The organism is Azospirillum sp. B2RO_4, from assembly GCF_051124815.1.
In the GTDB taxonomy this organism is placed as follows: Bacteria; Pseudomonadota; Alphaproteobacteria; order Azospirillales; family Azospirillaceae; genus Azospirillum.
Map to the genome: position 1 here is coordinate 2,589,102 of NZ_CP118485.1, position 40,899 is coordinate 2,630,000.

36 protein-coding genes, 1 tRNA gene and 2 rRNA genes (2 of these 39 running past the window's edge) are annotated in these 40,899 nt (G+C 68.0%); 12 read left to right on the plus strand and 27 right to left on the minus strand.

Annotated elements, in window-relative coordinates; translation table 11 throughout:
• Positions 1-170: the 3' end of a carbon-nitrogen hydrolase family protein gene (locus PWS46_RS12430; RefSeq protein ID WP_434615597.1), read on the plus strand. 694 nt of this gene lie to the left of the window's left edge; 170 of the gene's 864 nt are visible here — the last part of the coding sequence; its start codon lies beyond the left edge, outside the window; the stop codon is at positions 168-170.
• A gap of 4 nt (positions 171-174) precedes the next feature.
• Here the strand turns inward: PWS46_RS12430 and PWS46_RS12435 are convergent, their stop codons facing one another.
• The 5 genes from PWS46_RS12435 to PWS46_RS12455 all read right to left on the minus strand — a co-directional run bounded on the left by PWS46_RS12435 (position 175) and on the right by PWS46_RS12455 (position 5,777).
• On the minus strand, positions 175-654 hold the full coding sequence (locus PWS46_RS12435; protein WP_434615600.1) for a DNA polymerase III: 480 nt from the start codon (positions 652-654) through the stop codon (positions 175-177).
• A gap of 10 nt (positions 655-664) precedes the next feature.
• Positions 665-2,536, minus strand: a complete 1,872-nt coding sequence (locus PWS46_RS12440; protein WP_434615603.1) for a DUF294 nucleotidyltransferase-like domain-containing protein — start codon at positions 2,534-2,536, stop codon at positions 665-667.
• A gap of 237 nt (positions 2,537-2,773) precedes the next feature.
• Positions 2,774-4,501 (minus strand): cation acetate symporter, encoded by a 1,728-nt coding sequence (locus PWS46_RS12445; protein WP_434615606.1) that lies wholly within the window; start codon positions 4,499-4,501, stop codon positions 2,774-2,776.
• The gene (locus PWS46_RS12450) at positions 4,501-4,803 is read right to left on the minus strand and encodes a DUF485 domain-containing protein (protein WP_434615609.1); all 303 of its coding nucleotides are present in this window, start codon (positions 4,801-4,803) and stop codon (positions 4,501-4,503) included. Before PWS46_RS12450 ends, PWS46_RS12445 begins: the two co-directional genes overlap by 1 nt.
• A gap of 386 nt (positions 4,804-5,189) precedes the next feature.
• Positions 5,190-5,777, minus strand: coding sequence for a DUF1178 family protein (locus tag PWS46_RS12455; protein WP_434615612.1), 588 nt, complete (start codon positions 5,775-5,777; stop codon positions 5,190-5,192).
• Positions 5,778-5,979: 202 nt separating this feature from the next.
• Here PWS46_RS12455 and PWS46_RS12460 point away from each other — a divergent pair, with 202 nt between their 5' ends.
• The gene (locus tag PWS46_RS12460; RefSeq protein ID WP_434615615.1) at positions 5,980-6,543 is read left to right on the plus strand and encodes a class I SAM-dependent methyltransferase; all 564 of its coding nucleotides are present in this window, start codon (positions 5,980-5,982) and stop codon (positions 6,541-6,543) included.
• A gap of 7 nt (positions 6,544-6,550) precedes the next feature.
• On the opposite strand, the gene PWS46_RS12465 is transcribed toward PWS46_RS12460, so the two are convergent.
• Positions 6,551-7,135: an RNA methyltransferase gene (locus PWS46_RS12465; RefSeq protein ID WP_109152419.1), complete on the minus strand. Its 585-nt coding sequence runs from the start codon at positions 7,133-7,135 to the stop codon at positions 6,551-6,553.
• Positions 7,136-7,214: 79 nt separating this feature from the next.
• Here PWS46_RS12465 and PWS46_RS12470 point away from each other — a divergent pair, with 79 nt between their 5' ends.
• Both PWS46_RS12470 and PWS46_RS12475 read left to right on the plus strand, forming a co-directional pair.
• Positions 7,215-8,333, plus strand: coding sequence for an asparaginase (locus PWS46_RS12470; RefSeq protein WP_434615618.1), 1,119 nt, complete (start codon positions 7,215-7,217; stop codon positions 8,331-8,333).
• Between the two features lie 88 nt (positions 8,334-8,421).
• Positions 8,422-9,660: a class I SAM-dependent methyltransferase gene (locus tag PWS46_RS12475; RefSeq protein ID WP_434615621.1), complete on the plus strand. Its 1,239-nt coding sequence runs from the start codon at positions 8,422-8,424 to the stop codon at positions 9,658-9,660.
• Between the two features lie 42 nt (positions 9,661-9,702).
• Here the strand turns inward: PWS46_RS12475 and PWS46_RS12480 are convergent, their stop codons facing one another.
• From PWS46_RS12480 to PWS46_RS12490, 3 genes are all read right to left on the minus strand, one after another.
• The gene (locus tag PWS46_RS12480; RefSeq protein ID WP_434615624.1) at positions 9,703-11,085 is read right to left on the minus strand and encodes an aspartate aminotransferase family protein; all 1,383 of its coding nucleotides are present in this window, start codon (positions 11,083-11,085) and stop codon (positions 9,703-9,705) included.
• A gap of 164 nt (positions 11,086-11,249) precedes the next feature.
• Positions 11,250-13,853, minus strand: coding sequence for an ATP-dependent chaperone ClpB (clpB, locus tag PWS46_RS12485; protein ID WP_434615627.1), 2,604 nt, complete (start codon positions 13,851-13,853; stop codon positions 11,250-11,252).
• A 262-nt stretch (positions 13,854-14,115) separates the two neighbouring features.
• Entirely contained in the window at positions 14,116-14,277 is a 162-nt protein-coding gene (locus PWS46_RS12490) for a hypothetical protein (protein WP_434615630.1), read from the minus strand.
• Between PWS46_RS12490 and PWS46_RS12495 the strand changes: the two genes are divergently transcribed.
• Entirely contained in the window at positions 14,276-14,752 is a 477-nt protein-coding gene (locus PWS46_RS12495) for an NUDIX domain-containing protein (protein WP_434615633.1), read from the plus strand. The two genes, PWS46_RS12490 and PWS46_RS12495, sit on opposite strands and share 2 nt — an antisense overlap.
• A 128-nt stretch (positions 14,753-14,880) precedes the next feature.
• A complete protein-coding gene (locus PWS46_RS12500) occupies positions 14,881-15,645 on the plus strand; it encodes an MOSC domain-containing protein (protein ID WP_434615636.1) in 765 nt (254 codons plus the stop codon).
• 10 nt (positions 15,646-15,655) lie between these two features.
• Here PWS46_RS12500 and PWS46_RS12505 read toward each other — a convergent pair whose 3' ends face one another.
• Complete coding sequence (locus tag PWS46_RS12505) at positions 15,656-16,093, minus strand: DUF4167 domain-containing protein (protein WP_434615639.1); 438 nt, start codon at positions 16,091-16,093, stop codon at positions 15,656-15,658.
• Between the two features lie 283 nt (positions 16,094-16,376).
• Entirely contained in the window at positions 16,377-17,225 is an 849-nt protein-coding gene (gene prmC / locus PWS46_RS12510; protein WP_434615642.1) for a peptide chain release factor N(5)-glutamine methyltransferase, read from the minus strand.
• A gap of 98 nt (positions 17,226-17,323) precedes the next feature.
• Here prmC and PWS46_RS12515 point away from each other — a divergent pair, with 98 nt between their 5' ends.
• Complete coding sequence (locus PWS46_RS12515) at positions 17,324-17,722, plus strand: endonuclease domain-containing protein (protein WP_434615645.1); 399 nt, start codon at positions 17,324-17,326, stop codon at positions 17,720-17,722.
• 18 nt (positions 17,723-17,740) lie between these two features.
• Here the strand turns inward: PWS46_RS12515 and prfA are convergent, their stop codons facing one another.
• The 4 genes from prfA to PWS46_RS12535 form a co-directional block, all read right to left on the minus strand.
• Positions 17,741-18,814 (minus strand): peptide chain release factor 1, encoded by a 1,074-nt coding sequence (prfA, locus tag PWS46_RS12520; RefSeq protein WP_434615648.1) that lies wholly within the window; start codon positions 18,812-18,814, stop codon positions 17,741-17,743.
• Complete coding sequence (gene hemA, locus PWS46_RS12525) at positions 18,789-20,120, minus strand: glutamyl-tRNA reductase (RefSeq protein WP_434615651.1); 1,332 nt, start codon at positions 20,118-20,120, stop codon at positions 18,789-18,791. Before hemA ends, prfA begins: the two co-directional genes overlap by 26 nt.
• A 37-nt stretch (positions 20,121-20,157) precedes the next feature.
• The gene (gene ispG / locus PWS46_RS12530) at positions 20,158-21,327 is read right to left on the minus strand and encodes a flavodoxin-dependent (E)-4-hydroxy-3-methylbut-2-enyl-diphosphate synthase (RefSeq protein WP_434615654.1); all 1,170 of its coding nucleotides are present in this window, start codon (positions 21,325-21,327) and stop codon (positions 20,158-20,160) included.
• Positions 21,328-21,474: 147 nt separating this feature from the next.
• Positions 21,475-22,686, minus strand: a complete 1,212-nt coding sequence (locus tag PWS46_RS12535) for a RodZ domain-containing protein (protein ID WP_434615657.1) — start codon at positions 22,684-22,686, stop codon at positions 21,475-21,477.
• Between the two features lie 286 nt (positions 22,687-22,972).
• On the opposite strand from PWS46_RS12535, the gene PWS46_RS12540 reads away from it, so the two are divergent.
• Positions 22,973-23,461 (plus strand): hypothetical protein, encoded by a 489-nt coding sequence (locus PWS46_RS12540; protein WP_434615660.1) that lies wholly within the window; start codon positions 22,973-22,975, stop codon positions 23,459-23,461.
• Positions 23,462-23,469: 8 nt separating this feature from the next.
• Here the strand turns inward: PWS46_RS12540 and PWS46_RS12545 are convergent, their stop codons facing one another.
• The 8 genes from PWS46_RS12545 to PWS46_RS12580 form a co-directional block, all read right to left on the minus strand.
• Complete coding sequence (locus PWS46_RS12545) at positions 23,470-24,381, minus strand: NAD(P)/FAD-dependent oxidoreductase (RefSeq protein WP_434615663.1); 912 nt, start codon at positions 24,379-24,381, stop codon at positions 23,470-23,472.
• 308 nt (positions 24,382-24,689) lie between these two features.
• Positions 24,690-26,027, minus strand: a complete 1,338-nt coding sequence (locus tag PWS46_RS12550; protein WP_434615666.1) for an MmgE/PrpD family protein — start codon at positions 26,025-26,027, stop codon at positions 24,690-24,692.
• Positions 26,028-26,056: 29 nt separating this feature from the next.
• Positions 26,057-27,265, minus strand: coding sequence for a CaiB/BaiF CoA transferase family protein (locus tag PWS46_RS12555; protein WP_434615669.1), 1,209 nt, complete (start codon positions 27,263-27,265; stop codon positions 26,057-26,059).
• Between the two features lie 22 nt (positions 27,266-27,287).
• Positions 27,288-28,493 (minus strand): 3-oxoadipyl-CoA thiolase, encoded by a 1,206-nt coding sequence (gene pcaF, locus PWS46_RS12560; RefSeq protein ID WP_434615672.1) that lies wholly within the window; start codon positions 28,491-28,493, stop codon positions 27,288-27,290.
• 27 nt (positions 28,494-28,520) lie between these two features.
• Positions 28,521-30,590, minus strand: a complete 2,070-nt coding sequence (locus PWS46_RS12565) for a 3-hydroxyacyl-CoA dehydrogenase NAD-binding domain-containing protein (protein ID WP_434615675.1) — start codon at positions 30,588-30,590, stop codon at positions 28,521-28,523.
• Between the two features lie 10 nt (positions 30,591-30,600).
• Positions 30,601-31,455, minus strand: coding sequence for an alpha/beta fold hydrolase (locus PWS46_RS12570; protein ID WP_434615678.1), 855 nt, complete (start codon positions 31,453-31,455; stop codon positions 30,601-30,603).
• Positions 31,456-31,471: 16 nt separating this feature from the next.
• The gene (locus PWS46_RS12575; RefSeq protein ID WP_434615681.1) at positions 31,472-33,559 is read right to left on the minus strand and encodes an acetate--CoA ligase family protein; all 2,088 of its coding nucleotides are present in this window, start codon (positions 33,557-33,559) and stop codon (positions 31,472-31,474) included.
• Between the two features lie 26 nt (positions 33,560-33,585).
• Positions 33,586-34,410, minus strand: coding sequence for an enoyl-CoA hydratase/isomerase family protein (locus tag PWS46_RS12580; protein ID WP_434615684.1), 825 nt, complete (start codon positions 34,408-34,410; stop codon positions 33,586-33,588).
• Positions 34,411-34,664: 254 nt separating this feature from the next.
• Here PWS46_RS12580 and PWS46_RS12585 point away from each other — a divergent pair, with 254 nt between their 5' ends.
• The 4 genes from PWS46_RS12585 (at position 34,665) to PWS46_RS12600 (ending at position 38,989) form a co-directional block, all read left to right on the plus strand.
• Positions 34,665-35,483 carry an IclR family transcriptional regulator gene (locus PWS46_RS12585; protein WP_434619993.1) on the plus strand — a complete coding sequence of 273 codons (819 nt, stop codon included), beginning with the start codon at positions 34,665-34,667 and terminating at the stop codon, positions 35,481-35,483.
• Between the two features lie 174 nt (positions 35,484-35,657).
• Positions 35,658-36,650, plus strand: a complete 993-nt coding sequence (locus PWS46_RS12590; protein ID WP_434615687.1) for a Bug family tripartite tricarboxylate transporter substrate binding protein — start codon at positions 35,658-35,660, stop codon at positions 36,648-36,650.
• Positions 36,651-36,882: 232 nt separating this feature from the next.
• On the plus strand, positions 36,883-37,374 hold the full coding sequence (locus PWS46_RS12595; RefSeq protein ID WP_434615690.1) for a tripartite tricarboxylate transporter TctB family protein: 492 nt from the start codon (positions 36,883-36,885) through the stop codon (positions 37,372-37,374).
• 73 nt (positions 37,375-37,447) lie between these two features.
• Complete coding sequence (locus tag PWS46_RS12600; RefSeq protein ID WP_434615693.1) at positions 37,448-38,989, plus strand: tripartite tricarboxylate transporter permease; 1,542 nt, start codon at positions 37,448-37,450, stop codon at positions 38,987-38,989.
• A 217-nt stretch (positions 38,990-39,206) separates the two neighbouring features.
• Here PWS46_RS12600 and PWS46_RS12605 read toward each other — a convergent pair whose 3' ends face one another.
• The 4 genes from PWS46_RS12605 to PWS46_RS12620 all read right to left on the minus strand — a co-directional run.
• Positions 39,207-39,650 carry a hypothetical protein gene (locus PWS46_RS12605; RefSeq protein WP_434615696.1) on the minus strand — a complete coding sequence of 148 codons (444 nt, stop codon included), beginning with the start codon at positions 39,648-39,650 and terminating at the stop codon, positions 39,207-39,209.
• A 167-nt stretch (positions 39,651-39,817) separates the two neighbouring features.
• A tRNA-Met gene (locus PWS46_RS12610) sits at positions 39,818-39,894 on the minus strand.
• 77 nt (positions 39,895-39,971) lie between these two features.
• A 5S ribosomal RNA gene (gene rrf / locus PWS46_RS12615) occupies positions 39,972-40,087 on the minus strand.
• 146 nt (positions 40,088-40,233) lie between these two features.
• Positions 40,234-40,899, minus strand: a 23S ribosomal RNA gene (locus tag PWS46_RS12620); it runs 2,079 nt beyond the window's last position.

Sequence of the window (40,899 nt, forward strand, 5' to 3'; positions counted from 1 at the left end):
ACGGCCATTCCCTGCTGATCGCGCCGTGGGGCGAGGTTCTGGCCGATGCCGGCACCGATGTCGGCTTCATCACCGCCGACCTCGACCTCGACCGCGTGACGGAGGCCCGCGCCATGGTCCCGTCGCTGACCCACGACCGTGCCGTCGCGGTGGAGCGACTCGGGTTCTGATCTCTCAGCGCCCGTCCTGCATCAGCCGAAGCCATGCCATGGCGGCGGTCAGCGCGATGCCGAAGGCGCCGTCGGGCCGGACCGGCAGGTCGAGGTCGCGGACCATGCTGTCCAGCCGCAGATCGACCGCCTGTTTGGACATGCCGCGGATCTTGCGGGCGTAATAGAGACTGGACACCTCCGTCCGCTCATCCGACAGCGGCCGCCCGGTCAGGCGCTCCGCCATGGTGACGGAGAAGTCGAGGTAGTAGCCCACCAGCGGACGGTCACCGATGAAGGTGTGCAGCAGGTCGCCGGCCTCGGCCAGACCGGTGTCGCAACCGGGATGGAGCAGCAGCGCGCTGCCGGTCAGGATGCGGGGGCCGCGGATGCGGATGGCGGCGAAGGCCAGTGGTCTTGCCGCCTCCGGATCGAAGCTGGTCGCCTCGCAATGGATCGCCACGCGCTCGCGCCGGTCGGTGTCGCCGTGATCGGGATGTCCCATCGTCGCCGCCTCAATGATTCAGGCGGAAATGGTGGGCGATCAGCTCCTTGAAGCTTTTCACCAGCGCCAGACAGTCCTTGAACTGGTCGCGGTCCAGCTTGCCCAGCCGGTCGGGGTGGACGAGATTGTCGATCGCCAGGTCCGCCCCCTCCTCCCCCCCTTCGTTTTCTTGCGGCAGGTCGACGCGCGCCTTCAGGCGGATGGTCGACAGGATGGTGAAGGCCTCGACCAGATCGGCGGCCATCTTGCGGTCCAGTGCCCCCAGCTCGGCCAGCACCTGGATCCGCTCCACCGTGTTGGTCTCCGCCCGGTGCTTCTCCAGCGCCAGCGCGCGGACGCCGTGGACGATGGGGAAGATGCCGGCCTTCTTGATGTCGACCGGCTCCGCCCGGCGCCGCTCGAACAGCGCGGCGAACAGGCCGCTCGGCGTGTCGAAGGACAGGGTCGGCCGGGCGAATTGGGTGAAGAACATCTGGTTGTCCTGCAGGCGGCTCAACAGATAATCCTTCGCCTCGGCCAGCAGCGCGGCGTCGCCGGCCACCGGAGCGGCGTCGTAGAAGATGGCGAGGTTCATCTGCGCCGCCTCGTCCGGGCGGTGGACCCAGTTGAACAGCGCGTCCTTGTAGCCGGCGAGCGGCCGGGTCCACTCCGGGTTGGAGACCATGATGTTGCCGGGACAGGGCGGATAGCCGAACTCGACCAGATGGCGGGTGAAGTCGGCGGCGATCCTCGGCAGATCGGGGCAGTCGAAGCCGTCGCGCAGGATCAGGCCATTGTCCTGGTCGGTCTTCAGCAGCTGTTCGCCGCGCCCCTCGCTGCCCATCACGATCAGGCAGCTGTTGGCCAGCAGTTCCGGCGGGGCCAGCAGTTCGAACAGCTTGCGGAAGATGCGGCGGTTCAACTCCGTCACCAGATCGGCGATGAAGGAGACCTTCACGCCGGTGGCGTGCAGGGTGCGGATCAGCTCGACGATGGAGCGGCTGGCCCGGCGCAGGTCGGCGGGATCGGTGGCATGCTCCACCTGCACCCCGATGACCTGGGAATGGTTGGACAGCACAGCCAGCAGGTCGCTTTGCCCCAACAGCCCGACGATGGCGCCGTTTTCCGTCACCACGATTCGGCGCACCGCATGCTTGGTCATCAGCACCAGCGCGTTGAACAGCAGGTCGTCGCGATCCAGCGTCAGCAGGCCGTAGCGGGCGAGCGGCCCGACCGGATCGGTCACCGGCCGGCCGTCCAGCACCACCAGATCGCGCAGGTCGGTGCCGGTCAGGATGCCGGTCGTGCCATCCGCGCCCTGCACCAGCACGCTGCTGGCGCGGTTCTGCCGCATCGCCTCGGCCGCGTCGCGCAGGCTGGCGGCGGCATCGACGAACAGCGGCGGGTGAAGATAGGCCTGCCGGATGCGGGCCATGGTCAGCGCCGCCATCTCGCGGTTGGAGCGCAAGGCGGCCAGAGCGCGCATGCGCTGGGCGAAATCGCCGAGAATGGCGGCACCGAACGCCGGGTTCTCGGCGGCCAGCGCCTCCAGCGCCGCGCGCGGAATCAGGTGGCAGGCGCACTCCTCCGCCGTGACGAAGCGGCGGGCGCCGGTCACGCCGGCTCCGTCCCCCGCGGTGGCGTACAGCGCCTGCAGGCCGAACCGGTCGCCCGGACCGTGGACCGCCGCCACCTCGCCGCCGCGGCGTTCCTGGACGGCGCCGCGCAGCACGACATACAGCGCGTCGGCCGGTTCCTCCCGGCTGAGGATGACGGTGTCGCGCGGATAAAGCGCGATGTCGAGCGCGCCGGCCAGCACCGCGCGCTGCCCCTCCGTCAGCAGGTCGAAGGGAGGACGCCCGAAATCGAAGTCCGGACAAGCGGTCGGCATCGCATGCTGCACGGGGCGGACTCCGTCGGGAGATGGCTGTTCATGAAAAAAGCGCCCCCGGATCGAGTCCGGAGGCGCTTTTCAGGATACACCCGCCGGGCGGGACGCCGGAAGCGGGTGCGACATTTGGCGGCGTGGTTCGGTCACCGCCCGGACTTGCTCCCCCAGGGCTTGGACGCCCCCGAGGGGGAAGGGATGCGGTGCGAGACGCGATCCCTTCCCTGGTGCTTCTTAGTGGGGTTCTTCTTGTTAGTGGGCCGACGCACCCTCGGCACCCAGGCCGGTCTGCGACCGGACATACTGGTCCTCGAAGTCCTTGCGCTCCTTCTGTGCCTGAGCGCTGTTGTCGGTGATCGAGAAGAACCAGATGCCGATGAAGGCGAGGGTGATCGAGAAGAGGCCCGGGTTGGCGTAGCCCATGATCGGAGCCGGGTGACCCAGCACGGCCTTCCACACCGTCGGCCCGAGCGTGATCATGACGCAGGCGGAGATCAGGCCGATCGCACCGCCCATGACGGCGCCGCGGGTGGTCATCTTGCCCCAGAACATCGACATCAGCAGGACCGGGAAGTTGGTCGAGGCGGCGATGGCGAAGGCCAGACCCACCATGAAGGCGACGTTCTGATTCTCGAAGGCGATGCCGAGGATGATGGAGATGATGCCGATGATGACCGTGGTGATCTTCGACACGCGGATCTCGTCGGCCTCGTTGACACGGCCACGGGCGAAGACCGAGGCGTAGAGGTCATGCGAGACGGCCGAGGCGCCGGCCAGCGTCAGACCCGCGACCACCGCCAGGATGGTGGCGAAGGCGACGGCGGAGATGAAGCCGAAGAACAGGTCGCCACCGATCGCATGGGCGGTGTGGATGGCCGCCATGTTGGTGCCGCCGATGACCGAGGCGATGGCCGCCTTGACACCTTCCGCCGGGGCGGCGGTCAGGAACGGATAGGCACCGTTGGCATCCTTGCCCAGGATCAGGACGATGGCGCCGAAGCCGATGATGAAGGTCAGGATGTAGAAGTAGCCGATGAAGCCGGTGGCGTAGAAGACCGACTTGCGGGCTTCCTTGGCGTCGGAGACGGTGAAGAAGCGCATCAGGATGTGCGGCAGGCCGGCGGTGCCGAACATCAGCGTCAGGCCGAGAGAGATGGCGTCGACCGGATCGGACACCAGCGCGCCCGGCGACATGATGGCCAGCCCCTTCGGGTGGACGTCGACGGCGGCCTTGAACATCGCCTCGGGGCTGAAGCCGAACTTGGCCATGATCATGAAGGCCATGAAGGACGCACCGGAGAGCAGCAGCACCGCCTTGATGATCTGCACCCAGGTGGTCGCCAGCATGCCGCCGAAGGTCACGTAACCGATCATCAGTACGCCGACGATGATGACGGCGACCATGTAGTCGAGACCGAACAGCAGCTGGATCAGCTTGCCGGCGCCGACCATCTGGGCGATCAGGTAGAAGGTGACCGTCGCCAGCGAGCCGCAGGCCGACAGCGTGCGGATCGGCGTCTGCTGGAAGCGGTAGGAGGCGACGTCGGCGAAGGTGTACTTGCCGAGGTTGCGCAGCCGCTCCGCGATCAGGAACAGCACGATCGGCCAGCCGACCAGGAAGCCGACCGAGTAGATCAGGCCGTCGAAGCCGTTAGCGTACACCAGGCCGGCGATGCCGAGGAAGGAGGCCGCCGACATGTAGTCGCCGGCGATGGCAAGGCCGTTCTGGAAGCCGGTGATGCCGCCGCCGGCGGCGTAGAAGTCCTTGGCCGACTTGGTGCGGCGCGCCGCCCAGTAGGTGATGCCCAGCGTGAACAGCACGAAGGCCATGAACATCACGATGGCTTCGACGTTCGTCGCCTGCTTCTGCACCGCACCGTCGACGGCGCCGGCGGCATAGACGGAGGCGGGAACCAGGGCGCCGGCCGCGGCGGCCGTCGCGGCGACCGTGCTGGCGATGCGGGTGGTGACGGCGCGCATCACTTGGTTTCCTCCAGGATCTGGCGGTTCAGCTCGTCGAACTCGCCGTTCGCCCGCTGAACGTAGATGCCGGTCAGGATGAAGGCGGACAGAATGGTGAAGACGCCGATGGGCATGCCCCAGGTGGTGACGCCCGATCCGATGGGCGTGCCCAGGAATTCCTTCCCGAAGGCCACCAGCAGAATGAAGCCGAAATAGATGACCAGCATGGCAATCGACAAAGTCCAGGCGAAGGCGGACCGCTTGGCCACCAGTTCCTGGAACTTCGGATTGTTTATGATCCGTTGTGCATTTTGATTCATGTGCGTCCCCTCATCGAGTGCCGGCAAGTGTTCGGCCGTCCGCAAGGCTGGGTCAGAATGACACGTCCAGGAGACAGGCTGGCAGTTGCCGTCCGGGCGGTCGCGTCCGGGTTTCTCCCCGTAATTCGTACGCCCTTGACCTGCCCAATTGTTTGATACAGATCATTGTTGGGCGCACCCCCTACCTTGGTCGATGGGGCGGGTTGCCGGCAGGTCGGCGTATGCCGAAAAACAAAGCCGACTCAATGGGGTAGGCAAAAATGCAAAGGCGCCCCCGGTCGGGAGCGCCCTGCAAATAGTCAGTTTTTCAAATGGTTTCTTGCGGAATCAGTAGCGATCCGCCGGCCGGGCGGAGCTATGACCGCCGATCTTCCTGCCGATCGCGCTCAGGAGTCGGTGCGCGGGATCCAGGGGATGCGATGGAAGGTCACACCTTCCTCGTTGAGTTCGGCGACCTCCTCGTCCGACGCTTCGCCATAAATGCCGCGCGGGTCGGACTCGCCGTAATGGATGCGCCGCGCCTCCTCGGCGAAGCGGTCGCCGACATAGTCGCAGTTCTTTTCCACGCTGCGCCGCACCTCGGTCAGCTGCCGCATCACCTCGGCCACCGCCTCGCGCTGGGCATCGTTCAGGCTGGGCGGCAGGGCGGCGACGACGTCGGCGGCGTTCGGCAGAGGGACGGGTGCGGGGATCGGCGCGGGAAGGGCCGCGGGCACGGCGTTGGCCGGGGCAGCCGGGGCAACGGACGGCGGGGCGTTCGCCGCCACAGCTTCGGCCTGTTCGCGGGCGCGGTCGGCCGCCCGGGCGACTCCCTTGGCGATGCGCGGGGCCATCGGCGCCTTGCCGACGACGGTATCACCGCAGATCGGGCAGGCGATCTGGTGCGCCGCCGCCTGTTCGTCATAAGCGGCGCCGTTGCGGAACCACGCTTCGAACTGGTGGTCGGCCGAGCATCTCAACGCGAAGAGGATCATATCCCCACAAGCCCCAAACTAACCCGCAGCAGGAAGGACAGGCCCCGGTACGCCGCTCCGGGTAGCGGCACGACTCGGGGAATCGCCCTAATTCAGCACGGCCGGGCTCCGCCGTCAAACGCCGGACGGGCCTGTCCGACGTAGCTCCTGTGATATCGTTCCCGCAAACGCCGAAGAAAAGTCCGTGAAGGGAAATCCGACCATGCCGACGCCGCATCCGCTTTCGCCGCCTTCCCCCTGGGTGGAGCGCTTCGCCCCGCTGGTGCGCGCGGGCGGCCCTGTGCTCGACCTCGCCTGCGGCGGCGGCCGGCATCTGCGGCTGTTCCACCGGCGCGGCCATCCGGTGGTCGGGCTGGACCGCGACCTCGGCGGCGTCGCCGACCTGGAGGGCACCGCGGGCATCACTCTGGTTCACGCCGATCTGGAAACCGGCGATTCGGCGGGCCCCATCGGCTCCCTGCCCGCCGACGTCCGCTTCGCCGGGATCGTCGTCACGAACTACCTGTACCGGCCGCTGTTCCCCGCCCTGCTGACGGCGCTGAAGCCGGGCGGCGTGCTGATCTACGAGACCTTCGCCGACGGCAACGCCCGCTTCGGCCGCCCGTCCTCCCCCGATTTCCTGCTGCGCCGGGGCGAGTTGCTGGAGGCCGTGCGTGGCACGCTTCAGGTGGTGGCCTTCGAGCAGGGCGAGGTGTCGATGCCGAAGCCCGCGGTGGTGCAGCGGATCTGCGCCGTCGCCGGGGACGATCCGCTGCCGATCACCTGATCCATCCTTACTCGTCGCCGTCGCTCTCCGCCGGCTTCTGCTCTCCGCGGATGCGGCGGCGGCGGTCGGCGTTGCGCATGATCTGCCGGCCGTGCCGGTGCTGGGCCGGCGCCTCCAGCGGACCGCCGGGACGGACAGGGCGTTCGGCGAAGCGGCCGAGCGAGATCATTCGGTCATACATCACCAGCGCCCCGGCGACGCCGACATTGATGCAGAAGGACATCGGGATCTTCACCACATGGTCGCAGCGCGCCAGCAGGGCGGGCGACAGGCTGTCGCGCTCCGGCCCCAGCACATAGGCGGCGCGCGACGGATGGCGGAAGCTCGGCAGTTCCACCGCGTCGTCGGTCAGTTCCACCCCGACCAGCATGCAGTCCCTGGGCAGGGTGAAATCGGCGACCCGCTCGTGGATGTAGAGCGGCAGGTGCAGCGTGGCGCCCGAGGTATCGACCAGCTTCGTCTCCCGCAGATCCGGTTCCGGATCGATGGCGAAGAAGAAGGAGGCGCCGAAGGCATGGGCGGTGCGCATCAGGTTGCCGACATTGCCCGGCTTGCTGATCCGCTCCACCCCGATTCCGAAATAACCACGCATGAAGAACCCGCTGATCTAAGTAAGGACATGGCCGGGCGGGAGCTTGCCGCCGCCGCGCGTGCGAGGCAAGCTTGCCGGCATGACCCAAGACCATGCCCCCGACCATTCCTGCTGCGGTGGGGATCACCACCACGGCCATTCCCACCACCATGGCGAGAGCGCCGAAGGCCATGCCGACCTCTCCGGCCCGGCGGAAAGCCCGATCACCGTCGAGGTGACACGCGGCAGCCTGGTGGAGTCGGTCCACCGCGCCCGCGCCTGCATCGTCGATGCCGGCGGCCATGTGCTGGCGCGCTGGGGCGACATCGACGCGCCGGTCTACCCGCGCTCCGCCATCAAGTCGCTGCAGGCGATCCCGCTGGTGGAAAGCGGCGCGCTCGACGCCTTCGGGCTGGGTGACGAGGAGCTGGCGCTCGCCTGCGCCTCCCACAACGGCGAAGCACGCCACACCGAGTTGGCGCGATCCTGGGCGGAGCGGGTCGGGCTGACGCTGGACAATTACGAATGCGGCGCGCAGATCCCCTACGATCCCGCCACCGCCGAGGATCTGATCCGCCGCGGCGAGGCGCCGACCGCCTTCCACAACAACTGCTCCGGCAAGCACAGCGGTTTCCTGACCACGGCGAAGCACAAGGGCGAACGGCTGAAGGGCTATGTCCGCTATGAGCACCCGGTGCAGCAGCGGATCCTGGGCGTGATGGAGCAGATGACCGGCCAGGACCTGTTCGGCGCGCCCTGGGGCGTCGACGGCTGTTCCATCCCCACCATCGGCATCCCGCTGGGCGCCATCGCCTATGCCATGGCCCGCATCGCCGACCCGGTCGACCTGCCCGACGCGCGGGCGGAGGCCGTCACCCGCATCGCCGCCGCCTGGGGCAAGCACCCTTTCCTGATCGGCGGCACCGGCACCTTCGACACCGCGCTGATGGAAGCGGCCGGCGGCGCCGTGCTGGTCAAGGGCGGAGCGGAGGGCGTCGGCTGCGCCGTGATCCCGGAGCAGGGCATCGGCATCGCGCTGAAGATCGAGGACGGCGCCGCCCGTGCCCGCGAGGTGGCTCTGGCCGCGCTGATCCGCTCGACCAGGGCGCTGACCGACGCCCAATGGGCGCGGGTGCCGCAATTGCTGACCGCCCCGCTGCTGAACCGCGCCGGGACGCGGGTGGGCGAGGTGCGCGCAGCGACGGGGTGGCCGGGCTGAGACACCGAAGCGCCGTCACCGAACGGCTGTCATCGGATGGACGCGGTGCTATGGTCGCCGCGCCCGTTTCCTATGAGCTGTCCCCCCCATGAGCATCGACGACCTGCGCGCCCAATACGAAGCCTATCCCTACCCGGCGCGCAATCCGGCCGACGAGGCCAAGCGGCTGGTCACCGGCTCGCCCAGCCATCTGGACGAGGTCGTTCAGCACGTCTTCGGCGGCCGGATCGACCATGGCAAGCCGCTGCGCGTGCTGGTGGCCGGCGGCGGCACGGGGGACGGCACCATCATGCTGGCGCAGCAGATGGCCGATGCCGGCAACCCCGGCCGCATAACCTACATCGACCTGTCCGACGCCAGCCGCGCCATCGCCGAGGCGCGGGCCAAGGCTCGCGGTCTGACCAACATCGACTTCCGCCGCGGCTCCTTGCTGGAACTGGACGAGGTGACGGCTGACGCCGGGCCGTTCGACTACATCGACTGCTGCGGCGTGCTGCACCATCTGGACGAACCGGCGGCCGGCCTGCGCTCGCTGGCCGGCGCGCTGGCGCCCGGCGGCGGCATCGGCATCATGGTCTACGCGCCCTATGGCCGCACCGGCGTCTATCCGATGCAGGAGGCGCTGCGCGGCATGACCGACGGGTTGCCGCCGGCCGAGAAGGTGGCGCTGGCCCGCCGGCTGATCCAGGCTCTGCCGCCGACCAACTGGCTGCTGAACAACCCGCACATCAGCGACCACCGGCTGGCCGACGCCAACCTGTACGACCTGCTGCTGCACAGCTGCGACCGTCCCTACAGCGTGCCGCAGCTGGCCGAACTGGCGGACAGTGCCGGGCTGGCCATCGCGACGCTGATCGACCCGCTGCGCTACGAGCCGTCGCTGTGGGTCAAGGACGCCCGCCTGCTGAAGCGGCTGGAGGGGATGGGCATGCTGGAGCGCGCCGCCTGGACCGAGCGCATCACCGGCGCCTTCACCAAGCACATCGCCTATCTGCTGCGCCCCACTGACATTGACGCCGCCCGCATCCTGCCGGACGGGGCCGACATGGTCCCGGTCCTGCGCGACATCGACGGGGCGACAGTGGCGAAGGCGGTGCCGCCCGGCGGCAGCCTGGAGTTCGACCTGATGGGCAGCGTGGTGGCGCTGCCCCTGCCCCGGCTGGCCGGCCCGATCCTGTCTAGGGTCGACGGCAAGACCAGCCTGGGCGCCCTTCACGCCGCCATCGAGCCGACGACGAAGGTGACCTGGGAGCAGTTCCTTACCCAGTTCCGCCAGTTGTTCGACGCGCTGGGCGGCCTGGGCAAGATGCATCTGCGGCGGGGTTAGGGCGCGACGCCCCACCCCCTCCGCCGATCCTTACCCCCGCCCTTACCCCCGCAGAACCGGCACCGCGGCGTCGAGCGCCTTGGTCAGTCGGTCGAAGGTCTCGTGGATCTCGGCTTCCGAGATCACCAACGGCGGACACAGCGCGATGGAATCGCCCATGGCCCGCACGATCAGGCCATTGTCCTGGGTCAGCCCGTTGACCACCGCACCGGCACGGCCGGCCGGGTCGAACGGGGCCTTGGTCGCCTTGTCGGCCACCAGTTCCAGCGCGCCGATCAGGCCGATGCCGCGGGTCTCGCCGACCAGCGGATGCTCGGCCAGCGCCTTCAATCGCGACTGGAAGGCCGGGGCGACCGAGCGGACATGGCCGACGATGTCGCGTTCCTCGTAGATCTTCAGCGTTTCCAGGGCCACCGCCGCCGCCACCGGGTGGGCGGAGTAGGTGTAGCCATGGCCGAAGGTGCCGATCTTCCGGCTTTCGTCGACGCAGGCGCGATAGATGGCGTCGGTCACCATGACGGCGGAGATCGGCAGATAGCCCGACGACAGCTGCTTGGCGCAGGTCAGGATGTCCGGCTGCATGCCCATGGTCTGGCTGCCCCAGAAATTGCCGGTGCGGCCGAAGCCGCAGATCACCTCGTCGGCGACCAGCAGGATGTCGTATTTCTTCAACACCGGCTGGATCTTGGCGAAATAGGTCTCCGGCGGCACCACGACGCCGCCGGCGCCCATGACCGGCTCGGCGAACATGGCGGCGATGGTGTCCGGCCCTTCGGCCAGGATCAGCGCCTCCAGCTGTTCGGCGAGGCGGGTGGCGAAGGCCTCCTCGCTCTCGCCCTCAAGGGCGTTGCGGTAGTGGTGCGGGCAGTCGCCGTGGATGATGCGGGCGATCGGCAGGTCGAAGTCGCGGTGGTTGTTGGGCAACCCGGTCAGGCTGGCGGTCGCCACCGTCACGCCGTGATAGGCGCGCTGGCGAGAGAGAATCTTCTTCTTCTCCGGCCGGCCGAGCGCGTTGTTGTAGTACCAGATCAGCTTGATCGCGGTGTCGTTGGCTTCCGAGCCTGAATTGGCGAAGAAGACCTTCGACATCGGCACCGGCGCCAGCCCGATCAGCTTTTCCGCCAGATCGATGCCGGGCTCATGCGACTTGTGGCCGAAGATGTGATAGGTCGACAGCTGCCGCATCTGCCTGGTCGCCGCCTGGACCAGCCGCTCCTCCCCCCAGCCGAGCGAGACGCACCACAGGCTGGCCATCCCCTCGATGTAATCCCGACCGCCGTCGTCGAAGACGCGGATGCCTTCGCCGCGCTCGATGATCATCGGCCCCTGCGTCTCGTGGGCATCCAGGTTGGTGTAGGGATGGAGGACGAAGGCCTTGTCGCGGCTGGCGGCGGAATTGCCGGCGGTGCTGACGGGAGCGGTCATGGAACTGGGCTTCCTGTTCGGGCGTTCGGGGGCACTGCCCGCCGTCCGCGAAGGATCGGCGGAAACTGTTCGATATGTTAAACAGTTCCGCCGATCATACGCACAGTTCAGCCACCCGACAAAGCTGCATCGCACTCATCGGTGCAATGCGGCCGGCACAGACGTCAGCCCTTGGCCACCAGCCCGCTGACCGGCTGGCCGTCGATGGTCAGGGAGCCGCCTTCCGCCCCGACCGCCACCGTCTGGCCGTCCTTGATGCGGCCTTCCAGGATCAGGGTCGCCATCGGGTTCTGCAGTTCGCGCTGGATCACCCGCTTCAGCGGACGCGCGCCGTACACCGGATCGTATCCGGCCTCGGCCAGCCATTCGGTCGCGGCCTCGTCCACCGTCAGCGTGATCTCGCGGTCGGCAAGCATCTTGGTCAGGCGGCCGAGCTGGATCTTGACGATGCCGCCCATATGCCGGCGGTCGAGCCGGTGGAACAGCAGGATCTCGTCCAGGCGGTTCAGGAACTCCGGCCGGAAATGGGCGCGGACGGCCTCCATCACCTCCTCGCGCACCGCAGCGCTATCCTGGCCCTCCGGCTGTTCGGCCAGCGCCTGCGAGCCGAGGTTGGAGGTCATGATGATGACGACGTTGCGGAAATCGACGGTGCGGCCCTGCCCGTCGGTCAGGCGGCCGTCATCCAGCACCTGCAGCAGCACGTTGAAGACGTCGGGATGGGCCTTCTCCACCTCGTCGAACAGCACGACCTGATAGGGCCGGCGGCGCACCGCCTCGGTCAGCGCCCCGCCCTCTTCATAACCGACATAGCCCGGAGGCGCGCCGATCATGCGGGCGACGGAGTGCTTTTCCATATACTCCGACATGTCGAGCCGGACCATCGCCGTCTCGTCGTCGAACAGGAACTCGGCCAGCGCCTTGGTCAGCTCGGTCTTGCCGACGCCGGTGGGACCGAGGAACAGGAAGGAGCCGATCGGACGGTTCGGGTCCTGCAACCCGGCCCGCGCCCGGCGCACGGCGTTGGACACGGCGACGATCGCCTCGTCCTGGCCGATCACCCGGCTGCGCAGCTTCTCCTCCATCGCCAGCAGCTTCTCGCGCTCGCCGGCCAGCATCTTGTCGACCGGCACGCCGGTCCAGCGGCTGACCACCGCGGCGATGTCGCCGTCGCGCACCTCCTCGTTCAGCATGCGGCTGCTGGCATGCTCCTCGGCATCCTTCAAGGCCTTCTCCAGGCCCGGAATGACGCCATAGGCCAGCTCGCCCGCGCGGCCCCAGTTGCCGTCGCGCTGCGAAGTCTCCAGTTCGGTGCGGGCCTTCTCCAGATCCTCCTTGATCTTCTGCGCGCCCTGCAGCTGGTCCTTCTCGGCCTGCCACTTGGCGGTCAACTCCGCCGACTCCTGCTCCAGGTCGGACAGCTCGCGCTCCAGGTTGGTCAGGCGGTCGCGTGACGCGGCATCCTGCTCGCGCTTCAGCGCCTCGCGCTCGATCTTCAGCTGGATGATGCGGCGGTCGAGTTCGTCGATGGCCTCCGGCTTGCTGTCCACCGCCATGCGCAGGCGGCTCGCCGCCTCGTCGATCAGGTCGATGGCCTTGTCGGGCAGGAAGCGGTCGGTGATGTAGCGGTTGGACAGGGTCGCCGCCGACACGATGGCACTGTCGGTGATGCGCACGCCATGGTGGACCTCATAGCGCTCCTTCAGGCCGCGCAGGATGGAGATGGTGTCCTCCACCGTCGGCTCCGACACGAAGACCGGCTGGAAGCGCCGGGCCAGCGCCGCGTCCTTCTCGATGTATTTGCGGAACTCGTCCAGCGTGGTGGCGCCGACGCAATGCAGCTCGCCGCGCGCCAGCGCCGGCTTCAGCATGTTGGAGGCGTCCATCGCGCCGTCCGACTTGCCGGCGCCGACCAGCGTGTGCAGCTCGTCGATGAAGACGACGATCTCGCCGGCCGCCGCCTGGATTTCCGACAGCACGGCCTTCAGCCGCTCCTCGAACTCGCCGCGATACTTGGCGCCGGCCACCAGCGCGCCGAGGTCGAGCGAGAGAAGCTGCTTGTTCTTCAGGCCTTCCGGCACGTCGCCCTTGACGATGCGCTGGGCCAGCCCCTCGACGATGGCGGTCTTGCCGACGCCCGGCTCGCCGATCAGCACGGGGTTGTTCTTGGTGCGGCGGGCCAGCACCTGGATGGTGCGGCGGATTTCCTCGTCGCGGCCGATCACGGGATCGAGCTTGCCGTCGCGCGCCGCGGCGGTCAGGTCGCGGGCGTACTTCTTCAGGGCGTCATAGCCCTGCTCGGCACTGGCGCTGTCGGCGGTGCGGCCCTTGCGGATGTCGTTGATGGCGGTGTTCAGCGCCTGCGGCGTCACGCCGGCCGACTTCAGCGCCTTGCCCGACGGGGTGCCGTCGGCCATGGCCAGCGCCAGCAGGATGCGTTCGGCGGTGACGAAGCTGTCGCCGGCCTTCTCGGCGACCTTTTCGGCCTGCTCGAAGACACGGGAGAGTTCGGGCGTCAGGTAGAGCTGACCGGCGCCGCTGCCCTCCACCTTCGGCAGCTTGTCCAGTTCGGCATCGACCGCCGACAGGGCCGCCTTCGGGTCGCCGCCCGCCGCACGGATCAGGTTGGCGGCAAGGCCTTCCTTGTCGTCCAGCAGGGTCTTCAGCAGATGTTCCGGGGTCAGGCGCTGATGCCCACGGCGCACGGCCAGGGTCTGCGCGGCCTGAATGAACCCGCGGCTGCGCTCGGTGTATTGCTCGAAATCCATGATGCTCCCCTTCTCCTGTCGACCGTCCGCTAGGCAGCCCGGCCAACTCGATCCCCCTGCTCGATCCACGCAACTGTGCGATCCGCAAGGATGCTGCCGAAGATGTAGGCGGGGCAAAGGGCCATGCAAGACCATCGGCACAGAAAGGTTATCGCAGGAGAAACGCTGCCGCCGCCCTCTCCGCCGGACTGCCTAGGACCGGGAAAAAGGGGTAGCTCCGGCACCGCCGATTGCCCCCCTACACGGCACGTGCCCGGCCCGGCTAGACTTCCGCCCGCCCGCCGTCCCAGCCGCCCGCCGTCCACGGGTCCTTCCGGATGTCCATCATGACCGATTTGGCCGCCTCCAGCACCAGCACGCGCACCGCCGCGCCCACCACGAAGCCGTCGCCGGTTCCTGCCCACCACGCCATGCCCAGGACCATGACGGCCCGCCTGCTTCGTCTCGCCTGGACGCTGCGCGGGGTCTGGCACCGGGTCGCCCGGCCGCTGACCATGGGGGTGCGGGCGATCATCATCGACGACTCGGACCCGGCCACCCCCTGTGTCCTGCTGATCCGGCACAGCTATGTCGATGGCTGGCACCTGCCGGGCGGCGGCGTCGACCGTGGGGAGACGCTGGTCGATGCCATGCGGCGGGAGGTGCGGGAAGAGGTCGGTCTGATCGCCGACCGCCCCGCTCAGCCTTTCGGCATCTACGCCCGCTTCCGCAACGGCGCGAGCGACCATGTGGCCGTCTATGTCGTGCGCGGCTGGAGCGGCAGCCCCAAGGCGGACGGAGTCGAGATCGTCGAGACCCGGTTCTTCCCGCTCGACCGGCTGCCGGCCGGGCTGTCGCCGGCCACCGGACGGCGGCTGGAGGAATTTCTGGGGCACCGCCCGGTCGCCGAACGCTGGTAAAGGCACCAGATTAGGGGGTGGAGCGGGCGACCGGGATGCTCCCGGCCGCCGATATCCCAGCCGTGGAGTGAGAAACAGGCACCGCATCGGTTGACAGGGACGCTCCAGCCCTTTCATTGTGCAGTGCAATGAATGCCACACTGACCGCCATCCGCCGCTATCCCGTCAAGGGCATGAGCGGCCAGGACCTTCCCGCCACCGACCTGACCGCCGGCCAGGCGATCCCGCTCGACCGCCGCTACGGCCTGCTGCACGGCCCGGCAGCCCTGGATACCGAAACGGAAGGCTGGCGCCTGCCGTCGGACTTCTTCACGCTGGACCGCACCGAAAAGCTGGCGGCGCTGCAGACAGAGTTCGACGAGGCCACGCGGGCCCTGATCATCCGCCGCGGCGGACGGCAGGTGTCGCGCGGCCGGCTGGACCAGCCGATGGGCCGCACGCTGCTGGAACAGTTCTTCGCCGCCTATCTGGCTGGGATCGTCCCCGGCATGCCCCGGCTGATCGAAGCGCAGCACGGCGCCTTCGGCAACAGCGAGGAGCCCTCGGTCACGCTGCTGAACCTCGCCAGCCTGCGCGATCTGGAAGAGCGGATCGCCAAGCAGCCGGTCGATCCCCGGCGGATGCGGGCCAACCTGCTGGTGGACGGCATCGATCCATGGGCGGAACGCGGCTGGATCGGCCGGACCCTGACCGTCGGTGACGCGACGCTGGAAGTGGTGGAGGCTCTGGACTGCACGCCCGGCAACGACGTGAATCCGGATAGTGGAGTCGCCGACCTCAGCCTGCCGAACATTCTGGAGCGCGGGCTTGGCCACAGCCAAATCCTGCTGCGTGCCCGGGTGATCGGCGGCGGCCGGATCGCGGTGGGCGACCCGGTCACGCCGCTCGAATAACCGTCAGGCATCAGGCGTTGACGGCCGCCCGCTCCTCGCCGTCGGTCTCGTCCTCGGAGCCCTGGTCGTCGTCATCGCCGGCATGCGAGGCGCTCTGCGGCTGATGACCATGGCCGTTGCCGGGCTGGCCGCCACGCTGGCGGTTTTCCGATTCCTGGATCTGGTTGATGATGCGGAGGTAATGCTCCGCATGCTGCAGGTAGTTTTCCGCCTGCACGCGGTCGCCGGACGACATCGCGTCGCGCGCCAGCGCCTGATACTTCTCCTGCACCTGCCACGCATTGCCGCGGATGCGGACGTCGGGGCCGTTGCTGTCGAAGGTCTGATGACGCAGCGGAACGTTCTGGCGCCGGCCGGCACCGCCGCCCCCGCCACCACCGCCGCCGCTGCCCCCGCCGCCGCTGTTGCCACGACCACGCGAACGCCTGGAGTTCGGTCCCTGTCTCATTCGGCTCTTAAGGCCCCATGCAAGAGAAGTGCAGTCCCCGGAACGCTCCGGCAGCCATCCGGCCTTGCGGCCCGGCCACCAAGCCCGCCATGGACGATTTCCATGGGTCGCTCACGGGGTTCAAACGACGCGTCCGCATCGCGTGCGGCAGGCCATGGCGGTCAGCGCTCGGCAGAAAACCATCCGAGATTCTTGCTCCGCAGGCCATAGGTTCGCGGTCGTGTACCGCACACTACCCGCCAAAGCCTGCCGATCCAACCGTTTTTTTGGGTAAACGGCCGCCTCACGACGCCTTTCGCGCCCTGACGCAGCGCTTTACCCCACCAAGGTCACACAGGATCGCAGTTTCCTTCAGCCCCTGCGCCTCGACCAGCGCCGCCACGTCCTCCGCCTGTCCCTGCCCGACCTCGAACGCCACCAGCCCGCCGGGCACCAGCAGGCGCGAAAGGTCGGCGGCGAGGATACGGTAAGGCTCCAGCCCGTCGGGTCCTCCGTCCAGCGCACGGAGCGGATCATGCTCCCGCACCTCCGGTTCCAGCGTGGCGATGTCGGCGCTGGGGATGTAGGGCGGATTGGACACCACGATATCGAAACGATCCTCGATTCCCTTGGCCCAATCGCCGGTCTGGAAGCGGGCGCGGTCTGCCAGCCCGTTGCGCTCGGCGTTCCCGGCCGCCGCCTCCACCGCCAGCGGGCTGAGATCGACGCCGAGACCGCTGGCGTTCGGCAGCTCCGACAGCAGCGCCAGCAGGATGCAACCCGTTCCGGTTCCGAAATCGATGAGCTTCAGATTGGCATTCCGGTCGGGGATGGCGGCCAGCACCGCCTCCACCACCGTTTCGGTGTCCGGCCGCGGTTCCAGCGTGTCCGAATTGAGGGCGAGGTCGATGGTCCAGAACTCCCGGTGACCCAGGATGCGCCCCACCGGCTCCCGCGCCGCACGGCGTTCGACCAGCGCCAGGGCGCGGGTGGCATCGGCGTCGGGGACAAGTTGTTCCGCCTTCGTAACGAAATCGGTGCGGGTGAGGGTCAGCGCATGTTCCAGCAGGTAGCGGGCGTCGAGGTCCGGCGTATCGACACCGGCCTCGCGCAGCCGCGCCTCGGCCTGCGCCCGCAGGGTGCGGAGGTTCATGATCGCATACCCCTCCCCCGCGACAACTGATCCCCTCCCCCGCCCAGCGGGGGAGGGTTAGGGTGGGGGCAAGCCGCCCACACATACGCACTCCCCCCATGCGCAACCCCGTCCTCAAACACCGCGCCCGCGGCATGCGCACGTTGCCGACCGACGCCGAACGGCGCCTGTGGCGATACCTGCGCAACAGTCAGCTTGGCGGCTGGCGGTTCAGGCGTCAGCATCCGATCCCTCCCTATATCCTTGATTTCGCCTGCCTGGAGGTCTGCCTCGCTGTCGAGGTCGATGGCGGGCAGCATGCGGACTCCGGCTATGACGATGCGCGCACGGCGTTTTTGACGGAGCGTGGCTGGCGGGTGTTGAGGTTTTGGAACATTGATGTTCTTCGCAACCCGGAAGGTGTAGCGGCGAATGTACTTGAAGCTTTGGGTGGGCGTAGAAACGCGGACACTTGCCCCCACCCTGACCCTCCCCCGCTGGGCGGGGGAGGGAATTAGGCGTCGAAGTCTGAAGCCTCACCCCAGCTCCGCCAGCCGGGCAGCCTCGTCCTCGGCGATCAGCGCGTCGACCAGTTCGTCCAGCGCCTCGCCGGCCATCACCTTGTCGATCTTGTAGAGCGTCAGGTTGATGCGGTGGTCGGTCACGCGCCCTTGCGGGAAGTTGTAGGTGCGGATGCGTTCCGAGCGGTCGCCGCTGCCGACCTGGTTCTTGCGGTCGGCGGCGCGGACGGCGTCCTTGGCGGCGCGCTCCATGTCGTACAGCCGGGCGCGCAGCACCTTCAGCGCCTTGGCCTTGTTCTTGTGCTGCGACTTCTCGTCCTGCTGACTCACCACCAGCCCGGTCGGCAGGTGGGTGATGCGCACGGCGCTGTCGGTGGTGTTGACCGACTGGCCGCCGGGACCGGAGGAGCGGAAGACGTCGATCCGCAGATCCTTCTCGTCGATGTGGATGTCCACCTCCTCCGCCTCGGGCAGCACGGCGACGGTGGCGGCGGAGGTGTGGATGCGGCCCTGGGCCTCGGTCGCCGGAACACGCTGGACGCGGTGGACGCCGGATTCGAACTTCAGCCGGGCGAACACGCCGCGGCCGGTGATGTTGGCGGTGGCTTCCTTGTAGCCGCCGATGCCGGTCTCGCTGACGTCCATCGCCTCGAACCGCCAGCCACGCAGGCCGGCATAGCGGCGGTACATCTCGAACAGCTCGGCGGCGAACAGCGCGGCCTCGTCGCCGCCGGTGCCGGCACGCACCTCCAGGATGGCATTCTTCTCGTCCGCCTCGTCCTTCGGCAGCAGCGAGATCTGCACCTTGCGCTCCAGTTCCGGAATGCGCTTGGTCAGGACGTGGAATTCCTCCTCCGCCATCGCCTTCATCTCGGGGTCGGCGCCCGCGTCGGCGATCATCTCCGCCAGATCGGCGGCCTCGGTGCGGCCCTTCTTCAGCTCCGCGATGGCCTCGGCGATCGGGGTGAGATCGGCATATTCCTTGGACAGCCGGGCGAAGTCGCCGGACTCGGTCAGGCCGGCCGCAAGCGTGTCGCGCAGCTCGTCATAGCGGGCCATCACCTTATCGAACTTCTCGTCCAGGCTCACGTCGCTCGTCCTTATCCCGTTCAGTCTCTTCCAGTGCCGCGCCCGTCACCCTGTCCAGCCCGAAAAGCCGGAACATCAGCCGTTCGGCCGCGGCCCGTTCGGCCAGCCCCTCGCCGCTGCCGTCGGCGGCCAGCGCCCGCAGCGCTTCCGACGGGGCGTGCAGCAGCCGGTTGACCAGCAGCCGCGTTGCCGACGCCGCGTCCAGGTCGGCATGCCCGGCCAGCAGGCGCCGCCGTTCCGCCTCGAAATGGGTGCGGAGCGCCGCCACGGCGGGCACCGCGGCGCGTTCCGCACGGTCGCGGGCGAAGGCGGCGACCGCCTCGTCCACGATCATCCAGGCCGCCTGGGTCGCCGCCTCGCGCCCGACGCGGCCCTGCAGCGCCACCCGCTCCAGATCGCCCAGATCATAGACGAAGGCGCCGTCCATGCCCGCCACCGCCGGATCGACGTCGGCCGGTATGGCGGCATCGACAATGAAGACCGGCCGGCGCCGGCGGCGCTTCAGCACAGCCTCCATCATCGGGGCGGTCAGGATATAGCGCCCAAGACCTGCCGCGGTCACCAGGATATCGGCGCCGGTCAGCGCCGTCTCCAGATCGGCCCAAGGGGCGAAATGCCCGTCGAGCCGCCGCGCCGCCGCTTCCGCCCGCCGGTCCACCGGCGCTGCGACCGTCAGCCGCGGCAGCCCGGCCTCGCGCAGCCCCTCCAGCACCAGGGCGCCCATGTCGCCCAACCCCACCAGCAGGGCGCCGCAACGCCTGATGTCGCCGTGCAGGTCGCGCGCCACCTGGATGGCGGCGGCGGCAAGCGAGGTGGCCCCCTCCGCGATGGGAGTCTCGCTGCGCACCCGCTTGGCGGCGGCATACGCGGCCTGCAGCACCGCCTCCAGTTCCGGCCCGGTCATGCCAGCGCCGGCGGCGCTGCGGTGGGCGGCCTTCAGCTGGCCGAGGATATGCGGCTCGCCGACGATCTGGCTGTCGAGCGAGCAGGCCACCGCGAACAGGTGGCGCACGGCGTCGATGCCGGTGCGGGTGTAGAGCTGCGGCGCCAGATCGGATGTCGCCAGCCCGGCGCGGTCGGCCATCGCCTCGGCAATCGCCAGCGCCGCCTCGTTCGGACGCTCGTGGACCGCCTGAACCTCCACCCGGTCGCAGGTGCTGAGCCACACCGCCTGCCCCACCCCGGCGGCGCGCAGCCGGTCCAGCATGCCCGCCACTTCCGCCTCGTCGGTGGACAGGCGGTCACGGACGACGCCGGAACAGGTCCGGTGGCTGGCGCCGATGACGAGGTAGGAGGTGGTGGTCACGCCTGGGGTCGCTGTCCCTGCCCGAATTCCGGGCAGCTTACTCCGCGGCGGGGGCCACGTCTCGCTTGGTTTCTCCGTTGGATTCGGCTTCGGCGGCCTCAGCCGCGGCCTTCGCCGCCTCGATCTCGGCGGCCTTCTTTTCGACCAGCCCGACCAGATGCTGGACGATGTCCTGGTCCTTCAGCCGGTGGTCGGTGACGCCGGACAGATAGACCTGATGGGTGTTGTTGCCGCCGCCGGTCAGGCCGATGTCCGTCTCCCGCGCCTCGCCCGGACCGTTCACGACGCAGCCGATCACCGACAGGGTCAGCGGCGTGGTGATATGGGCCAGCTTCTGCTCCAGCAGTTCCACCGTCTTGATGACGTTGAAGTTCTGCCGGGCGCAGCTGGGGCAGGAGATGACGGTGACGCCGCGCCGGCGCAGGCCCAGCGACTTCAGGATGTCGTAGCCGACCAGGACCTCTTCCGACGGATCGGCCGACAGCGAGACGCGCAGCGTGTCGCCGATGCCCGACCACAGCAGCATGCCGAGCCCGATCGACGATTTCACCGTCCCGGCGCGCAGACCGCCGGCCTCGGTGATGCCGATGTGCAGCGGGTAATCGCAGGCCTCCGCCAAGCCCTGGTAGGCGGCGACGGCCAGGAAGGCATCCGACGCCTTCACCGAGATCTTGAACTCGCGGAAATCGTTGTCTTCCAGGATCTTCGCGTGGTTCAGCGCACTCTCGACCATCGCTTCCGGGCAGGGCTCGCCGTATTTCTCCAGCAGGTCCTGCTCCAGCGAGCCGGCATTGACGCCGATCCGCATCGAACAGCCATGGTCCTTGGCCGCCTTCACCACCTCGCGCACCCGCTCGGCCGAGCCGATGTTGCCGGGGTTGATGCGCAGGCAGGCGGCGCCGCTCTCCGCCGCCTCGATGGCGCGCTTGTAGTGGAAATGGATGTCGGCGACGATCGGCACCTTCACCTGCCGCACGATCTCCTTCAGCGCCAGCGCCGACTCGCGGTCGGGGCAGGACACGCGGACGATGTCCGCCCCCACCCGCTCGGCCGCCTGGATCTGCTCCACCGTCGCCTTCACGTCGGTGGTCGGCGTGTTGGTCATCGTTTGGACCGAGATCGGCGCATCGCCGCCGACCAACACGTTGCCGACGCGAATCTGGCGCGATTTGCGGCGAAGGATCTGGCGGTAGGCGCGGACGGTCATCTCAGGTCAGCCTCTGGACAGCGGAAAGCAGTGCCGGTTGCCGCATCCTAGCGCAGCCGGCGTCAGGCCAGAAGTGCGCTCCGGCGCCCGGGATTCAAGGGTGGTCAGTGGTGCAGCGCCGGCCATGCATGGCCGGCACACACCGGTTCAGCGCCGCACCACCCCGTGGGCGTCGATGGTCACGTCTCGCAGAACCTGTCCGACCGACCCCAAAGGCGGGCTCTCGCCGCCGTCGGCCATCACCACCAGCCCGCCGGCGTTGCCGGTGCGGATCTTCACGTTCGGCTTGTCGGGAACGCGGAAGGTGTCGCCCGGCTTCAGCACGCGGGTGAAGACGATGTCGCCGCCGTCGCGCACCTGCAGCCAGCTGTCCTGCGTCGCCTTCAGGATCAGCTTCGCGTTGGTGTTCAGCGTGCCGTACACCTTGCCGTTGGCCGGCACCGTCGCCGTCGGGGTGGCCGGCGCGGTGGGCGGCGCCGTCGCGGCGTTCAGCGGAGTCGGATCCTGCGGGGAGGCCTCGTCATCATCCTCCGCCGGCGGGGCCGGCACATTGACGATGCCCTGCCCTGCGCTTGCCGCAGCGGGCGCGGACGCGGCCGGAGCTTTCGCGGCAGGCTGCCCAGGCACCGGCAATGCCGCGGACGGCGCCGACGCGACGGCCTGCGGATTGCCGGCTGCGGGCGAAGTGGTGGACGGGGACGTGGTGGACGGGGAAGGCGCGGCAGGAACGGTGACGGCGGACGGCGGAACCACGGCGGGAGGTGCCGAAGTCGACGCAGGCGGAGCGGACGCGATCACCGGGGTGGACGCCTCGGGAGCGGCTGCCGGCTGCCCCGGCGCGCCGGCTGACTGGTCCGGAGCCTGCTCCGCCGGCTTGGTCGGCACGCCGTCCAGCAGCGAGACCAGACGATCCGGCAGCGCCGGCACAAGATCGGCGACCGACCGGTCGGTGGCCGACAGATAGTACCAGCCACCATAGACGATGCCGGCCAGCACCAGCGTGCCGAGCAGCAGGGTCCCGCCGGAGGCGCGCCCTTCGGCCGCCGGTGTCGGCAGATACAGCTCCTGCCGGCGGACGGTGCCGGCCGCCTCCTCCTTGTAGCGGGTGACGACCATGTCCGGGTCCAGCCCCAGGCACTCCGCGTAGGAGCGCAGGAAGCCGATGGCATAGGTGCTGCCCGGCAGTTCCTGATACCGCCCTTCCTCGATCGCCAGCAGGTAAGGATAGCGGATGCGCAGCATCGTCGCGACGTCGCGCAGGTCGTAGCCATGCGCCATGCGCGTCTCGCGCAGAGTCTCGGAGACGGAGGGACCGGACGGAGCCGGATCGAAATCGTCGAAAACCTTGCGCTTGGCCATAGGCTCGCCATCTGCTCGCAACTTGCCCGCACACCCAAAAAGCATGCGAAGCGGGGGCATCCGTGCGGATGCAACTGGCGAAATGGGTACGACATGCCGACCCCATGGCGCAACCGCAATGACCGCGGGGCATGGGGTGCGGGTCGTGACAAACGGCGCAATCCCATCGGCACGGGTCGCCACGCTGTCGGATTGGTGTCAGCCTTGGCTGATGTCGGTGGTGGATCGGGTGTGCACACTCTGACATCACCGCCTTCAAGCCTGCTACTCCACCGGGAGACGCAAGATGAAACGGGCAATCGCGGCGGCATTTCTGTTCGCGGGTCTTCTGTCGGCATCGGTTGGCGACGCGACCGATCTTCACCGGTTCTGGGAGCAGACCTGCGGTGATTGCCATCGCCATGCCGGTCCCTTCGCCCGGCGGTCCCTGACCGTGGTCGACGGAAAGCTCCAGGGAGTCCATCACAAGGACGATCTGCCGGTCTTCCTGCGCAACCACCATCTGCCGGACAACCTCGTCCAGCCGATGTACGAGATGCTGCTCGCCCAGGCCGGCACGCCACCGCGCTTCCAGGAGCGGTGCGGCCGCTGCCACGAATCCGCGGCCGATCTGGTTCGGGAGTCGCTGGTGGTCCGGGACGGCGTGCTGCAAGGGCGGGAGAGCGGCCGGCCGGTTGCCCAGTTCCTTCCCCGCCATGCCAGACTGGGCCTGGCGCCGGAGGAGGTGAGCTTCTTCACCGATCTGCTGACCCGCGTCGAACGCGAGGTTCATTGACCGCAGTGTCAGTCCAGATTTCGCAGGTCGTTGTGGATGGCGGTGGCGGCGATGGCGGCCTCTCCCATGGCGACGGCGATCTGGTTCAGCGTGGAAACGACGTCGCCGGCGGCATAGAAGCCGGGGACGGAACTGCGCTGATGCCGGTCGACGACCAGACGGCCGTCCCCGTCCATGGCGGCGCCGAGCCGCTGCGCCAGCCCTGAGCGAGCGGTGATGCCGAGGGCGGAGTAGAGCGTGTCGAAGTCGAGGATTTGGCCGTTGTCCAGGGTCAGGCGGGTGCTGAGATCCTTACCGGCGGCGACGGCGGTGACCGGCTCTTCGATCACCGCGATGCCGGCGGCCTCCAGTTCGCCCCGCTCCTCCACCGGCAGGGCCATCGGCTCGCCCAGCGTCAACAGGGTGACATAGGGGCTGTAGGTACGGATGAAGCGGGCTTCGCCGACGGCCTGGGCGCCGTGCCCGAGGACGGCGATGCGCCGGTCGATCACCTCGTACCCGTCGCAGATCGGACAGACGCGGATCAGGCCGCGCTGCATCGCCTCATAGAGATGGGGCATCCGCGGCTGACCGTCGATCACGCCGGTAGCGAGCAGCACGGATGCGGCGTCGATCTCTCGACCATCGCCCAAGCCGGCACGAAAGCCGCGGCCGTCCGGCAGCCGCTCCAGCGCCGCTACCGACCCCGTCTCGATGCAGGCACCGTAGCTTTCGGCCTGAGCGCGGATACGCGTCAACAGGTCGGTGCCGCGGATGCCGCCGGTGAACCCGGCAAGATTGTGGGATGTCGGAATCCAGGCGCAGCGACTCTTCGCCTCGTCCACGACCAGGGCCTTGCGGCGATAGCGCGCGAGATAGATGGCGGCGGTCAGTCCGGCGGGGCCACCGCCGACGATCAGGCAATCGAGCATGGCCGGCATCACGGTCCTTGTCCTGGACGGGGCCGACAAGAGGCACCCTTGGCTTCCTAGACAAGCGCATCGGCCGGAAGTCACGCCCACCAGTAAAAATGCGCACAGCAAAAGGCCCGCTGAGCATATGCTCAGCGGGCCTTTTGCTGGTTTGGTTGCGGGGGCACGCACCCACCGAGAGTTGAGGCTGCCAACGATCCCTATCTAACCACAAATCCTGCTCTGCACCTTGGCGCGGCTAGTCATGTAGCGATAATCGCGACATCATAACGAATGGGAAAGCATATCAATATATTGAAAATCAAACTATTCTCTTTCTAGGAATTTACTTCTCGAGGAATAAAATCTTGGTTCAAAATTATATCCATGAGCCGATTTGACTCTTTTTCACTGAGTACGCTTGCAGCCAACTCTTCGTATTTTTGGATTATTTCCTCGTTCGTCAGCGGAGCTTCCGGATCACCCTTGCGCACATGCTGAGTGTGGTGAATTTCCCGGCCGTCGTGCAACCGCACCGCAAGCCGGGCCATCCGGCGACGGGGATACGCTGCAGACAGGTCCGGCGCCTCCGTGACGGCGATCCGCTGCATCAGCGCGCGGATATCCGCCCGCGCCAGCGTCTCAGGTTCGAAGGCCGCCAGACGGACGGCGCCGGTCAGCATCTGGGCGGCGAGGCAATATTGCAGGCTGAAGCGGGCTTCCTGGGCGGAAACCGGCGTGGGTCGGTCGCACATCTGGGCGGTGGCGGCATAGCCTTCGACCATGATCGACGCGATGTCGTCGGGGGACAGTGCCTCCGCCTCCATGATCGCACGCAGCCCATCCAATGCCGGGAAGATGTGGCCGCAACAGCCGTGGTTCTTGACCGTCATGCGCGTGATCGGCGTCCATTGCCCACCCCCCTCCAGTGCCGCGTCCCAGTCGCCGGTGGAGTCACTCGTCGCCGCCGCGTAGCCCTTTGCACCGTCGAGCGCGCCGGGAGCGGCGGTTACCCCCGCCGCCGCCGCGAAGGCCGCCAGAAGGCCCGCATCGGCGGCGTGACCGGGATGCATGGCCTTGGCCATGCCTTCGCCCTGAAGGTTCTGCTGGTGCCCACCGGCAAAACTTGTGGCAAGGCCGATGGCATGGCCGATGGCCGTTGCGTCGCAATCCAGCAGAACCGCACCCGCCACGGCGGCGCCGATGGTGCCTACCGTCGACGTAATGTGCCAATGGACATAATGGCTTGGCTGGATCGCAAGCGAGACCCGGCAGCCGACCTCGTAGCCGGCGATCAGGGCACGGTGGAACCGCTCCAGCGGAAGCCCGCGGTCCTGGGCCAGCGCCAGGGCCGCGGCGACCGTCGGGCTGCCGGGATGATAGCCGCCGTCGCGGAAGATGTCGTCGAATTCAACAGTGTGGCTGGCGACAGCATTGATCAGAGCGGCATGCCGGGCGGTGCCGGGCCGACCATCCACATAGCACCAGGCGCCGCCCGTGCCCCGCTGCGACGCCAGCGCGCCGGCCAGCAAGGTCGCCGGTGGCTGCACGCAGCCCGGCAGCGTGGTGGCGAACCAATCCAGAAGCGCGCGCCGCGCCGCCCATTCGACATCCGCATCCAACGGCCGGTGCCGCCAGTCCGCTGCGATCGCGGCCAACTCCTTTACTGCGTCCATCGGCTTTCCCCTTTTTTCCGGCGGCGGCTTCAGCGCCCGCCTTGATCGTCGATCGCCCCGGCGCGGCGCAGTCGCGCGATGTCCCCGTCGGCATAACCCAACCCATGCAGGATGTCGGCGGTCTGCGCGCCCACCGGCTGCGGCGGCATGGTCAGGCCGGGCGGGCTGGCGGACATGGTGAAGCCCGCGACCGGTACCGTCAGCCCGTCAAGGACGCTGCCCGGCGCCTCATGGCGGTGCAGCAGTCCGCGCGCCGCCGCCTGCCCGTCCGCCAGCGCCTCCTCCAGACGGCGCACGCGGGCGGCCGGGATGCGGTGCTCCGTCAGAAAAACCTCCCACTCCGCCGCCGTCCGGGTGCCGAGGATATCCACGAGCGCCGCCCGCTCCTCCGCGAAGGCATCCAGACGCGCAGCGTTGTCCTGTTTTATCAGGTCGGCACGGCCGAGCGCCCGCCACAGCCGCTCCTGCTGGCGCAGGTTCGAGGCGCTCACCATGATCGGGCCGTCGGACGCCTCGTAACAGCCGATGGTGGCGAAGGGATACTGGTTCCCCTTGGGCTTCGGCCTGCTGCCGTTCCACAGATGGCCGGTGACATAGGGGCTGCACAGCATCAGGGCCACGTCGTGCATCGACACGTCGATGTGCTGGCCCCGCCCACCGTTGCGTTCCCGCTGGAACAGTGCCGCAGCGATGGCGAAGGCCGCCGTGGTGCCGGTGGCATAATCGACGACCGGTGCCCCGCATTTCAACGGCCCGCTTTCGGATGTTCCGGTCATCGCCATCATGCCGGAATAGGCCTGGATGACGCCGTCATAAGCGGTCTGTTCGCGGCGCGGGCCCGTCTGTCCGAAGCCTGAGATCGAGCAGTAGATCAGGCCGGGATTGAGTCGGGACAGATCGCCATATCCCAGCCCGAGCGCCTCGAAGGCGCCTGGACGATAGTTCTCGACGAAGACGTCCGCCGTTTCGATCAGGCGCTTCAGGATGACGCGCCCGGCCTCGGTCTTCAGATCGACGGCAAGGCTCGCCTTGCCGGACCCCTGCGCCAGATAGGCGGTGCCCAGCCCGACGGCGTCGAGGGCGCGGTCGGCCCCCTGCCGGCGTGACTGGTCGGGATCGCCGGGCGCCTCGACCTTGATAACCTCGGCGCCCAGCACCGCGAGCTGATAGCTCGCGAAGGGACCGGCCAGCACATGCGTGGTGTCGATGATGCGCAGCCCGTGCAATGCCTTCGTCACCGGCGTCTCCCGCTCGCGTGTTTCAAACCCGTTCCAGAATGACGGCGATGCCCTGGCCGACGCCGATGCACATGGTGCACAGCGCATAGCGTCCTCCGCTCCGGTGAAGCTGGTGAACGGCGGTCAGGGCAAGCCGTGCGCCTGACGCGCCCAGCGGGTGACCGAGCGCGATGGCGCCGCCGTTGGGATTCACCCGTGGATCGTCGTCGGCAAGCCCAAGGTCGCGCAGGACCGCCAGCCCCTGTGCAGCGAACGCTTCGTTCAGCTCGATGACGTCGATGTCCGCCAGCGCCATGCCGGCGAGCGCCAGCACCTTGCGCGTGGCCGGGGCCGGTCCAATGCCCATGATGCGCGGCGGAACGCCGGCCGCCGCCATCGCCACAACACGGGCGCGCGGCGTCAATCCGTTGCGGGCCGCCGTTCCCTCGTCGGCCAGGATCAGCGCGCAGGCGCCGTCGTTCACGCCGCTGGCATTGCCGGCGGTGACCGTACCGTCCGGGCGCACCACCCCCTTCAGCCTGGCCAGCGCCTCCAGACTGGTGGCGCGGGGGTGCTCGTCCCGGGTTACCAGGATGGGATCGCCCTTCTTCTGGCGAACCGGCACCGGAACGATCTCGGCATCGAACACTCCCGTCGCCTGCGCCGCCAGCGCCTTCTCCTGGGAGGCGAGCGCCATGCGGTCCTGGGAGAGCCGGTCGATGCCGAAATCGGTCGCGACATTCTCCGCCGTCTCCGGCATCGAATCGACGCCATGGCGCTCGCGCATCAGCGCGTTGACGAAACGCCAGCCGATGGTGGTGTCCTGCAGGCTGGCGTCGCGCGAGAAGGCGGTCGCCGCCTTGGGCATCACGAAGGGCGCGCGGCTCATGCTTTCGACGCCGCCGGCGATCATCAACACCGCCTCACCGCTTTTGATTGCCCGCGCGGCGGTGCCGACGGCATCGAGCCCCGACCCGCACAGCCGGTTGACGGTCGAGCCGGAGACGCCGACCGGCAGCCCTGCGAGCAGTGCCGCCATGCGCGCGACGTTGCGGTTGTCCTCGCCCGCCTGGTTGGCGCAGCCGAGGATGACGTCGGTCACCGCCTCCCAATCGACGGATGGGTTGCGCGCCATCAGCGCGGCCAGCGGGATGGCGGCCAAATCGTCGGCGCGCACCGCCGACAGCGCCCCGCCATAACGGCCGAAGGGCGTACGGATGCCGTCGCAGATGAAGGCGTGGGAAGTCATTGCGGATCTCCGGATGGGCGGATTGGGTCAGCCAGCGGTTTGGCCGGGAAGGAGGTCGAGAAGCGGGCCGGAATCGGCACGGGTGAAGCCGGATCCGCTGAGGCCGGCCAGCCAGTCGAGGTCGCGCTCCAGCGCCTCGCGGCCAAGCTCGCGGGCCAGGAAGACGGGACCGCCCTCCCAGCGGGGAAAGCCGTAGCCGTTGACGAGCACCAGATCGACATCCTCCGGCCGCGCAGCGACCCCCTCGGCCAGCAGATGCGCCGCCTCGTTCATCATGGCCAGCAGGGCTCGGCGCCGGATCTCGTCATCGTCCAGGGTCCGCCGCGCGATGCCCTTTTCAGCGCTGGCACCGTCGATCAGGTCGCGGACGGCGGGGTCGGGCTGCCGCCCCCTGCCGCCGTCGGCGTAGCGGTAATAGCCGGCCCCGGTCTTGCGGCCCAGCCGGCCGGCCTCGCACAGCCAGTCGGGAACGGTGACGTAGCGTGCCTGGGGATCGCGGGTCGCCGCCTGTGCCTGCCGCATGCGCCACGCGATGTCGAGGCCGGACAGGTCCGCCACCGCGAAAGGACCCATGGCGAAGCCGAAGGATTCCAGCGCCGCGTCCACCTGTTCTGGGTAGGCGCCCTCCTCGATCATGAATTCGCACTGGCGGCGGTAGGCGGCATAGATGCGGTTGCCGATGAAGCCGAAGGCGTTGGCGGTGAGCACCGGCAGCTTGCCGAGGCGCTTGGCGACAGCCAGCCCGGTGGCGAGCGCGTCGGCGTCGCTCGCGGCGCCCCGCACCACCTCCAGCAGCCGCATGACGTTGGCCGGGCTGAAGAAATGCAGGCCGATGACGTCTTGGGGCCGCGCCGTGACCGCCGCGATGGCGTCGAGATCGAGGTAGGAGGTGTTGGACGCCAGCACCGCCCCCGGACGCGCCACGGCGTCGAGCCGGCGGAACACCTCTTGCTTGACCGCCAGATCCTCGAACACCGCCTCGATGATGAGATCGGCGTCGGACAGCAGAGTCCAATCGGTGCCGGCGGTCAGCCGTGCCTCGCGGTCGGCCGCCACGGCTCCGTCGAGCTTACCCGCCGCGACCCGGCCGGCATAATGGTCGGCGATGCGTTGAACGCCGCGCTCCAGCGCCGCGTCGTCGCGCTCGACCAGCACCGCCTGGAAACCGCCGTCGAGAGCCGCGATGGCGATGCCCGTCCCCATGGTGCCGGCGCCGACGATGCCGATGCGCCCGACCCGACGCGGGGCAAAGCCGGCCAGATCGGGATGCCGCGCCGACTCCCGTTCGGCGAAGAACAGATGGCGCAGCGCCTTGGCATCGCGCGAAATCCGCAGCTCCTGGAAAGCGGCACGCTCCCGCGCCAGCCCCTCGTCGATGGGCAGCAGGGCGGCGGCGGCCACCGTCTCGACGGCGGTGCGCGCCGCAGGACGGTTGCGACCGGCCTTCAGCGCGTCGCGCGTGGCGGCGGCGACCTCGGCCTCATCCGACGCCGGTACGGCGCGGTCGCGGACGCGGTTCTTGCGGCCGTCGAGCCGGCGGGCGAAGGCCACCGCCGCCGCGCGAAGGTCGCCGTCCACCACCTCGTCCACCATGCCGAGCGCCAGGGCTTTCGCCGCCGGCACCCGCTCGGCCGACGCAATCAGGCGGATGGCGGCGGGAACGCCGACGATCCGCGGCAGACGCTGGGTGCCGCCGGCCCCCGGAACGATGCCGAGCGAAACCTCCGGCAGCCCGACCATCGTTCCGGCGAGGGCGATGCGGCCGTCGCAGCCGAGCGCCAGTTCGAAGCCACCGCCCAGTGCCGCGCCATGCAGCGCCGCGACCACCGGCTTGCCGCAGGTCTCGATGGCCGCGATCACCGCCGGCAATTGCGGCTCCTGCAGAGGCAGATCGAATTCCCGCAGGTCGGAGCCGGTGATGAAGGTCTTTCCGGCGCCGATGACGACCGCCGCCAGGATGGCAGCGTCGCGACCGATCTCCTCGACGGCGGCCAGCAGGCCCTGGCGGACCGCCGCGGAGCCGGCGTTGATGGGCGGATTGTCGATGACGATGACGGCGATGTCACCGTCCCGTTCGATACGGATTGCTTCGGTCATGGTCTGCGTCTCACGCAAGTCGGGGGCTGTCCGCGTCGCCGTCCAGCCAGTCGAGAAGGAGGCGGTCGACCCTGTCGGCCGCTTCGTATTGGACCCAGTGCCCGGCATTCGCGACGATGCGGGCGTGGCGACGGGGATGGCCTTCGGTCAGATGGTGCGACAGCGCCTGCGGATCGCCGGTCACGTCATGCTCGCCCCACAGGAACAGGGTCTCCCCCTTCCGTCGGTCCAACTGCGCAGACAGGCTGTCGCCGCGGGAGAAGGGACGGCTGTGAAAGCGGGCTCGCCGGCAGGACGCCGTATGGATGAAGAGGGCGAGATCGTCGATGCGCTCCTCATCGTGGATCATCTGCACGGCGAGATTGTGCCGCATCCGCGCCGCCAGCTCCGCACCAGCAGCGTCCTTCCAGCGCATCGGCTCGCCATGGGGACGCCGAACGCCTCCATGGCCGGCGGAGCCCAGAAGGACAAGACGGGCGACCCCTCCCCGCCCCTCCGCGCTCCGTCTGGCCGCCGCATGAGCGGCTACCAGACCGCCGAAGGAGAAGCCGGCCATCGCGACTTCGGTCCCCACCCCGACGCAGCCGTCCAGCGTCGTCACCAGCCCGTCCACGAGGCTGTCGAGATTCGGGCGGACGGGCCGGTCGCTATCGCCATAGCCCGGCAGATCGACGGTCCAAACGGTATGGCGGGCGGACAGGGCATCGATGTTGCGCGCCCAGTGCATCCAGCTGCCGTGCCCGCCATGGATCAGGACCAGGGGCGGCCCGGCGCCGAACCGGTGCCAGCGGACGGTGCCGCCCGCGAAGGCGACGTCACGCCGTTCCGCCATCCGCTCGAGGCGCGCGATAAGCTCCGGCACCATCCTTGCTGCCGCCGGCTCAGCGGCCGATCACGGCGACGCCGTCGGCCGCCTTGACGCCCTGCCCCGCCGGCAGCACGAAGACCGGGTTGATCTCCGCCTCGACCAGACGGTCGCTCAGCCGGTCGGCCAGTTGCGAGAAGGCGACGACGGCGTCGGCCAGGGCATCGACATCGGCCTTCGGCCGGCCGCGATAGCCGTCGAGCAGCGGCCAGCTCTTCAATTCGCGGATCATAGCCAGCGCATCGGCGCGGCCGAAGCCGCCGGGGGGAACGAGGCGCAGGGTGGTGTCCTGGAACAGTTCGGCAAGGACGCCTCCCATTCCGAGCAGAACCGCCGTGCCGAGCGGATCGCGGTGGAGGCCGAGGATGATCTCGGTGCCACCGGTGACCATCTCCTGCACCAGGAAGCGCTCCGGCGTGGTGCCGGTCCGCAGCGTCACCTCGCCGGCCATCTCGCGCAGCCGCCCGGCCACCGCGCCGGCGGGAACCCCGACCGCAACGCCGCCGACATCGCTCTTGTGGGTGATCTCGCCGGACAGGATCTTCAGCACCACCCGCTCGCCCAGCTCTGCGGCTGCGGATGCTGCCTCGTCCGGCGTGGTGACCACCTGCTCCCTCACGCCCGGAACACCGAAGCGCGCGAACAGCGCCTTCGCCTGCGCCTCGTCCAGCGAACCCGACGCCAGATCGTCGAGCGCGGCCGGAGCCGAGGGCTGGACCGGTGCCGCCATTTGCCCCGCCGGTGCGGAAACCCGCAGCAGCGCGTCCAGCACGGCGGCGCAGCTTTCCGGCGCGGTGTAGGCCGGCACGCCGCTCTCGTTCAGCAGGGTGACGAGATTGGGGGCGTGCGGGCTGACATAGGCCAGGATCGGCTTGCCGCTGTTGGCCATGCAGTCCTTGATCGCCCCCACCATCAGCTCCGGCATGGCGAGCGCCGACGAACCGACGATAACGACCAGCGCGTCATAGGTCGGGCTGTCGAGCAAAGCGTTGATGGCGCCGCGCAGCAGGTCGGGCTTGAGACCGGCCAGCGTCACGTCGATGGGGTTGCGGTCGAGCGCCGCCTCGTCGCCGCTCTGCAGGGCGCGCAGCCGCCCGGCCGTCGCCTCGTCGGGGGCCGGCGTCTCGAAGCCGGACACGCCCAGCGCGTCCGACACCAGCGTGCCGGCGCCGCCGGTGGAGGTCAGGATGGCGACGCGCTTGCCGGCCAGACGCCGCCCGGTCGCCAGCCCCGCCGGAATGTCGAGGAAGTCGGCAAAGGTCTGGGCGCGGATGACGCCGACCTGCCGGAACAGGGCGTCATACATGCGGTCGGCGCCGGCCATCGCGCCGGTGTGGGAGACGGCGGCGCGAGCGCCCGCCTCCGACCGGCCGATCTTGAAGGCGACCACCGGCTTTCCCGCTTCGGCCGCGCGCAGGCAGGCGGCGCGGAACTTGTCCGGATTGCGGACGGCCTCGACATAGAGGGCGATGACGCGGGTCGCCTCGTCATCGACCAGATGGTCGATGAAGTCGGCCAGTTCGAGATCGACCTCATTGCTGGTGGAGACCAGCTTGGACATGCCGATGCCGCGTGCCGCCGCCCGCGACAGCAGCGCGCCGAGGATGCCGCCGCTCTGCGACACCAGCCCGACGGACCCGGCCGGGAAACGGTCCATTTCCAGGGCGCCGCTGGCAGACAGCGGGATGTCGTCGGTCAGGTTCACCAGCCCGATGGTGTTCGGCCCCAGGATGCGCATTGTACCGGCGGCGTCCTGCAACTCCCTCTGGCGGCGCTGTCCGGCCTCGCCGGTCTCGCCATAGCCGCTGGCGAGCACGATGGCGGCGGCGGTCCCCTTCGCGGCGAGTTCCCTGACCGCCTGGTTGGCGCGCTCCGCCCCCAGGCAGATCATCGCCACGTCCGGCGCTTCGGGCAGCGAGGCGATGTCCGGGTAGCAGCGCAGGTCGCCGATGTTGTCGACGCGCGGGTTGACCGGGTAGATCGCGCCGGTGAACCCGTGCTTGCGCAGATAGGCGACCGGCCGTCCGGCCGTCTTGCCGGCATCGGCGGAGGCGCCGATCACCGCGACGCTGCGCGGGGTGAAGAGGCGGGAAATGGCGTTCATGCTCTGGAAACTCCGGATGGAGGTGTTCAGGGGGCCTTGCCGGCGGTCTTTTCGTCGCGCCCTGACAGGAAGCTCATGACCGACTCCCGGTGCTCGGTGCTGGTGTAGCAGACGCCCTGCGCCTGGCTGCCCATGGCGAACACCTGACCGGCCGTCAGCTCGAAGCTCTGGTTGACGATCGCCTTGCCGAGTGCCAGCGCGGTGCCGGACCCCTTGCCGAGTTCGGCAGCCCAGGCCTGCGCCTCGCCCAGCAGCCGGTCGGCGGAAACGAGGCGGTCGGCGATGCCGAGTTGCAGCGCCTCGCCCGCCTCGACCTTCCGGCCGGAGAAGATCAGCTCCTTGGCCCGCGCCAGCCCAACCCGCCGGGGCAGGAAATACATGCCGCCGCCATCCGGGATGATGCCGCGCTTGATGTAGGACCAGGTGAAGCTGGCATCCTCGGCGGCCACAATGAAGTCGCAGGCCAGCGCGGTGTCCGCCCCCAGCCCGGACGCGGCGCCGTTGACCGCGGCGATGGTCGGCTTCGGCATGGTGTGCAGCAGCGACTGCGTGTGATGCACCCGCTGCTGGCGGTGCCAGCCGTTGAAGCCGATCTCGCCGGCCGGCGCCTGCATGCGCCGCTCCATGCCGGAAATATCGCCGCCCGCGCAGAAGCCCTTGCCGTTGCCGGTAATCACCAGCGCCTTGACGGCCTTGTCGGCGGCGACGTTTTCCAGAGCGGCGATGAATTGGGTGCGCATGTCGTCGCTCATCGCGTTGCGCTTTTCCGGACGGTTGAAATGGATCGTCGCAACGCCGGATTGGACGTGCAGTTCGATCAGCGGCTGGTCGGTCAGGGCGTTGGATGTCATGATTCCGGTATCCCGAACGGAAGAAGGGGGCGGTTGACGGCGCGGTGGAAGTCCAGCAGGCCTGACATGTTGCGATGGGAGCGCGACGCTCCCCGCCGGGCGATCCCGGAGCGGTGCGGCGGCCCTAATTATTCCGGGGGCCGGCTCGATTGCGATTGGCCGGCGGATTTTCTGCGCGTCGGACGATTTATGCTCTTGCTCCTTCCTGCCCGGCAACCCATCAATTCCACTCCATGGAATTGATGGGGGTGGACATGGATGCTGGAGCCAAGACACGCAAAACACCGTCCCGGCTCGACGCACCGGCTCAGAACCGCTCGCTGGAGCGGGGGCTGGAGATCCTCAAGGCGTTCCGTCCGGGCGCCGACGTGCTGGGCAACAGCGAGATCGCCGAGAAGACCGGCATCGCGAAGGCGACGGTCAGCCGGCTGACCCAGACGCTGGTCACCGCGGGGCTGCTGGTCCATGACCCGCGGGCAAGGGCCTATCGGCTGGGGGCCGCGGTGCTGAGCCTCGCCCTGGCCGTCCGGATGGGCAATCCGGTGCTGCAGGTGGCGCTGCCCATGATGCGCAGCGCGTCGGATCGATTGCGGTGCAATGTCGGGCTTGCCACCGCCGACCATGACGAGATGGTCTATCTCGATTCCGTCCGCTACAACCGCAAGAGCGCCCTGCGCACGGTGGTGTCGGGCCAGCGGGTGCCGATCGAGCTGACATCGCTGGGACGCGCCTATCTGGCGGCGGTGTCCGAAGATCAGCGACAGGCATTCCTTCAACGCCTGCAGGCGCGGCGGCCGGCGAAGTTCGCTCTCCTCGAACAACAGATCGCCGAGGCTATGGAGTGCGTGAAGCGAAACGACTATTGCGCAGCTGCTTGGCAGTTGGAGGTCGTCGCCCTGTCCACGCCGCTGATCATCCCCGGCCTGCCCGTCTATGTGGTGAACATGAGCCTTTCCACCCAGGAGCCGCTGCCAAAGGTGGTGGAACGCCTGCGCGGTCATCTTCTTGCCCTGCGCGCGTCAATCCTTGATGCGATGGACCAGAATCTGGCGGAAACCCCACTGCCTCTTTAGGACTGGACGGTCGATGGCGGGGTTTTGCCGGGCCCGACGACACTACCCTTCAACGCTCATGTCGCCCGCCTCCATTCGCCAATTCCACCAGATGGAATCGGCGGGGTGCGGATACGGTTGGTCATGCGTATACTCCGCAGCCAGTAGCATTCATCAAAAATTGGGGAGGAAGCGATGACCTTCGTGTTCGGAAGGCTTTTGAAATCAGGACTGCGCGCCGCTTGCGGCGGCATTGTCGCCCTGTCGCTGGGAACAGCGCCCGCCTTGGCCGACTATCCCGAGAAGCCGATCCATCTGGTCGTCCCCTTCTCGCCCGGCGGCGGCACGGATCTGGTGGCGCGCACCCTGGCGCTGGTGATGACCAAACAGCTGGGGCAGCCGGTCGTCGTCGACAACAAGCCGGGCGCCGGCACCGTCATCGGAACCGACTATGTCGCGAAGTCCGATCCGGACGGCTATACGGCGGTGGTTTCGACGTTGGCCCATGTGGTCAATCCGGCGCTGATGCCGAAACTGCCCTATTCCACCGAGAAGGATTTCGCTCCCGTCGTGCTGGTGGCGCGGTCGCCCAACATCCTGGTCGTCCGCCCCGACAGCCCGTACAAGTCGGTCAAGGACATCGTGGCCGCGGCGAAGGCGGATCCAGGCAAGCTGACCTTCGCGTCGAACGGCGTCGGGACATCCGCCCATCTGGCCGGCGAACTCCTGAAGAGCCTCAGCCATACCGAGATGACCCATGTTCCCTACCGCGGCGCCGGCCCGGCGATCAACGACCTGCTCGGTGGCCGCATCGACTTCTATTTCGGCACGGCCGGAGCGGTCGGCGGCTTCGTCACCAGCCACAAGCTGCGGGCCTTGGCCGTGACCTCGAAGGAACGCTCTCCGGCGTTTCCCGAAATCCCGACCGTCGCCGAATCGGGCGTCCCCGATTTCCAACTGGACGGCTGGTACGCGCTGAACGTGCCCGCCCGCACGCCGCCGGAGATAATCGCGCGCCTCAACGAGGCGGTGACCAAAGCGGCCCACACCAAGGAATTCCAGGAACGGGTCGTTTCGGAAGGCCTGATCGTCAGCACCGGCACGCCGGAGGATAGCGGGCGCTACCTTGAGGCGGAAATGAAGAAATGGGGCGCGCTCATCAAGGAAGCGGGCATCACCGCCGAGTAAACTGCGGGAATGATGGACGAGGGCGCCCAACTTCGTGACGCCCCTCCGCCCACCTGAGTGCCGCGGGTCACCCGTCGCACCGGATGCCCACCTCCCGGCAGCGCCCCTCGTCCGAAGCCGGACACGCAATCCCGACACCGTTCAAACTCTCATGCGGCAGGACAGCCGATGAGGCGCAGAGGTTTTTCCCTGCCGCGCCAGGGTGGCCGACGCAATCCAAGGGAGACATTCGATGCAAAGCCTCAAACTGCCCTGCAAGGACCGGATCGGCGCCGCCCTGCTCATCGCCATGGGGCTTGGCGTGATGGGCGCCGGCTATTCCTATGAATTGGGAACGCCCCGCCATATGGGACCGGGGCTGGTGCCCTTCGCGCTCGGAGGGCTGATGGCAGTCGTAGGGCTGCTGATCGGGCTGACCGCCGGCGGCTCGGCCCGCCTCACCGCACAAGGGTTGGCGCATGCGAAGGGGCATGGCGTGGCGTCCGATGGCAACGAGTGGCGCGGCTGGCTTTGCATCCTCGGCGGTGTCCTGGCCTTCGTCATTCTCGGCGACTATGGCGGCCTCGTCCCGGCGAGCTTCGCCGCGGTGTTCCTCTCCGCGCTCGGCGACCGCGAATCGTCGCTGAAGGAAGCCGCCGGCCTTGCTGCGGTAATGACTGCGGCCGGTGTCGTGATCTTCCATTACGGGTTGCAACTGCAACTGCCGCTGTTCCAGTGGGGCTGACCGGGGCGTGCCCCCGACCTCGATCGCAGCGCACCATCGCGGCCGCAACACGGCCGATGCCAATGAATGTTAAGTGGGGGAAACCTTGGAACAGAGCCTGACGGACCTGCTGTACGGCTTCAGCATTGCGCTTGAACCCGGAAATCTGATGTGGTCGGTGTTCGGCGTCCTGATCGGCAATCTGATCGGCGTGCTTCCCGGCATGGGCGCCCTGACCACCATCTCGATCCTGCTGCCGCTCACCTATTTCATCTCGCCGGTTCCGGCAATCCTGATGCTGGCGGGGATCTTCTACGGATCGCAGTATGGCGGCGCCATCGGTGCCATTCTGCTGAACCTGCCGAGCCATCCGCCGCACGCGGTGACCTGTCTGGACGGCTATCCGATGACCAAGGCTGGACGAGGCGGCGCCGCGCTGGGCGTGACGATGATGGCCTCCTTCTTCGCGGCGTCGGTCGGGATCATCGTGATGATCTTCCTGTCGCCGCTGCTGGTGGAGGTGGCGTTCAAGTTCGGGCCGACGGAAATCTGTTCGATCATGCTGCTCGGCCTGCTGGCGGGAGCGACGATGTCGCGCAGTTCGCCGCTGAAGGGCATCGCCATGACCCTTTTCGGGTTGATCTGCGGCGTCGTCGGCACCGACGTCATCACGGGCACCCAGCGTCTCACCTTCGGTTTGACCGAACTGGGCGACGGGATGGAATTGACCGCGCTCTGCATGGGTCTGTTCGGCGTGGCGGACTTCCTGGTCACCATCAACCGGGCGTCGGCGAAGCCGGTCAGGGTCAAGGTCCGGATGGCGGACATGAAGCCGACCCGCGCCGAATTGAAGCAGGCTTTCTGGCCGATGGTGCGCGGCACCGCCATCGGCACCCTGTTCGGCGCCATGCCGGGAACCGGCCCGACCATCACCACCTTCATCGCCTATGCCTTCGAGCGCAAGGTTTCCAGGACACCCGAGCGCTTCGGCACCGGCGCCATCGAAGGAGTCGCGAGTCCCGAGGCGTCGGCGCACGCGAAGACGCAGGTCGACTTCATCCCCACCATGTCCCTCGGCATTCCCGGCGACGCGGTGATGGCGTTGCTTCTCGGCGGTCTGATCCTCAAGGGCATCCAGCCCGGCCCGCAGTTGATCACCGAACACAAGGACATTTTCTGGGGACTGATCGCCAGCTTCTGGATCGGCAACGTGCTGCTGGTGGTGCTCAATGTTCCGTTGATCGGCATCTGGGTGCGAATGCTTCAGGTTCCGTTCAAGTATCTCTATCCGGCGGCCCTGCTGTTCATCTGCATCGGTGTCTACAGCACGCGCAACAGCCTGTTCGACGTGGCGGAAGTGGCGGCTTTCGGCATCGTCGGTGCCGTGTTCCTGAAGTTGGAATTTTCCCTCGCTCCGATCATCCTCGGCTTCGTGCTCGGCCCGATGTTGGAAGAGAACTTTCGCCGGGCAATGCTGCTGTCGCGCGGCGACGCCATGGTGTTTTTCGAGCGGCCGATCAGCGCCGGATTCATGACCGCCTGCGGACTTCTATTGGCTGTGCAGCTGTTCAGCTATTGGCGCAAACAGATCGTTGCGGCACCCATTTCCCAACCCGAAGAACTGATCTCGGAGTGAGCAGAGACCGAATTGCCGGTCCCTCCACCGCGCCTCACGAGACGTCAAAGACCGGCGATGGTCCCGTCGGATCACACTTCCGGGTTCGCTAGGCCGGAACTCGGTTCGAGCCAATCGAGTTCCTCCTCGACCCGACCGTAATGCCTGCTTTGTCATGATGCCCATCATTCTCACGGAAGATGAAGCTTTCAGGAATTCTGGCGCGGCTCATTCCCGATCATACCCTCGCCGCCGGCCTGCTTCGATCCTCGGCCCCGCGTAGGGGGCCATCCGCCACCGCAAGTTGGTCGGTTTGCGGGTGGGGCAGCATCTCCGGCCGACCTCCGATGGCTTCCTGATCCAGCTGGAACGCGAGGACATCAAGTGCGGCGGTCCGATGAACTTCCCGCTGCCGGCCAGCTTGGCGCCCCACATGGCACGCTATCTCGACCAGCACCGACCGCGGCGGCTGCAAGGCCATGCCCATGATGCCCTGTGGATCACCCGCGAAGGTTGGCCGATGACCCTCAACGGCGTTTTCAGCCGCCTTTAGCGCGCAACCCCGGCCGTCCTCGACGAGCGGATCAACCCGCACCTGCTGCGCCACTGCGCCGCGACCGCTGGAGGCGGCCCTCGCTGGCGGCGAGGACAGCGCCGAGGCGATGGAGATGGTGCGGATCATGATCGACCGCGTCGTCCTCACGCCCTCCCCTGCGAGCGCGGGGTTGGACGCCGACCTGCACGGCGAGTTGGCCGGTGTCATGGCGGTCTGCGAAGGCGTCGCTCAGATGCGCAAGGCCCAGACGCACGAACGCCCCGGCTCTTTCGAACCGGGGCGTCAAGTGTCGGTGGTTGCGGGGGCAGGATTTGAACCTGCGGCCTTCAGGTTATGAGCCTGACGAGCTACCGGGCTGCTCCACCCCGCGGATGTTCTTGATATGGCGTGACGGACGGTGACGATGCAAGCTTGTGCTTATGGATTAGCGTCTCTTGAGCCTGAGTGACCTGGCGGCGACCTACTCTCCCACGTCTTAAGACGCAGTACCATTGGCGCGGAGGCTTTTCACGGCCGAGTTCGGGATGGGATCGGGTGTTTGACACCTCGCCATGACCACCAGGTCACCAAGGCTCAAGACCGACGCTTATCCGAAAGCTTCGCTTGTTCAGTGCAAGTGAGGGAGGAGTGTGTATCGAACTGCGGCGCGTGCTGTCAAGCTGCTGTTTTGAGCAGGCTTGCTGCTGCGCATGGCGCGGTTAGTGGGGTCGAGATCAAGCCGATCGAGCGATTAGTAAGGCTTAGCTTCAAGCATTGCTGCCCGTCCACATGCCTCCTATCGACGTGATGGTCTGTCACGGCTCTCAAGGGAGCTCTGGTTTAGAGGTGGGTTTCCCGCTTAGATGCTTTCAGCGGTTATCCCGTCCATACTTAGCTACCCGGCCATGCCACTGGCGTGACAACCGGTGCACCAGAGGTATGTCCATCCCGGTCCTCTCGTACTAGGGACAGATCCTCGCAAAACTCCGACACCCACGGCAGATAGGGACCGAACTGTCTCACGACGTTCTAAACCCAGCTCACGTACCACTTTAATCGGCGAACAGCCGAACCCTTGGGACCTGCTCCAGCCCCAGGATGTGATGAGCCGACATCGAGGTGCCAAACGACTCCGTCGATATGGACTCTTGGGAGTCATCAGCCTGTTATCCCCGGCGTACCTTTTATCCGTTGAGCGATGGCCCGTCCACGTGGAGCCACCGGATCACTATGGCCGACTTTCGTCTCTGCTCGACTTGTCAGTCTTGCAGTCAGGCGGGCTTATGCCATTGCACTCGACGAGCGATTTCCGACCGCTCTGAGCCCACCATCGCGCGCCTCCGTTACACTTTGGGAGGCGACCGCCCCAGTCAAACTACCCGCCATGCAGGGTCCC

Coding starts and splice junctions, on each gene's coding strand:
- PWS46_RS12475 (WP_434615621.1), top strand. CDS start 8,422: ATGAGCATCGACGACCTGCGCGCCCAATACGAAGCCTATCCCTACCCG.
- PWS46_RS12505 (WP_434615639.1), bottom strand. CDS start 16,093: ATGAGACAGGGACCGAACTCCAGGCGTTCGCGTGGTCGTGGCAACAGC.
- PWS46_RS12465 (WP_109152419.1), bottom strand. CDS start 7,135: ATGCGTGGTTATTTCGGAATCGGGGTGGAGCGGATCAGCAAGCCGGGC.
- PWS46_RS12490 (WP_434615630.1), bottom strand. CDS start 14,277: ATGGTCCTGGGCATGGCGTGGTGGGCAGGAACCGGCGACGGCTTCGTG.
- PWS46_RS12535 (WP_434615657.1), bottom strand. CDS start 22,686: ATGGCCAAGCGCAAGGTTTTCGACGATTTCGATCCGGCTCCGTCCGGT.
- PWS46_RS12515 (WP_434615645.1), top strand. CDS start 17,324: ATGCGCAACCCCGTCCTCAAACACCGCGCCCGCGGCATGCGCACGTTG.
- prmC (WP_434615642.1), bottom strand. CDS start 17,225: ATGAACCTCCGCACCCTGCGGGCGCAGGCCGAGGCGCGGCTGCGCGAG.
- PWS46_RS12450 (WP_434615609.1), bottom strand. CDS start 4,803: ATGAATCAAAATGCACAACGGATCATAAACAATCCGAAGTTCCAGGAA.
- PWS46_RS12550 (WP_434615666.1), bottom strand. CDS start 26,027: ATGGACGCAGTAAAGGAGTTGGCCGCGATCGCAGCGGACTGGCGGCAC.
- PWS46_RS12445 (WP_434615606.1), bottom strand. CDS start 4,501: ATGCGCGCCGTCACCACCCGCATCGCCAGCACGGTCGCCGCGACGGCC.
- clpB (WP_434615627.1), bottom strand. CDS start 13,853: ATGGATTTCGAGCAATACACCGAGCGCAGCCGCGGGTTCATTCAGGCC.
- PWS46_RS12575 (WP_434615681.1), bottom strand. CDS start 33,559: ATGAACGCCATTTCCCGCCTCTTCACCCCGCGCAGCGTCGCGGTGATC.
- PWS46_RS12480 (WP_434615624.1), bottom strand. CDS start 11,085: ATGACCGCTCCCGTCAGCACCGCCGGCAATTCCGCCGCCAGCCGCGAC.
- PWS46_RS12470 (WP_434615618.1), top strand. CDS start 7,215: ATGACCCAAGACCATGCCCCCGACCATTCCTGCTGCGGTGGGGATCAC.
- ispG (WP_434615654.1), bottom strand. CDS start 21,327: ATGACCGTCCGCGCCTACCGCCAGATCCTTCGCCGCAAATCGCGCCAG.
- PWS46_RS12545 (WP_434615663.1), bottom strand. CDS start 24,381: ATGCCGGCCATGCTCGATTGCCTGATCGTCGGCGGTGGCCCCGCCGGA.
- PWS46_RS12495 (WP_434615633.1), top strand. CDS start 14,276: ATGACGGCCCGCCTGCTTCGTCTCGCCTGGACGCTGCGCGGGGTCTGG.
- PWS46_RS12605 (WP_434615696.1), bottom strand. CDS start 39,650: ATGATCCGCACCATCTCCATCGCCTCGGCGCTGTCCTCGCCGCCAGCG.
- PWS46_RS12595 (WP_434615690.1), top strand. CDS start 36,883: ATGCAAAGCCTCAAACTGCCCTGCAAGGACCGGATCGGCGCCGCCCTG.
- pcaF (WP_434615672.1), bottom strand. CDS start 28,493: ATGACTTCCCACGCCTTCATCTGCGACGGCATCCGTACGCCCTTCGGC.
- PWS46_RS12590 (WP_434615687.1), top strand. CDS start 35,658: ATGACCTTCGTGTTCGGAAGGCTTTTGAAATCAGGACTGCGCGCCGCT.
- PWS46_RS12585 (WP_434619993.1), top strand. CDS start 34,665: ATGGATGCTGGAGCCAAGACACGCAAAACACCGTCCCGGCTCGACGCA.
- PWS46_RS12570 (WP_434615678.1), bottom strand. CDS start 31,455: ATGGTGCCGGAGCTTATCGCGCGCCTCGAGCGGATGGCGGAACGGCGT.
- PWS46_RS12460 (WP_434615615.1), top strand. CDS start 5,980: ATGCCGACGCCGCATCCGCTTTCGCCGCCTTCCCCCTGGGTGGAGCGC.
- PWS46_RS12500 (WP_434615636.1), top strand. CDS start 14,881: ATGAATGCCACACTGACCGCCATCCGCCGCTATCCCGTCAAGGGCATG.
- PWS46_RS12455 (WP_434615612.1), bottom strand. CDS start 5,777: ATGATCCTCTTCGCGTTGAGATGCTCGGCCGACCACCAGTTCGAAGCG.
- PWS46_RS12580 (WP_434615684.1), bottom strand. CDS start 34,410: ATGACATCCAACGCCCTGACCGACCAGCCGCTGATCGAACTGCACGTC.
- PWS46_RS12565 (WP_434615675.1), bottom strand. CDS start 30,590: ATGACCGAAGCAATCCGTATCGAACGGGACGGTGACATCGCCGTCATC.
- PWS46_RS12540 (WP_434615660.1), top strand. CDS start 22,973: ATGAAACGGGCAATCGCGGCGGCATTTCTGTTCGCGGGTCTTCTGTCG.
- PWS46_RS12435 (WP_434615600.1), bottom strand. CDS start 654: ATGGGACATCCCGATCACGGCGACACCGACCGGCGCGAGCGCGTGGCG.